Origin of the sequence: Nostoc sp. (assembly GCF_036919595.1) — a bacterium.
Lineage (GTDB): Bacteria > Cyanobacteriota > Cyanobacteriia > Cyanobacteriales > Nostocaceae > Nostoc.
The window spans coordinates 1-57,671 of sequence record NZ_JBALCO010000149.1 but is presented as its reverse complement, the minus strand read 5'-3'; the positions used below and the strand labels follow the sequence as shown (position 1 = coordinate 57,671).

General features: G+C 41.9%; 51 protein-coding genes, 1 tRNA gene and 4 pseudogenes. 25 read left to right on the top strand and 31 right to left on the bottom strand.

The features are described 5' to 3' along the window. Nucleotides 1-166: 166 nt before the first annotated feature. Both V7K21_RS22980 and V7K21_RS22975 read right to left on the bottom strand, forming a co-directional pair. On the bottom strand, nt 167-1,537 hold the full coding sequence (locus V7K21_RS22980) for an efflux RND transporter periplasmic adaptor subunit (protein ID WP_335177498.1): 1,371 nt from the start codon (nt 1,535-1,537) through the stop codon (nt 167-169). Nucleotides 1,538-1,630: 93 nt separating this feature from the next. Then, nucleotides 1,631-5,101 carry an efflux RND transporter permease subunit gene (locus tag V7K21_RS22975; protein ID WP_335177497.1) on the bottom strand — a complete coding sequence of 1,157 codons (3,471 nt, stop codon included), beginning with the start codon at nt 5,099-5,101 and terminating at the stop codon, nt 1,631-1,633. 1,113 nt (nt 5,102-6,214) lie between these two features. Between V7K21_RS22975 and V7K21_RS22970 the strand changes: the two genes are divergently transcribed. Continuing rightward, nucleotides 6,215-6,727, top strand: a complete 513-nt coding sequence (locus V7K21_RS22970) for a hypothetical protein (protein WP_335177496.1) — start codon at nt 6,215-6,217, stop codon at nt 6,725-6,727. 70 nt (nt 6,728-6,797) lie between these two features. On the opposite strand, the gene V7K21_RS22965 is transcribed toward V7K21_RS22970, so the two are convergent. Then, a complete protein-coding gene (locus V7K21_RS22965) occupies nt 6,798-7,379 on the bottom strand; it encodes a thioredoxin family protein (protein ID WP_335177495.1) in 582 nt (193 codons plus the stop codon). Nucleotides 7,380-7,524: 145 nt separating this feature from the next. Then, the gene (locus tag V7K21_RS22960; RefSeq protein WP_335065318.1) at nt 7,525-7,740 is read right to left on the bottom strand and encodes a high light inducible protein; all 216 of its coding nucleotides are present in this window, start codon (nt 7,738-7,740) and stop codon (nt 7,525-7,527) included. A gap of 195 nt (nt 7,741-7,935) precedes the next feature. Between V7K21_RS22960 and thyX the strand changes: the two genes are divergently transcribed. Next, nucleotides 7,936-8,658, top strand: a complete 723-nt coding sequence (gene thyX / locus V7K21_RS22955; RefSeq protein WP_335177494.1) for an FAD-dependent thymidylate synthase — start codon at nt 7,936-7,938, stop codon at nt 8,656-8,658. 201 nt (nt 8,659-8,859) lie between these two features. Continuing rightward, entirely contained in the window at nt 8,860-9,558 is a 699-nt protein-coding gene (locus V7K21_RS22950) for a dCTP deaminase domain-containing protein (RefSeq protein WP_335177493.1), read from the top strand. A 12-nt stretch (nt 9,559-9,570) separates the two neighbouring features. Here V7K21_RS22950 and dcd read toward each other — a convergent pair whose 3' ends face one another. Both dcd and V7K21_RS22940 read right to left on the bottom strand, forming a co-directional pair. Continuing rightward, a complete protein-coding gene (gene dcd / locus V7K21_RS22945; protein WP_442948913.1) occupies nt 9,571-10,152 on the bottom strand; it encodes a dCTP deaminase in 582 nt (193 codons plus the stop codon). Nucleotides 10,153-10,214: 62 nt separating this feature from the next. Then, nucleotides 10,215-10,751 (bottom strand): P-loop NTPase family protein, encoded by a 537-nt coding sequence (locus tag V7K21_RS22940; protein ID WP_335177492.1) that lies wholly within the window; start codon nt 10,749-10,751, stop codon nt 10,215-10,217. Between the two features lie 578 nt (nt 10,752-11,329). Here V7K21_RS22940 and V7K21_RS22935 point away from each other — a divergent pair. The 8 genes from V7K21_RS22935 (at nt 11,330) to V7K21_RS22900 (ending at nt 16,426) form a co-directional block, all read left to right on the top strand. Continuing rightward, nucleotides 11,330-11,953 carry an adenylate kinase family protein gene (locus tag V7K21_RS22935; protein WP_335177491.1) on the top strand — a complete coding sequence of 208 codons (624 nt, stop codon included), beginning with the start codon at nt 11,330-11,332 and terminating at the stop codon, nt 11,951-11,953. Nucleotides 11,954-12,120: 167 nt separating this feature from the next. After that, entirely contained in the window at nt 12,121-12,864 is a 744-nt protein-coding gene (gene rph, locus V7K21_RS22930; protein WP_335177490.1) for a ribonuclease PH, read from the top strand. Nucleotides 12,865-13,121: 257 nt separating this feature from the next. Further along, nucleotides 13,122-13,844, top strand: coding sequence for a 6-phosphogluconolactonase (gene pgl, locus V7K21_RS22925; RefSeq protein ID WP_335177489.1), 723 nt, complete (start codon nt 13,122-13,124; stop codon nt 13,842-13,844). A gap of 208 nt (nt 13,845-14,052) precedes the next feature. Beyond that, nucleotides 14,053-14,925, top strand: coding sequence for an FHA domain-containing protein (locus V7K21_RS22920; protein WP_335177488.1), 873 nt, complete (start codon nt 14,053-14,055; stop codon nt 14,923-14,925). Nucleotides 14,926-15,002: 77 nt separating this feature from the next. Further along, complete coding sequence (locus tag V7K21_RS22915; RefSeq protein WP_298919359.1) at nt 15,003-15,134, top strand: hypothetical protein; 132 nt, start codon at nt 15,003-15,005, stop codon at nt 15,132-15,134. Nucleotides 15,135-15,240: 106 nt separating this feature from the next. Next, a complete protein-coding gene (locus tag V7K21_RS22910; RefSeq protein WP_334959324.1) occupies nt 15,241-15,984 on the top strand; it encodes a M50 family metallopeptidase in 744 nt (247 codons plus the stop codon). Beyond that, the gene (locus tag V7K21_RS22905) at nt 15,984-16,169 is read left to right on the top strand and encodes a hypothetical protein (protein WP_335177487.1); all 186 of its coding nucleotides are present in this window, start codon (nt 15,984-15,986) and stop codon (nt 16,167-16,169) included. Before V7K21_RS22910 ends, V7K21_RS22905 begins: the two co-directional genes overlap by 1 nt. Next, complete coding sequence (locus V7K21_RS22900) at nt 16,166-16,426, top strand: hypothetical protein (protein WP_335177486.1); 261 nt, start codon at nt 16,166-16,168, stop codon at nt 16,424-16,426. The genes V7K21_RS22905 and V7K21_RS22900 overlap by 4 nt, the downstream gene beginning before the upstream one ends. 111 nt (nt 16,427-16,537) lie before the next feature. Here the strand turns inward: V7K21_RS22900 and V7K21_RS22895 are convergent, their stop codons facing one another. From V7K21_RS22895 to V7K21_RS22880, 4 genes are all read right to left on the bottom strand, one after another. Continuing rightward, complete coding sequence (locus tag V7K21_RS22895; RefSeq protein WP_335177485.1) at nt 16,538-17,542, bottom strand: 2-hydroxyacid dehydrogenase; 1,005 nt, start codon at nt 17,540-17,542, stop codon at nt 16,538-16,540. A 220-nt stretch (nt 17,543-17,762) separates the two neighbouring features. After that, nucleotides 17,763-18,785: a serine hydrolase gene (locus V7K21_RS22890; protein WP_335177484.1), complete on the bottom strand. Its 1,023-nt coding sequence runs from the start codon at nt 18,783-18,785 to the stop codon at nt 17,763-17,765. Nucleotides 18,786-19,562: 777 nt separating this feature from the next. Further along, nucleotides 19,563-20,429 carry a class I SAM-dependent methyltransferase gene (locus V7K21_RS22885; protein WP_335177483.1) on the bottom strand — a complete coding sequence of 289 codons (867 nt, stop codon included), beginning with the start codon at nt 20,427-20,429 and terminating at the stop codon, nt 19,563-19,565. 18 nt (nt 20,430-20,447) lie between these two features. Continuing rightward, a complete protein-coding gene (locus V7K21_RS22880; protein ID WP_335177482.1) occupies nt 20,448-20,615 on the bottom strand; it encodes a hypothetical protein in 168 nt (55 codons plus the stop codon). A 183-nt stretch (nt 20,616-20,798) separates the two neighbouring features. Here V7K21_RS22880 and V7K21_RS22875 point away from each other — a divergent pair. Further along, nucleotides 20,799-20,883, top strand: a tRNA-Ser gene (locus tag V7K21_RS22875). A 226-nt stretch (nt 20,884-21,109) separates the two neighbouring features. On the opposite strand, the gene V7K21_RS22870 is transcribed toward V7K21_RS22875, so the two are convergent. Further along, on the bottom strand, nt 21,110-21,325 hold the full coding sequence (locus V7K21_RS22870; RefSeq protein ID WP_335177529.1) for a hypothetical protein: 216 nt from the start codon (nt 21,323-21,325) through the stop codon (nt 21,110-21,112). On the opposite strand from V7K21_RS22870, the pseudogene V7K21_RS22865 reads away from it, so the two are divergent. Continuing rightward, nucleotides 21,279-21,686 (top strand): annotated as a pseudogene (locus tag V7K21_RS22865) (CapA family protein); the annotation flags it as partial. The gene V7K21_RS22870 and the pseudogene V7K21_RS22865 sit on opposite strands and share 47 nt — an antisense overlap. An 8-nt stretch (nt 21,687-21,694) precedes the next feature. On the opposite strand, the gene V7K21_RS22860 reads toward V7K21_RS22865, so the two are convergent. Together V7K21_RS22860 and V7K21_RS22855 are read right to left on the bottom strand one after the other, a co-directional pair. Beyond that, nucleotides 21,695-23,293 carry a serine/threonine-protein kinase gene (locus tag V7K21_RS22860; RefSeq protein ID WP_335177526.1) on the bottom strand — a complete coding sequence of 533 codons (1,599 nt, stop codon included), beginning with the start codon at nt 23,291-23,293 and terminating at the stop codon, nt 21,695-21,697. An 844-nt stretch (nt 23,294-24,137) separates the two neighbouring features. Further along, nucleotides 24,138-24,296: pseudogene (locus tag V7K21_RS22855) on the bottom strand (BamA/TamA family outer membrane protein); the annotation flags it as partial. Between the two features lie 239 nt (nt 24,297-24,535). On the opposite strand from V7K21_RS22855, the gene V7K21_RS22850 reads away from it, so the two are divergent. Then, nucleotides 24,536-25,900: a lipid-A-disaccharide synthase-related protein gene (locus tag V7K21_RS22850; RefSeq protein ID WP_335177481.1), complete on the top strand. Its 1,365-nt coding sequence runs from the start codon at nt 24,536-24,538 to the stop codon at nt 25,898-25,900. Between the two features lie 156 nt (nt 25,901-26,056). Here V7K21_RS22850 and V7K21_RS22845 read toward each other — a convergent pair whose 3' ends face one another. Further along, a complete protein-coding gene (locus tag V7K21_RS22845; protein WP_273764237.1) occupies nt 26,057-26,779 on the bottom strand; it encodes a response regulator transcription factor in 723 nt (240 codons plus the stop codon). A gap of 697 nt (nt 26,780-27,476) precedes the next feature. On the opposite strand from V7K21_RS22845, the gene V7K21_RS22840 reads away from it, so the two are divergent. From V7K21_RS22840 to V7K21_RS22830, 3 genes are all read left to right on the top strand, one after another. Then, on the top strand, nt 27,477-27,689 hold the full coding sequence (locus tag V7K21_RS22840; RefSeq protein ID WP_335177480.1) for a hypothetical protein: 213 nt from the start codon (nt 27,477-27,479) through the stop codon (nt 27,687-27,689). 421 nt (nt 27,690-28,110) lie between these two features. Then, nucleotides 28,111-29,412 (top strand): ATP-binding response regulator, encoded by a 1,302-nt coding sequence (locus tag V7K21_RS22835; protein ID WP_335177479.1) that lies wholly within the window; start codon nt 28,111-28,113, stop codon nt 29,410-29,412. Between the two features lie 70 nt (nt 29,413-29,482). Continuing rightward, on the top strand, nt 29,483-30,607 hold the full coding sequence (locus tag V7K21_RS22830; RefSeq protein ID WP_335177478.1) for a sensor histidine kinase: 1,125 nt from the start codon (nt 29,483-29,485) through the stop codon (nt 30,605-30,607). 696 nt (nt 30,608-31,303) lie between these two features. On the opposite strand, the gene V7K21_RS22825 is transcribed toward V7K21_RS22830, so the two are convergent. After that, on the bottom strand, nt 31,304-32,809 hold the full coding sequence (locus tag V7K21_RS22825) for an RtcB family protein (RefSeq protein ID WP_335177477.1): 1,506 nt from the start codon (nt 32,807-32,809) through the stop codon (nt 31,304-31,306). A gap of 390 nt (nt 32,810-33,199) precedes the next feature. On the opposite strand from V7K21_RS22825, the gene V7K21_RS22820 reads away from it, so the two are divergent. Genes V7K21_RS22820 through V7K21_RS22810 form a run of 3 tightly spaced genes read left to right on the top strand, consistent with a single transcriptional unit; the run spans nt 33,200 to nt 36,027 of the window. Beyond that, entirely contained in the window at nt 33,200-33,394 is a 195-nt protein-coding gene (locus V7K21_RS22820) for a heavy-metal-associated domain-containing protein (protein WP_335177525.1), read from the top strand. A 43-nt stretch (nt 33,395-33,437) separates the two neighbouring features. Continuing rightward, on the top strand, nt 33,438-35,780 hold the full coding sequence (locus V7K21_RS22815; protein ID WP_335177476.1) for a heavy metal translocating P-type ATPase: 2,343 nt from the start codon (nt 33,438-33,440) through the stop codon (nt 35,778-35,780). Between the two features lie 19 nt (nt 35,781-35,799). After that, the gene (locus tag V7K21_RS22810; protein ID WP_335177475.1) at nt 35,800-36,027 is read left to right on the top strand and encodes a hypothetical protein; all 228 of its coding nucleotides are present in this window, start codon (nt 35,800-35,802) and stop codon (nt 36,025-36,027) included. A 394-nt stretch (nt 36,028-36,421) separates the two neighbouring features. On the opposite strand, the gene V7K21_RS22805 is transcribed toward V7K21_RS22810, so the two are convergent. Next, nucleotides 36,422-36,847, bottom strand: a complete 426-nt coding sequence (locus V7K21_RS22805) for a heavy metal-responsive transcriptional regulator (RefSeq protein ID WP_335177474.1) — start codon at nt 36,845-36,847, stop codon at nt 36,422-36,424. Between the two features lie 324 nt (nt 36,848-37,171). Here V7K21_RS22805 and V7K21_RS22800 point away from each other — a divergent pair, with 324 nt between their 5' ends. Further along, nucleotides 37,172-38,260, top strand: coding sequence for an aromatic ring-hydroxylating dioxygenase subunit alpha (locus tag V7K21_RS22800; protein ID WP_335177473.1), 1,089 nt, complete (start codon nt 37,172-37,174; stop codon nt 38,258-38,260). A gap of 435 nt (nt 38,261-38,695) precedes the next feature. Here V7K21_RS22800 and V7K21_RS22795 read toward each other — a convergent pair whose 3' ends face one another. Both V7K21_RS22795 and V7K21_RS22790 read right to left on the bottom strand, forming a co-directional pair. Beyond that, nucleotides 38,696-38,890: a hypothetical protein gene (locus tag V7K21_RS22795; RefSeq protein WP_335177472.1), complete on the bottom strand. Its 195-nt coding sequence runs from the start codon at nt 38,888-38,890 to the stop codon at nt 38,696-38,698. Between the two features lie 222 nt (nt 38,891-39,112). After that, nucleotides 39,113-40,309, bottom strand: a complete 1,197-nt coding sequence (locus V7K21_RS22790; protein WP_335177524.1) for a HAMP domain-containing sensor histidine kinase — start codon at nt 40,307-40,309, stop codon at nt 39,113-39,115. Nucleotides 40,310-40,573: 264 nt separating this feature from the next. Between V7K21_RS22790 and V7K21_RS30850 the strand changes: the two genes are divergently transcribed. Continuing rightward, nucleotides 40,574-40,765: a hypothetical protein gene (locus tag V7K21_RS30850; protein WP_442948912.1), complete on the top strand. Its 192-nt coding sequence runs from the start codon at nt 40,574-40,576 to the stop codon at nt 40,763-40,765. 8 nt (nt 40,766-40,773) lie between these two features. On the opposite strand, the gene V7K21_RS22780 is transcribed toward V7K21_RS30850, so the two are convergent. From V7K21_RS22780 to V7K21_RS22770, 3 genes are all read right to left on the bottom strand, one after another. Beyond that, nucleotides 40,774-40,998: a hypothetical protein gene (locus V7K21_RS22780; protein ID WP_335177471.1), complete on the bottom strand. Its 225-nt coding sequence runs from the start codon at nt 40,996-40,998 to the stop codon at nt 40,774-40,776. Nucleotides 40,999-41,227: 229 nt separating this feature from the next. Further along, on the bottom strand, nt 41,228-41,905 hold the full coding sequence (locus V7K21_RS22775; protein WP_335177470.1) for a hypothetical protein: 678 nt from the start codon (nt 41,903-41,905) through the stop codon (nt 41,228-41,230). A gap of 115 nt (nt 41,906-42,020) precedes the next feature. Continuing rightward, a complete protein-coding gene (locus V7K21_RS22770; protein WP_335177469.1) occupies nt 42,021-44,015 on the bottom strand; it encodes a heavy metal translocating P-type ATPase in 1,995 nt (664 codons plus the stop codon). A gap of 849 nt (nt 44,016-44,864) precedes the next feature. On the opposite strand from V7K21_RS22770, the gene V7K21_RS22765 reads away from it, so the two are divergent. After that, nucleotides 44,865-45,248 (top strand): hypothetical protein, encoded by a 384-nt coding sequence (locus V7K21_RS22765; protein ID WP_335116463.1) that lies wholly within the window; start codon nt 44,865-44,867, stop codon nt 45,246-45,248. Between the two features lie 278 nt (nt 45,249-45,526). On the opposite strand, the gene V7K21_RS22760 is transcribed toward V7K21_RS22765, so the two are convergent. From V7K21_RS22760 to pipX, 5 genes are all read right to left on the bottom strand, one after another. Then, nucleotides 45,527-48,202 (bottom strand): DEAD/DEAH box helicase, encoded by a 2,676-nt coding sequence (locus tag V7K21_RS22760; RefSeq protein WP_335177468.1) that lies wholly within the window; start codon nt 48,200-48,202, stop codon nt 45,527-45,529. Nucleotides 48,203-48,401: 199 nt separating this feature from the next. After that, the gene (proC, locus tag V7K21_RS22755) at nt 48,402-49,220 is read right to left on the bottom strand and encodes a pyrroline-5-carboxylate reductase (RefSeq protein WP_335177467.1); all 819 of its coding nucleotides are present in this window, start codon (nt 49,218-49,220) and stop codon (nt 48,402-48,404) included. Nucleotides 49,221-49,556: 336 nt separating this feature from the next. Beyond that, nucleotides 49,557-50,156, bottom strand: coding sequence for a cell division protein SepF (locus V7K21_RS22750; protein ID WP_334721813.1), 600 nt, complete (start codon nt 50,154-50,156; stop codon nt 49,557-49,559). A gap of 385 nt (nt 50,157-50,541) precedes the next feature. Then, complete coding sequence (locus V7K21_RS22745; protein WP_335177466.1) at nt 50,542-51,210, bottom strand: YggS family pyridoxal phosphate-dependent enzyme; 669 nt, start codon at nt 51,208-51,210, stop codon at nt 50,542-50,544. Further along, on the bottom strand, nt 51,207-51,485 hold the full coding sequence (pipX, locus tag V7K21_RS22740) for a transcriptional coactivator PipX (RefSeq protein WP_109010971.1): 279 nt from the start codon (nt 51,483-51,485) through the stop codon (nt 51,207-51,209). Before pipX ends, V7K21_RS22745 begins: the two co-directional genes overlap by 4 nt. Nucleotides 51,486-51,578: 93 nt before the next feature. Here pipX and V7K21_RS22735 point away from each other — a divergent pair, with 93 nt between their 5' ends. After that, a complete protein-coding gene (locus V7K21_RS22735; RefSeq protein ID WP_335177465.1) occupies nt 51,579-51,704 on the top strand; it encodes a hypothetical protein in 126 nt (41 codons plus the stop codon). Between the two features lie 238 nt (nt 51,705-51,942). On the opposite strand, the gene V7K21_RS22730 is transcribed toward V7K21_RS22735, so the two are convergent. From V7K21_RS22730 to der, 3 genes are all read right to left on the bottom strand, one after another. After that, the gene (locus tag V7K21_RS22730) at nt 51,943-53,454 is read right to left on the bottom strand and encodes an anthranilate synthase component I (RefSeq protein WP_335177464.1); all 1,512 of its coding nucleotides are present in this window, start codon (nt 53,452-53,454) and stop codon (nt 51,943-51,945) included. 124 nt (nt 53,455-53,578) lie between these two features. Continuing rightward, a complete protein-coding gene (locus V7K21_RS22725) occupies nt 53,579-54,628 on the bottom strand; it encodes an energy-coupling factor transporter transmembrane component T family protein (RefSeq protein WP_335177523.1) in 1,050 nt (349 codons plus the stop codon). Between the two features lie 167 nt (nt 54,629-54,795). Next, nucleotides 54,796-56,166: a ribosome biogenesis GTPase Der gene (der, locus tag V7K21_RS22720; RefSeq protein ID WP_335177463.1), complete on the bottom strand. Its 1,371-nt coding sequence runs from the start codon at nt 56,164-56,166 to the stop codon at nt 54,796-54,798. 143 nt (nt 56,167-56,309) lie between these two features. Between der and V7K21_RS22715 the strand changes: the two are divergent. After that, nucleotides 56,310-56,503, top strand: a pseudogene (locus V7K21_RS22715) (CRISPR-associated endonuclease Cas2); the annotation flags it as partial. A 187-nt stretch (nt 56,504-56,690) separates the two neighbouring features. Here V7K21_RS22715 and V7K21_RS22710 read toward each other — a convergent pair. After that, nucleotides 56,691-57,137, bottom strand: coding sequence for a hypothetical protein (locus tag V7K21_RS22710; RefSeq protein WP_335177462.1), 447 nt, complete (start codon nt 57,135-57,137; stop codon nt 56,691-56,693). Nucleotides 57,138-57,445: 308 nt separating this feature from the next. Continuing rightward, a pseudogene (locus V7K21_RS30845) lies at nt 57,446-57,580 on the bottom strand (DUF72 domain-containing protein); the annotation flags it as partial. Nucleotides 57,581-57,671 lie beyond the last annotated feature (91 nt).

The window sequence follows — 57,671 nt, the reverse complement described above, 5'->3', positions numbered from 1 at the left end:
AGAGACTTCCATAAAATAAAATCCTCACTGAGAGCGATGCCTTCGGCAAATAGCAGATTGCAAATTAATTAAGTAGACCCCTTGCCTTCCCTCCCCAAGGTATCGGGGAGGGTGGGTTAATGTACCTCACTTAGATGAAAAGCGCTGTAAATTGACAACATTGAGTCTACTTTTTTTGTGCAACTGGCTGCACGCGCAAACCCTCTGTCTCATCAACCGTAGGAGTGGCAATCAGCGATTCATTTCCTGTCAGGCCTGATGTAATTTCTACTTCAGTACCATAATCTCGCCCAACGACAACTTTTTGATAATGCACTGTTTGGTCTTTGGTTAGAGTTGCTACCTGCGTACCTCCGGCGTTAACCACTAAGGCACTATCTGGCACAACAAAGGGAGTATTATTGCGGTTAATGGCAAATTTAACAGTGGCATACATCCCAGGTCGCAGCGTCGCGTTGTAATTGTCCACTTCTAATTGTGTCAGCAAAGTGCGAGTATTTGGATCTATAGCGTTGCTAGTACGCACTACTTTACCCGTAAACGCTCGTTGTGGTAACTCTTTTACTGTAATTTCTGCTGTTTGACCAGTCTGAAATGATGGTGATAAACTCTGTGGAACATTCACATTCACGTCTAACTTGTCATAAGCAGCAATGGTATAAAGGCTAGTATTGCTAGTGTTGGTGTTGCTGGTACTGGTGTTACTAGTATTGCTGTTGCTATTGCTGTTGCCACTACCTGCTGAAATTAAAACACCTGTATTTACATTACGTGCGGTAATTACTCCTGCGAAAGGAGCAGTGACTTTCTTGTAAGACTGCAATACGATATTACGCTGGAAGTTTGCTTGAATGGCGTAGGCGTTAGCTTGTGCTGCTTTGACGTTAGCAGAGTCAGAATTGACAGTATTTTTTGCTGCCTCAACGTTGGCAAGATTAGCCTGATATGTGGCATATCTTGTATCAGCATCTTGTTGAGGCACTGCACCTTGCTTGACAAGAACACTCCAGCGCTGCCAACTCTGACGTGCGATCAATAGATTAGCCTGGGCTTGCTTCAAATCAGAAACGCCTTTAGCTAAACTAGCACGACTTTGAAGGACGTTAGCTTGTGCTTGCACGAACTCTGCCTTCGCTTGCAAAACTTGCTGATCTATGTCTGGTGAATCAATCTCTGCTAATAATTGACCAGCCTGCACGCGATCGCCAATGTCTGCGTACCACCGCCGCAAATACCCAGTACTGCGAGCGTAGATGGTCGTTTGGTTAAGAGCTACAACACTCCCAGGTAGTTCCAAATTGGTAGTAGCAGCAGCGCGACGGGGAGTGATAATGTTGACTGAGGTTAAGGTGCTTGCTTCCTTTACTGCTGCTTTTAATTCTGACCTTTGGCTTAACCGAGGCAGAATACCTATGGCTAGTAGGCTAGCAAAAAAAACAGCACCAATTACAGCCCAACCAATTCGACCGATGCCGCGCCTTTGTTTTCTAGAAGTCGTTTGTTGTTCTAAATCAGGAGATGGAGGCTGAGAATCCATAGGTAAGCTGTCCCATATTATCTAATTTGCAGAAATTCAGCAGCTAGAGTCATTACCATCATTGGCTTTAGCAATTTTGGACAATGAAATTGCTTACTCCTTGCCTTGGGATGATGACAAGGAGTATGCAGTCTGTGGATCTGAGAAATTTAAATCGTCATCATTCTCATCAATAGGACGAGGTTGTTTACGCCGTAACATACTGTATACAACAGGTACAAAGATGAGTGTTGCAATTGTTGCAGCTGACAAGCCGCCAATTACAGCGCGACCTAAGGGCGCATTTTGCTCACCACCTTCACCAAGACCGAGAGACATTGGCACCATACCAATGAGCATGGCTAAGGCAGTCATCAACACAGGACGCAACCGCGTGTGACCCGCCGCTTGCGCTGCTTTATAGGCATTTTGACCTTCTTGACGCTGGTCATTAGCAAAAGTGATCATTAGAATACTGTTTGATGTCGCTACACCTATACTCATAATTGCACCCATTAATGAAGGAACGCTAAAAGTGGTGCGGGTGACAAACAGCATCCAGACAATACCAGCTAAAGCACTCGGCAATGCCATCATAATAATCAGGGGATCAAGCCAAGATTGGAAGTTCACTACCATTAAGCAGTAAACCAGCACAATTGCAAACACAAGTCCAAAACCAAGTCCCAAAAACGATGAGTTCATCGTTTGCACTTGCCCGCGGACATTAATCTGACTACCGTGAGGCAATTTTTTCTTATAATCAGCGATGATTCGATCCACATCGCGGGCAACTCCCCCTAGATCGCGATCATAGGAGTTAGCGTAGATATCGAAAACTGGTTGAATGTTGTAGTGATTGACAACTTGCATCACTGTGTCGCGTTTGACACTAGCCAAATTTCCTAAAAGTTGGGGTGCAGTTTGACCGTTACTAACTGGCGTATTTTTCAGGCTGTCAATAGAGTCAATTTTGTACTGGGGAACTTGTACAGCAAGGGTATAACTCACACCTTTTTTGGGATCGAGCCATTGATTGATTGCGGCTTGACCGCTTGAACTTAAAGAAGTGAGAACGCTATTGGCAACATCACGCTGAGTCATACCCAGTTGTTGAGCCTCGGTACGATCTACATCAAGACGTAACTCTGGCGCATCGACAACTTGCTGCATGTGTACATCTACAGCACCAGGAATGAGCGTCATCCGGGCTTCGATTTGTTTGGCAATTTCAAAGTTAGCCTTTGAGTTTTGCAGAGGGCCAGATACTTGCACGTCAACAGCAGCAGGCAAACCGAAATTCAAAATTTGAGTAACAATATCAGCTGGCTCAAAAAAGAAGGTGTAATTGGGAAATGTCGCTTTCAATTTCTGGCGAAGTTGCTTGACATAAGAAAAAGTTGAACCAGATTTTTTTAGGGACACAAGAATGTCAGCATCAGCCGGACCAATTGTAGCACCGTTGTAGCCATAGGTAAGGTTAATCCCACTGTTGGGTAAGCCGATGTTATCCAGAATCTTCGAGAGATTTTCCTTTGGTACAGTCTGGCGAATAACGCCTTCGACTTGGCTGACAATTTTTTCTGTCTCTTCCAAACGAGTACCAGGTAAGGCTCGAACATGTAAGCTAAACTGACCACCATCGACTTCAGGGAAAAAGTCTTGACCGACGAACGGCAACAAAACTCCTGCACTTACTATAAAAGCACCAAACAGTACAAAGACTATGCGGCGGTGATTTAATGCTGAGGTTAGGACATCGTAGTACCAACTGCGAAATTTCTCAAATTGCCGATTAAACTTTTCGTGTAGCCGCCATATCCAATCTTTCTTAACAGGTTCGGCAGTTTTAGTTGTTGCTTCTTGCGTTTGGTGGCGATCGCCATGACCATTATTGTTTTGGACTGGCGAATGGGTATGGTGGTTGTCGCGACTATCATGGATTTCGACTGGTGAATGGGTGTGGCTATCACCATGACCATTATTGTTTTGAACTGGCGAATTTATATGATGGTTGTCGCGACCATTATTGTTTTGAACTGGCGAATCTATATGATGGCGATCGCCATGACCATTATGATCCTCGTTTTCTCTATGCAAATCTGCTTCATGCGGTAGCAAATAGCTTGCCATCGTCGGTACTACAGTCCGAGATAGCACATAAGAAGCAAGCATGGCAAATACTACCGCCATCGCTAGCGGGACAAACAGGTACTTTGCCACTCCACTTAGAAACACCACCGGCACAAAGACAATACAAATACATAATGTTGCTACAAGTGCTGGAGTTGCGATTTGCTGCGCTCCATCTAAGATTGCTCGTTTAATTGGTTTCCCTTGTCCGAGATTTCGGTGGATATTTTCAATTTCTACTGTGGCATCATCTACGAGAATACCGACAGCTAAGGACAAACCACCCAAAGTCATAATGTTGAAAGTTTGTCCCAAACGACTCATCACAATAATCGAAACTAGCATCGAGAGGGGAATCGATACGGCTACAATTACAGTGCTGCGCCAACTTCCCAAAAAAATCAAAATCATCAGCGCGGTGAGACACCCGGCAATCAATCCTTCTTTGAGAACGCCTTGAATCGAAGCTTTAACAAATACAGATTGATCGAACAAAAAGGCTAAATTCAGTCCTGGGGGTAAAGTGGATTGGATGCGAGGCAAAGCTTTTTTCACCCGATCAATCACATCAATAGTTGAGGCATTGCCACTCTTAAGGATACTAAGTAAACTCGATCGCCTACCATTTTCACGTACTATATTCGCTTGCACGGCAAAGCCATCCCTTACCTGCGCGACATCACGAATGTAAGTCACATCACCATTGACTTGTTTAATCGGCAAGTCGTTGAGGGCTGTCACTACATCTGGACTATTGTTGATTTGTACGGCGAAGTCGCGAGTGCCTATCTTCATATCGCCTGCGGGCAAGACCAGATTTTGGGCACTGACAGCATTAGTCACGTCTTGGGCAGAAACACCTTTAGCCAACATCGCTTGGGGATCGATATCAACCATAATTTGCCGAGGTTTACCACCATAGGGCAAAGGTACACTTGCCCCTTGGACTGTTGCTAACTGGGTGCGGACAAAGTTGGTAGCATAGTCGTTGAGCGCTTGTTCTGGCAAGTTTTTGCTGCTGACACTCATCTGAATAATCGGCACGCTAGAAGCGTTGTACTGAATGATGAATGGCGGCGTGATCCCGGGTGGCAAAGGACGGAGAATTGTTTGGCTGACAGAGGTGATTTGAGCGACTGCTGAGGCTATATTAACGCTCGGTTGAAAGAAAACCTTGACGACACTAACACCACTTAAAGATTGAGACTCAATGTGTTCGATGTCACCAACGGTTGTTGTCATGGCGCGTTCGCTAATTGTCACGATCCGCTGTGCCATTTCCTCAGATGTAGTACCAGTATAAGTCCAAACTATACTGACAACCGGAATGTTGATTGCGGGAAAAATATCAACCGCTGTGCCAAATATTGTTACTACACCCAAGATCACAATCATCAAGGCAGCGATCGCGAATGTATACGGAAGACGTAAAGCAATTTTGACGATCCACATGCAATTTCCTTTTAGATAGGTTTAGCGCTCTATCAATCACTATTGCGAGAGAATAATTTAGAATCCTTCTTACAAGTGGCTTTTGTCAAAAAGCCACAATTTTGTGCATTGTATTAAAAAATAAAAACTCAAACCCATTTCTTGTCTTGTATTAAAAATGGCATCTGATTTTTCGTTTTCTAAAGTGATGAAACAGAGTTAGATATATAAAGGTCTACTGAAGATATCGTAAATAAATGTAACGCGTTTTCTCCTTTGTGATCCACGTCACCAGTCATAGATGCTCTTAACGAAATATTTCTTAACATTAAACAAAAAGGTATTGGGTCAATACGGTTCGGTTAAACTTTAAGCAGTATTAAGTACAGAGAAGATGAGTGTTTCAATTTTGGCTCCCATTCCTTTGTGTATCAGTTTCTTGGAAGGAAATTTAGCTCTAGTTTTTTTACTGCTCGTCGGTTATATTACGCACACTTTACGATTCTTTTCTTCGCAACGCTGCACGAACCCAAGAGCATCTTGTAGAGTTGGAGTATGCTTCATTCGCAATTGACTTTTAACGATTTTAGTAAATTTGCTTGCATTGGGATGCTCCCTAGATGCGAGCCTGTAAAGATAGCCCAATAAAAGGGCTGCTGAATAATTAACTTGTGAGAAAGGTCTTTGTGAGCTTCTACGGTTATAACAGAAGCCGACATTAGGATACACTGGCTTTTGAATACACCGGAAGTTTATCAGTGACTTTATTTGTCGCTGCTAGTGACTTCCTGCCTAGTGTCCTATCGCTTTTTGCTGTATGAAACTTACTCCAATCTACGGCAAGTCTCCCTCAATAAGGTTTCTTAGCATCTAAAACGATTCCCACTGTTTTGAGGCTATAGCCTTAGAATATTTACAAGCTTTACTTACGAATTAGCTTTCTCTAGAAAAATACCGTTTTTGCTATCTAAGCTGACATTCTACCTCTTTCTATCCAAATTTTTGTAGCTTGACAAATCAGCTGATTCATTAATATTAAGCCTGTTTTACTATTTAGTTTCTTACCCGTGACCTATTAGACAGTTAGAGTGTTCATTTTACTTTGTTCAATAGCTTTTAGCCCTTATCGCTCCCATGCTCACCCATCACCGCAAGCCCGTGTGCTTATCACTTATTTCCACTGACCTACCAATCTGGTCTGTTGTGGAAACTGCCGCGACATTGTATCAAAAGGATACTAATAGATTCCATTTGCTGTTAACTGCACCGCCCCTAATTAGCTGGGAAGTAGAGAGTGTCGTAAGTCCAGAGGACACACTTACCCAAAGTAAGAGCAAAGTTTATGCCCCTAACAGCCCCAGAATTTTATGGCTGGAGATTTCCCCTTACCGGGTGATCATGACTATGCAAGGTAACGCTCAAGTGAGTTACCGTCACTTTTGGGAACAGGGCGTTTATGGCATTAGTCGCTATTGGTTGCCAACTGAGTCATTCCAACCTAACAATCCGATTCGTTTACGAAATTTTACTAGTAGCCTAACTCTCAACGGACATCCCTTGCCAGAACATTTGCGTCTGGAATATGAATTGTGGGCAGAAAAAGTCCAACTAGGATGCTACATACTTAATTTGGAAATTAAACATTGATAGTTAGCGGGACTGGGGATTGGGGACTAAAAACATTTTCCAGTACCCAATACCCAATAAATAGTTCCTTTCAACCAAAATAACTGGGTTGGTTTCCAGGTTTCCATTTAATATTGCAACCAACACTCGGCTTTTGCTCACTTGTAACAGGTTTACCCGCCAGTGCTGCTTCAATGGCTGCGCGTAAATCTACGCCTGTTACAGGTTTACCATTACTCGGACGGCTATCGTCTAATTGCCCCCGATAAACAAGTTGGCGTTGGTCATCAAATACAAAAAAATCTGGTGTGCAAGCTGCTGTATAAGCCTTTGCCGTTTCCTGGCTCTCATCGTAGCATAATGTAAAATTAAACCCTTGTTCTGTAACAAATGCTTGTAACGACTCTGGCGCATCATCTGGGTAATTCTTTGCATCGTTAGCACTAATGGCAACAATCGCTAAATCACCTGTAAAATAATCTTTTCCTAACTGCGCTAATTCTTTTTGGACGTGCTTTACAAACGGGCAATGCCGACAAATAAACATTACCAACAGCACCTTTTTGTCTGCAAAGGTGGAAAGTGAAGTTGCCTTTCCAGATACTACTTCCGGTAGATCAAAATCTGGTGCTTTTGTGCCTAGCGCCAACATAGTTGAAGCAGTTAAAGCCATAATTTACCTGATAACTTTACGCTGATAACTAACGGCTTTTGCTATCAGTATATTTTACTCTACCACTAAGTTTTCCATAAATTAAGAGACGGTAAATTTACCGTCTCTTAATTTTTATTGAGAGTTATGTTACAGTAATCAGTTTTTACAGACTTGTCAAAACACCAACGATACCGTGCCCTGTGAATACTTCTAATGCTATTAGAGAGACAAAACCAATCATTGCTAAACGACCGTTGAGCAGTTCTGCAAAAGGAGTGAAGCCTGTGCGATCGCCTTGATCATCTATATAAACCCTTGGCTCGATCGCAAAGTTGTTCAGTTTGCCTTGGTCGTCAATTATAGCAGTGTTTGTACGCATGGATTTTTCCGTGTCTTCTCTTTCTGTAAATTACTGTAACAAAAATATTAATATTTGTAAAGTATCTAAATCTGCTCAAGTAGAAGTCCAAGCCAGAGATAATGATAATGAATCAAGTTCAAAGCCATGTTTAACGAACAGGCTTTGCTCCTTGTGTGTAAGCACTTTCAGTCACAAATCCATTCCCAAAAACTAATGCATCGATTTCGAGTAGAGGTTATTGCCAAAACACCAAACCCGCAGCAGGTGATTTATGCCGCAATGCACCAGGACTATACTGATGGGTTCGTGTTTGATGAGCGTGACTCTTGGCCCTCGGAGTCACAAAGCGGCGAAGTTATTGTTAAGCGACTTTTAATCGGTGAGAGGGGACACTATGGGCCTCTAGAGCATCCCCAGATTGTTTTCAACTGTGGTTACTTTCCTCATAGCGTGATGCAGCAGGCGCGTACTCATCGTGTGGGCGTATCATTTGATGTTCAGTCTTTTAGATACACAGGCAACCAATTTATTGATGTAGTAGAAGGTAAGAAAGACATAGAAGATGTTTTTTACTTGCGTCCCGTTGGTTATTACACTGATAGACAAGGCAAAAAGTACCATTATTCACCAGAGCAACGAGCAGCAGATTTGCAATGGTGTTTAGAAGCAGCTAAACGATATAAAGCTGATTTTGAGGCTGGAATGTCTGAAGAACACGCAAGAGGTAAAGTGCCTTTTGATTATCGTCAGCATTTTATAATTAGTTTCAATTTAAGGTCTTTCTTGCATTTTTGTGACTTGAGAAATAAGAAAGATGCTCAACTTGAAATTCAAAAGTTATGTGAAATGATGTGGCCTCATTTTGAAGATTGGGCACCTGCGATCGCACAATGGTATGAAAAGCAGCGTCTAGGTAAGGCAAAATTAGCACCTTAAATATTGGCTTATGAGCCTCCTTATACTATTAGTCCCTCACGGCTACGCGTCTTGACGTTCCGAATTTTGCATTGGATTCAGGGCGATCGCACAATGGTATGGAAAGCAGTGTCTAAGTAAAGCGAGATTGGCACTTAAAAATTGGGTATATAACAAGTTTTTTAAAGTATAATAAATTACCTTATTATCAATAACAAAACAATGAGTGTTATCCCATTTATATTGGATGGTAGTAATAGAACAGTCGTAGAGACTAGGGAAGAGTATGAGAAAGCTGGTGGTCTTGAAGGAAGTGTAATTTTTATACAGAATTTAAATATCAAACAAATTCATAATACGAAGTCTAGTAATGCCAGCTATGATTTAAGAGTTGGTGATGAATACAGAGATCATAGAGACTCCGGTAAAACTGATCTGTTGGAGAATGGCACAATATCTCTTCAACCCGGTTCTGCCGTAATCATTGAGACAGTTGAATCAGTTCAATTTCCCAAATCTAGATTTGGCCATGTAGTTCCAAAAGTATCTCTTCTGCAAGATGGATTATCTAACACCTCATCAAAGATAGACCCTGGATATGAAGGAAAACTTTCTATCACAGTTTTCAATTTAGGCAAAAGAACCGTTAAGCTTAGGAAAGGACAAGATTTTTGTACTCTCTATGTAATTGAGGTCAAACAAGGAGTTATTCCTTATACAAAAGACCCTAAAAAAATTGCCGGAAACTCTAGAAAGGATTTATTAAGTAGGCTTAAAGATTTTATTGAGACAAATCAGACATACTTTACTATTATTTTAACTATTGCAACCATAGTTTTAACAATTGTTCAAATTGTACAGCCTTTAGGTAAACAGGAAGTACATACACTTCCCAAAGGAAGCAGAGAGAAAACTAAATAATTCTTTTGAAGTTTAAACCCTAGCCAGAGTTACACCTTTTAACTGGTCTTGATATTTACCCTGGCGTGCTTCATAATTTACAGCACATGGTTCTCCCTCCAAAAACATTAACTGTACTATTCCTTCATTAGCATAAATGCGGCAATCAGCGCTAGAAGCGTTAGATAACTCTAGTGTCAAGTAACCGCGCCAAGCAGCTTCGGCTGGAGTTACATTTGCAATTATTCCACAACGAGCGTAAGTACTCTTACCTATACAAATTACTGTAATATTATCTGGTATTTCCAGCCTTTCAAGGGCAACCCCAAGCCCATAGGAGTGGGCAGGCAGAATGAAATATTTGCCATTAACATCTTTATGGAGTTGTGTTCGCTCCAAATTTTCAGGATTAAAATTCTTAGGATCTACTACAGTGCCTGGAATATGCCTAAAAATGCGAAAATCATCTGGTGATAGTCTGATGTCATAGCCAAAGCTGCTAAGACCAAATGAAATTACAGGTAAATTCTCAAGGTGACGTATTAGGCTAGGCTCAAAGGGCGAAATCAAACCCTGTTGAGCCATTTCAGTAATCCAGATATCGTTCTTAATCACAAGTTCGCTGCTAACGTTAATTCAATCCGACTCGATATATTAGCACGAACTGAATATTTTGTTTAGGGTCGATAACTCCGGCGGATCTCTGTAATTTGATCTGCTATATCCAAAAGGGATTTGGGCATCTCTGGCCCTGTGAGAATGATATCGACTTGGGGAGGGCGTTTTGCCAGAAACGTTAAAACTTCGGTTTCAGGAATTAAACCAAAGTTAATCGCTAAACTTAACTCATCTAAGACAACGAGAGAATATTTACTCTCACACACTATTTGTTGTGTATATTGCCACAGCTTTTGTAAGGCTTGGTTTTCCGTATCTTCTAAATGCGGTGTATCGATACAACGAGGCAAATCGCAGCGAATCCAATCTAAATTTTGCCCTAATTGTATGGGTCGATCATGTCCTTGACGAATACCTCCTTTGAGGAACTGCACTATTAATACTGGTGTTCCTTGTCCAGCTATTCTCAGTGATTGAGCCATAACGCTCGTAAAAAAGTTGCGATGGGAGCTAGTGAAAACTTGCACTAGTCCTTCAACTGGATATGGTAAGGGAAGGATTGAATTGATACTTATAGTTTCTAGCTGGGCAACCATAGGGCTAAGTTCAAAAAGATACAATAAATTAAGATTTTCTGCTGAGCCAAGAGGACTCTTGGGAGGGCAGATTTGGGAACTTGGGGAAAAAAGAAAAAACCTTTTGTCTACTTTCTTTTCAAGAAGAGTGAATTCATTTATGCAGAAAAAGAAAATTTCTTCCGAGATTGGTTGCAACGAGGTATAAAACATCCAGTTTTCGGAGCAAATAGATTTATCTATGGGGTAACCCCAGAGTCAACCTATTCCAAGAGTTCCAAGATTCCTCTTGTCCCAAAAGTCCTCTTTTTGCCAGTAATTATTACAATTTACCTGTATAATTAATCTGTTTCTCACACATGTGGTGGATTTGGCAAATTGCATTCTTAGTCAAACACTACGTTTGTGCTGAAGTCAAGAGTTATTTTCGTTTTTTCTCTGAAAGTAGTTGTAAAAATGAAAACACATGAGTTAGAGTTCCAATTATTTAAAAAAGCTGGGCATAATGGCTGAAAATCGCTAAATGTTAGATTTCCCAGTTGTTTGGGCAAAACAGACTTAACAAGTAGTGAATTTCACAGGATGAGGAGTTAATTGTTGTGAGATTGGTGATTGTGGGAGGTTCAGGATCGGGGAAAAGCACTCAAGGACAAAGGCTTTGCAGATACTTTGATATTCCTCTGATTTCTACAGGAGAGATTTTACGGGAAGCAATATCTGGCGATCAGCACATCCAGGAATTTCGATGGTCACAAGCCGATCCCCGGACTTCTCTTTCGGTTTACGCTAGCTTGAGTGAACTAGGTTACCACGCACGGCCCTACATGGAGAAAGGGGAGTTAGTTCCAGACGAAATGATCATTGAATTGATCCAAATTCGCCTTAGACAACCAGATATTGACTGTGCTTGGGTCTTAGAAGGCTATCCCCGTACTGCCTTCCAAGCTAAAGAATTAGATTTTTTATTGGATAATTCAGGGCAAAAGCTAGATTGGGCAATTTATCTCCAAGTCTCAGAAGCAGTCATGGTTAGCCGATCCTTGGGGCGATCGCTACCAGATGACCAACCAGAAATCGTACAACGCCGTATAGAATTATTCTACGATCACACCATTCCCATCCTAGAATATTACGACCGTCGTCGCCGCCTATTGACCATCAACGGCGACCAGTCACCAGATATGGTGCAGCAAAATATTTTGACTCTGCTTTCAGTTCCTTAAAAAACAAGCAGGGGAGTAAGAATTTTAGATTTTAGATTTTAGATTGAAATATAATCCAAAATCTAAAATCCAAAATCCAAAATTGAATTGCCCAATACCCCTCAATCAGATGATTTACAACACTAAGGTAACCTTAAGGCAGTATTGTAAAACTTGAGGCAACTCTAATGGCTTGGCAGCGTCCAGACGGCCGTCTTCCCTACGAACTACGTCCGATCAGCTTTTACCCCAGTTTCACCCGCTTTGCTCCCGGTTCTGTTCTCACTAGATGTGGTGACACTCAGGTACTTTGTACCGTTAGCGTTGCTAAAGGAGTTCCGAAGTTTCTCGAAGGAACTGGTAAAGGCTGGTTAACTGCTGAGTACCGGATGTTACCATCTGCTACTCAAAAACGGCAAGAAAGGGAATTATTGAAATTATCTGGACGGACGCAAGAAATTCAACGTCTAATTGGCCGTAGCTTACGCGCAGCAGTGGATTTTGAGGCTCTGGGAGAACGCACGTTAACTGTAGATGCCGATGTGTTGCAAGCAGACGCTGGAACTCGAACAACAGCGATTACAGGCTCTTTTGTCGCGTTGGCTCATGCGATTTCTAAATTGTTGCAGGAGGGCGGGTTGGAGCGATCGCCTCTGTGTGGACAGGTAGCAGCAGTTTCCGTAGGATTACTGGAGCAAGAGCCATTTTTAGATCTAAATTATATTGAAGATGTGGCTGCAACAGTAGATTTTAACGTGGTGATGAATCAACACCTGGGAATTATTGAAGTCCAGGGAACAGCCGAAGAAGGCAGCTTTAGCCGCACTCAGTTGGATAAACTTCTAGATGTCGCTCAAAAAGGAATTCAGCAATTGTTAATCGCCCAACGCGAAGCGATCGCTGACTGGGAAGCATTGTTTCTAATTAATTAGTTTTATTAATTTTTAATAAGAATTAATAAATGTATCCTCTATGGCGTTATTCAACCAAGTATCAAGTAACTGGATGTAAATAAAAATAATCATGGTTAGTACGACTGACTACTGACAACTCACCGTTGAAAATGATAATGAGCGTCTATATTTTTCCAGCCTACTTAATCCACGATGTTAAATGTTTCAAAATTTCAAAAGGAGGATTGTAATAAGTTCGGTATTGTATTGCTGGAAGCCAGCAATATGATGAAGCCATGAACAAAACCGTTGAAGTTCTACCGGATCAGCCAGCACTAGTTGCACGAGCGCTAGAATTAATTCTGTCCAAGTTAGAAACTGCCATTGAGCAGCGGGGGCGGTTTACCATCGCCTTATCTGGCGGTAGTACACCTAAACCGTTATACGAAGCGATCGCTAATCAAAAACTGCCTTGGGATAAAATTCATATATTCTGGGGGGATGAGCGTTACGTACCACCAGATCACCACGATAGCAATGAATTGATGACGCGTCGTGCGTGGCTAGATCGTGTTGACATCCCAGCGGCTAACATTCATCCCGTACCAACTTTAGAAGCCAATCCAGAACTGGCTGCTGCTAAGTATGAACAACATCTCAAAGAATTTTTCAATTCTCCTGGGGTCGAGTTTCCCTCATTGGATGTAGTATTACTAGGAATGGGTGATGATGCACATACCGCATCTTTGTTTCCCCACACAGAGGCTCTCAAAGTACGCGATCGCCTGCTGACTGTGGGTAACAAAAACGGAAACCTCAGGATAAGTTTCACATACCCCTTTATCAACTCTGCTCGCAGCGTGATTTTTCTGGTTGCTGGTGCTAATAAACGACCAGCTTTGGCGCAAGTCTTTGCACCTGTAGCGGATGACTTCACTTACCCATCCCGCTTAATTCAGCCCCAAGGTGAACTTTGGTGGCTGCTGGATGCGGCAGCAGGTTTGGAACTCCAACATTGAACAATGGGGCATTGGGCACAAGAGGCAGTGCAAAGGGGCAAAAAGACTTACTGTAATTTCCCCTCTGCTCCCCTGCTTCTTTCCTCACGTCAGAGCGTCCAATTCATTGTTCCATCAGCACTAATTGCTAGAATCTAAAGCTAGGGCCGCTCTCTGCTTGCCAGTCCTACCTATATTTATGATGATCTTGAACAAAGGCTAAATATCGATGATCGTCTGCCCTAATTGCAATCATCCTAACCCTGACGGCGCTGTCCAGTGTGAAGCTTGCTATACACCCTTACCCGCGACTACTAACTGTCCCAGTTGTGGGGCAACTGTGCAGGCAGATGCTGCATTCTGCGGTCAGTGTGGCTATAACCTTCACTCCGCAGGAGTTCCACATGTTCATACTGCGGTAGCTGCAACAGTTACTCCCAATATTCCTGTGGAAGTTCCGCCGTTAGATCCACCCGATCCACTGTTAGAACTTTTACAACCAGATGCTTTGGGAATAAGCGGTTCTACTAGTTCCCATCCTTCAGGCTCATCTTTACCACCAACAGAGGTGGCAGTTACCCCAGTAGCTCCGCCACAGGTATCTGTTACAGAAAGCAGCCCCCCAGAAGCACCGCCAACCGTTGTAGCTCAACCCGTAGTTTCTGGACAAAGTATTCCGACTCCACCACCTTTGGAACCAACGCCAGCCTCCGAAGCCGAACTACCCCCGCCAGCAGCACCAACTACAACTGCTGCCAGAACGCAATTGCAGCAGGTTACAGCGCGGTTAATCCACGTTCAAAGTGATCGGTTAATTGAATTGCCCCAAAATCTCTCTGTGATTCATATCGGCAAGCTTAATGACCGGATTCCCCCAGATATAGATGTTTCAGGATTTCGTAATTCAGAAATTGTCTCGCGGATTCATGCAGATATTCGCGTCGAGGGAGACGCTCACTATGTAGAGGATGTGGGAAGTTCCAATGGCACCTACATTAATAATTTGCCGCTCTTACCGGGGAATCGTCACCGCTTGCGACCAGGCGATCGCATCAGCTTGGGTAAAGGAGACTTAATGACATTCCTGTTTCAAGTTGCTTAACTGATTCTCGATCAATTGTGACATCAGTCTAGGCATTTTCTGCCCATCCTCCGGCATCATTAAAGGAGGATAAACAAATGAACCGCATTAGACAAGCGACGGATAACTATGTTGTTCTTGATAGCGCCATAGTTTACAGCCGTCGCTTTGATGTGCGAATTGTTGCATTGCCCAGCAACCCCACTACCTTAATAATTACACTAGGATAGAGGAAATACACTGTCAGTTTTAGATTTTGAATTTTCCGGAAAATCTAAAATCTAAAATCGTTCGACTGAGCCAAGTCGAAGTCTAAAATCCAAAATCGAGTGACCTATGAGGGAACCAAGCAAAAATTTTAAACCCTTGCTCACCAAAGAAGCCCCGCCAGTTGTTGAACGTATGGGGCTAACCTGGTTAATTGCAGCAGCGATCGCAACTGCTTTACTGTGGCAAATACCAGGAGGGGATTATATCTTATACCCATTTACAATCTTGGCAACTTGGTTTCATGAAATGGGTCACGGCTTAATGGCACTCCTATTAGGGGGACAGTTTCAGAAGTTGCAGATTTTTAGCAATGGTTCCGGTGTCGCAACTTATGGTATCCGGTCGGCATTGGGGCCAATTGGCCCGGCAATGGTCGCAGCAGCAGGGCCAATGGGGCCGCCTCTTGCCGGTGCAGCTTTGATTCTGGCTTCCCGCAGTTTCAGAGCAGCTACCCTCTGTTTAAAAATATTAGGGAGTTTTTTGCTATTTTCCACATTAATTTGGATACGTTCCTGGTTTGGATTGGTGGCAATTCCCTTGCTGGGTTTAATAATTTTGGGTATCGCCCTGAGAGCACCTCGCTGGGCCCAAGGGTTTGCCATTCAATTGCTGGGTGTACAAGCTTGTGTGAGTACGTACCATCAACTTGATTATCTATTTAGTAGTTCTGCTGGCCCCCTTGGACTCTCTGATACAGCGCAAATGCAGCGGTATTTGCTTTTACCTTACTGGTTTTGGGGCGGTTTGATGGCGATCGCATCTCTGGTGATTTTAGTCCAAAGTCTCCGCGTTGCCTATCGTTCGGAGTAATGGGTAATAAGCATCACAAAAAGGCGATTGAATCTTCGACTCTAAGAATTACTGAACATCAAGAAAAGATTAAACTGGAATCAGAGAAGAGTTTTCCTGACGAAGGTTTAATTAAGCATTGGGAAAAAGAGATTCGTGCTTTTGACAAGGCAATCCAGCAAGTGCGTAAAAGATTGGGACAATGAATGTGCAGATTAGCGATCGCCCTCTTGCAGTCACGAATTCAACCCTCAGTACCTTGATTGCTGAATTAAGTACAGAGTGCCTGAAAGTACAAGCATTAGTTAACCAGTTACAGTTACTTAGTTTAACTGCTAACCAACAAGCTGAAATTCTAGCAGAACTCTTAGCTGCTGCCGTTCACCTACATAATCATTGTGACGAAGATTTTCAGACGCTAATTACTGAGGAAATGGAAAATTTGCCTGATGATGAGGATTGAATGGTGATTTCAGTCCAAAGTCTTTGCGTTACCTATTGTTAGGCGTACATGAATGTGTTCCCTTAACGTTATCTAGTCATTTAGTATTAGCGATCAATTGCCAAGCATTACTTAAACTGACGGTTGAGCGCGAATTTCATTTGCACAAGGACGACCCTGTTCAAGATCAGCAATATTAGCAACAGTTGTTTCGGCAATATTGTAGAGAGCTTCTACTGTAAAAAAGGCTTGATGTCCGGTAATAAGTACATTGGGGAACGTTGTCAGACGTTGGAAAATATCATCTTGAATAATTTCGCCAGACAAATCTTCAAAGAACAATTCCGATTCTTGTTCGTAGACATCCACACCGAGATAGCCAATCTTACCAGACTTCAATCCCTCAATTACTGCTTGGGTATCAATCAGCGCTCCTCGGCTAGTGTTAATTAGCATCACGCCTGACTTAATCTGTTTGATAGCCTCAGCGTTAATCAAGTGATGCGTTTCGGGAATCAGGGGGCAATGCAGGGAGATAATATCAGAGTTGGCAAATAACTCAGGTAGTTCTACATACTTTCCACCTAGCGCCTCCAATTCTGGATTGTGATAAACGTCATAGGCGAGTAGGTTACAGCCAAACCCCTTCATAATCTTTCCTAAAATCAGACCGATTTTGCCAGTGCCGACAATCCCCACTGTGCGCTCATGCAAATTAAATCCCAACAGTCCATCTAGGGAAAAATTGCTTTCTCGGACACGGTTATAGGCACGATGAATTTTACGATTCAAGCTTAAAATCAATCCTACAGCATGTTCTGCTACTCCGTAGGGTGAATAGGCGGGAACACGCACAACAGTAATTCCTAAATCCGCTGCGGCTTGTAAGTCTACATTGTTAAACCCTGCACAGCGAAGGACAACCAGCCGAGTTCCCCATGAGGCGAGAAGCTCTAAAGTTGGGGCATCAACCTGGTCATGCACAAATACGCAAACCGTCGTAAATCCGGTGGCAAGGATAGCAGTATCCCGATTTAAACGCGGTTCAAAAAAGACTAATTCGTGTTGGGTGAGAGAATTTGCAGCTGACAAAAAATGCCGATCATAGACTTTTGTACTGAAGACTGCTACTTTCATGCAAAACCTCAAGCTGTATGCTGCATGGTATTCGACTACATAATACCTTGGCAGTTAGAGAAGCGATGTCTATGATGGGCTATTCGGCATCACAGCTTTGAGCATTGCCAGTCTTCAGGATTGCTGTTAGTGTAAGCGATTCAATTCTCTCGGTGACTACTGAACTCAGACGTTTCGCTCCAAAATTAAGTGTTAATCATGCTTCATGCCCAATAAATAATTAAGGTAGATGACTGACTTTTGGCTGCTCGAAGTAGCCATACATCACCTGAGAAACTTGACGAATAAAATCCCTAGCTCTATTGTCATTATTCGGTCTTCGGACAAAAATTCCTGCTAAATAACGCTTACCTGATGGCGTTTCAATGATACCTGCATCGCCTAGTACAAACCGCAGAGTACCTGTTTTATGAGCAATATTTGCACCATAACCTAAGCCAGATGGGAGCAATGTTCTATTGTGACAACGAATCATAATACCTAAAACTTGGGATTGACTTGTCACAGAAATCAACTGATTATTTGTAATCAAAGCTGATAGTCGTACCAAGTCTTTCGCACTAGTTTTATTAGTTCCTTTAAAGTCTCCTAGCAGATTGTGAATTACAGTGCTTTGCAATCCCCAACCGTGAAACTTTTGATTTAATTTAGATACACCACCTAAACGGTCGATAATCATATTTGTAGCAGTGTTGTCACTAATAGTCATCATCTTAGTTGCAGTTTGCAAGAGACTAAGCTTAGTTCCTACTCGTTGATACTGCATATCTCCAGAACCGCCAGTGACATGTTTCCGTCGCATCACCAAAGTTTCACCTAGTTTGATTCTCCCTGCATCTACTTCCTGAAACAAAGCAATCAAAATAGGATATTTAATTGTGCTAGCGGCAGAAAAAGCTTTATCACCATTAAAACTAAAATAATCCCCAGTTTGTAAGTCCATAAAAAACATTCCGGGAGTGAGGAATCTATAATGCTCCATTAATGCTTTAATAGGAGTTTTTAGTTCTGATATCTCACGTCCCAAAGGAACTACACCAGTTAATTTAGAAGTATTTGTTGGGTTGACAGGTTCGCTTAGAGGAACCGGAGGAATAAATTTAAGTTTTGGTAGTTGTAAATTATATTGATTTGCACTCCAGTCATTTACATTGCTAACTTGATTCGTGTTGGGATTAGCTTTTACTGGGGACGATAGTAAAAGAATACTTGTTAGGCTCAATAAGAACCAGCGTAGTTTCATGCAGTGCTGTGAGGATAGTGTTGGATTTATTTACAGAGATTTTCCAAAGAAGTTAATCAAATCCGGATTGATTGACATAGTAATCCCTAAAATATCCCATGTCAAGAGAGATTGATAACACATTACCTAGAATATTAAAAACAAGAATTGTGACAAAAAAGCACAAGGTTAAATATATAAGATATGCATATATCACATCAATTAACTATGTATTTATACAAATATTAATAGATTATGATTACGGTTTTAATTTCGCTAGCAATGATTTATACATGGCAAGAGGGATGAATAAAGCACTCTCAGTGAAACTAATTAAAAAATGGAAACTGAAAACTACAAAACGACTAATGCTCATTGGCTTTTGAGGATTTTATAACTGTTATAAAAATTCTATAGGAGATTTATCTGCAACAGGTTGAGTGTTTGTTTCAGAGGTCATCTAAGCTCGACTTTATCCAAAATGAGCATCTGAGTTTTCTTTATTTGGCAAAAACCCTAGCTTTTTAGCACAAACCTTTTCTATGTCACTAGTTATCGTTGAACTTTATAAAGTAAAATTACCGTTTCAAAAAGGTTTCACTTTCAACGTTGGTGTTTGCAAAAAATGGATAAAGTCGAGCTTAGAGGTTGTTTGAAAAATATTTTTGGTACTCTAAAACCTAACCTCCCTAGCCCCCCTTCCCTACAATAGAATAGGGGTTTCAAAGCCTCTTAGGAGTGAGAGAGAGGAATGCAAGTAGGGTTTTTAGTATACTTTAGGACTTTTCAAACATCCTCTTAGTTAACCTGATCAATTACTAACTGCCAGAGTTGAATTTCATAACAGAGATGCTTATCAAAAATGGTGCGTGCTGCTAACCCCTCGACAATCGGCTTTTCCAACCAGCGTTTGAACGCTAAACGACCGATCGCGTGTAATGGTGGGAGTGCGATCGCTACAATATCCGCAATATATTTGATGGTAGTCAATCCAAAAGTTCGGAAGTTATCAACACCCAAGTCAATCGTTGGTGCAATTTGGCTGGAAATGTCTTCAGTCTTAATTAACTTGAATCCAGCTTTTATCAATGCCGCCTGAAGCTCGCTAACGACATGACAATTAGAAAAAATGCCCTGTCGATATCCAGCATCAGAACGCATCATATCCGCAATCAATAGGTAGCCACCACTACTCAGTAAACGAGCTGCACCTTGAGCCAAATCGTCAGCAGCAATATATTGGCTGCTTTCACTGAACAGAACTAGGTCGTAGGAGTGTGAAGTGTGAAAATCTTCAAATCTCGTTAAGTAGAAAGGTACTTGAGAGTTGGTATTCTTAATAAACTTCTCTTGTTGGAGTACATCGGGTGCTAATCCCTCAACAGTGAAACCGCGTGAACACAAATATGCTGCGTTCCCACCGATACCACAACCTACGTCAAGCACAGTTTTTGTATCCTCTGGAATAAAACTTAAAAGCTTGGCTGCATAAGCAACTTGCGCCGCACGCAGGCGAGTTACAGTCAATTCTTCACCCGCAGTAGGTAGTGGCTCCCAATAGCCGTAATGGAGATAAGAGGAATCTGTGATTCCCATGTAATAATCTATCGCCGCATTTTGATATCGAGTTGGTTTAGGAATGTTGATTGATTTTGACTTCAGCATTGATGAATAAAGTAAGTTTTAGGATATTTGAATTGGTTGAAATTCTGACCACCGTTTGCAAACTTGTTCGTAGCAATCGGGTAGAGTAATTTTTAGTTGGTGTAAGAAATTGACCTCAATTTGAGGATCGACCTTCTCAACAAGAGGCTGCGCCAACACCATCAGAATAATATCTCTGGGTGTCATTGACTCACTGGGTAATTGCGCCAACCACTATAATGAGAAATGTCTTGGGCTTGGGCGTTGCCGGAGCATTCCGTTACATAAAAAAGCGATAATGTTATAGTAGTATAGGAAATCTGCTAAAATTTCCCTTACTTCATGGCATTTGAGTATACAATAGATACTCAAATATGTAAATAAATAGCTGGAGAGGTGTCCGAGTGGTTGATGGTGACGCACTCGAAATGCGTTTTGGGGAAACCCAACGGGGGTTCGAATCCCCCCCTCTCCGTTTTTTCCTATTTTGTAAGCATTTCAATTATTTCAGCTTGAAGTTATCTGGTTTAATTGGTTTAAGTTATGTAACTCTAGTTAAATCATAAGTATACACAACATCATATTCATTATTGCCACAAGATTTAAAACCTTTTATAAATTCCGAACTATTACAAATATTAGTTGATTCAATCTTATTAGACTGAATAATCAAATTGCTTTGATGTATTTCGCTAATTTAGTTATAAATTGTTAGTCAACAAATCTAGAAAAATTTCGTTTACTAATTCGTGGGCGCTAATATTTTCATTTACACCAAAACAGACTTTCACTTCTGGGCGATTGCGTAATTCTTCAGCTAATTCCTTTGCAAACTCAGATATTGATTCTAAGGCATTAGAGCTTTGAGTTTTTTTGGGAGAAAATCGAGGTAATTCGATCAAGTTTGCTTGAAACATGATTGATGCGCGAGCAGACTTACTACTAGGACATGGCCCTCACGTTCCAAGAGCGATGGAAATCTATAAAGGAAAAATCATTGCCTATTCTTTAGGAAACTTTTTAAGATACCGGACTTTATCTACAAATGCTCAAACGGGTGACTCAATGATTTTAGAAGTTAAACTCAACCCAGCGGAAAATTTGGTATCAAGTAAAATTATTCCTGTTCGGATGGATCGGCAAGGAATCCCTCATATTGATCAGCGTTTTCAGACTGTAAGACTTATGCGTTATTTGAATAATCAAGCTTTTTCCAAGAATCCGGTGAAAATTAATAAGAAGGGGGAAATTGTTGTAGGCAATATCAAATACAAATAAAGAACCCTTTAATTGTTATCATCTCCCAATTTTTCTGGAAATTTATCATTTTGAGGTTGACTCTGAATCGGCGAATTTGGCGTTTCCTGTGTTGGTACTACTACACCAGAAGGATCTGACTGTTTGGATTCGGTTGACGGTGCTGTTGGTATAATCACAGGATGTGATCGATTTAGAGGCTGAGGGGAGGCAGAATTTTGCTTAAAAACAGGTGAGTTATTTTGTGGTAATGGTACCGGGGAAGCATTACGAGATGACCGAACCGCCCGTAATTTCTCTACTAGCGAGGGTGTAGGTGAAACCTTAGGTAAAGGTGCGGATTGTTCCGAATCACGCCGTTGTGATTCTCCTATAGGGTTGCTGGGAGTTTCTGGCGGGGAAGAACGACGATTACGTCGTCGCTGCTTGGAATTAGAAACAGGTGCTGATTCGGTTCTTGAGGTGGTGTTAGTCTGTTCACCATTCTCAAAGCTAGGTACTTTCACGGCTGGCTTTTGAGTTGGCTGTTCAAAAAGCGGCTTTGCAGTTGGCTGCGGCTGAGATTTGGGTAAGATTCTAGTGATGCCAAAACCTGCTGTAGCGGCAACTAAGGCTACACCTATACCAATAAATATTTTAGATGACCCCAATTTTTTCGCCACTACAGTGTCCTTGGCGATGCCTGGGTTGGGCTGCACCAACACAGATGATTTATGAAGGCGATTTTGAGTAGTTTTCCCAATTAATGCTGCCTGTTGAGCAGATAAATTGACAGTTGGCACTGCGTAAGTGGCTAATGCTTCTGGTGTCATATTCACCCCATCTCCAGGTAGCAGTTGTAACCACTCAGCAACTGTCGCTGGCCGAAAACGAGACTCCACCGCCATACCGCGCATTACTGCCTGATTGACAGCAGCACTCAAGTGTGGTTGCAGTTCGCGGGGGGAAGGCATTTGCTCGCGATCGCGCAATAATGCTGGCATCGGAACTTGAGCAGTCAACAGGGCATACAAGGTTGCGGCTAAACCATAAACATCCGTGGCGGGTGTGCGCGGCGCTTGCGTTAGGTACTGCTCAATTGGAGAATAACCCTCAGAAACCATACCCGTGTGAGTCTGCCTCACACTGCCATTAAATTCCCTGGCAATGCCAAAATCAATCAATACTACTTCCTGCGTTCCAAGGCGTTGGATGATATTATCTGGTTTGACATCTCGGTGCAGCAAACCGTTGTTGTGTACTACCTGCAAAGCTGCCCCAATTTGCCGGATGTAATGAATTGCTGTGGCTTCAGGCATTGGTATCCCTGGTAATACAAATGCGTCTGTCAAGGTTTCACCAGGAATGTATTCCATCACCATGTAAGGCAGTCCAGCTTCAACAAAAAAGTCACTGACTCGAACTATATTTGGGTGGATACACGTAGCCAATCGTCTGGCTTCATCTTGGAATTGGCGCTCAAATTTCGCGAAATCAGGATGTTGTCGCAGCCGTTCATTGATGGTTTTCATCACCACCTCCTGACCCAAGTAGCGATGGGTAGCTTTAAACGTAATGCCAAAGCCACCCCGCCCTATTTCTTGAATTAGGGTATATTTTCCATCCTGCAAAATTGTGCCTGCTAACATAGAGAATCCTGAGTCTTGAGTGAGCAGATAACCAGCGAGTCCTGAGTCTTGAGGGATTACCAAAAAATTTTCCCATATTTTATATCGGGCAGGGTTCTTGCCTGTCTATCCTACAGGATGATTTAGTTGTTGGAACTCCCTAAGCGGAAAAACCTGCCGACGATCACAACAGTTTTATCTTTTTCATAGGATAACGCGGGAGTCGAGAAATCCTGAAGTAGGAAACAGACTCAAGCTGTCTTCCACGTCCGTGATCTTAGGGAGGAAGTACGACTTGATACGTTACTTGCTACAACGCCAAAGAGCAATTTAGTGACTTGGCTCTAGAACACCCATTCAGTAATCTTTAAATCAGAAAAGAAATGAGGGGGATAAGAGGGATGAGGAAGAATTGTTGAGCAAGTTTCTTAGTATCAACAACTAATCGCATCATAAAAATAACCTAATAATTACTCATTATTTAATATTTTAATTATAAAAATTGCTGCCAACTTTATATATATGGTGTCATTTGTAGAAAAAAATTAATAGTTAATAACTAGTATATTTGGCAATACTGTTCAGTTAAGGACAGGACTTAGCCTCAATTTAATGCAATTGACTAATCGCCTTAGAGAACGCGTTCGCATAGCAATTAATCAAGCGGGTACAATGTATATACTTCTACAATATACTATTTTTGGCGCTGTGAATAATGAAAAATAAAGGATAAATATCACCATTTATTCTCTCTGTTCCTGTATCATTAATTTCTGCATATTCCAAAATTTTGAATCGACTAAGAAAAAAAGGTGAAAAATATTCTTGAAAAGTATGCGATGGTTCCTCTACAACTAAAGCGATCCGCAGGATCTCCTAATACAGTATCACCAGAGCCTAAGTCTGAGGCAAAGTCGGCAAATAATACACTCCCTACTATTGGTAAGACGAGAAAACGATATTCTACAGAAGCTAAGACATAACTGCGACCACTCCCAACATCTCCAGAATCGTAACCGCGCAGCTTTTGCAGTTGGAGTAACGGTTTTAGCAGGTGCAGCCGTTGCTTGCTGAGTGACATTGCCAGTAGCTAAAGTAAAAATTGCAGTAGCAGAAACTCGCATAATATTTAACATAATTAACTGGGAGTTAGTTGTAGAGAGGCTAGCGAATAGGGATAATACTAACTTCCAGCTTTTTCACCGATTTCCCTATTTATACCTCTTACCCCAACAGACAATTAATTTTGATGTTTTGTTTCTTATGAGTAATGTATCTCGCTTATCCCTAGCCTCTAACTCCCAAGCTGTAACTTCTCCTTTGCGGTTACTTGTATTAAGTAATGGTCATGGAGAAGATGTAATTGCAGTTCGGATTTTGCAAGAACTCCAACGACAATCAAACCCACCAGAGATATTTGCTTTATCTCTGGTGGGCGAAGGACGTGCTTATCAACAGTTGAATATCCCTCTGATCGGTTCAGTCCGCACTATGCCTTCTGGCGGCTTTATTTATATGGATAGTCGCCAATTAGTGAGGGATGTACGCGGTGGTTTATTGCAACTTACCCTCAGCCAGATTAAAGCTGTCCGCCGTTGGGTGAGTTCTCAAAAAAAATTAGGTAATAAAAGAGCAATTTTAGCTGTGGGAGATATTGTCCCGCTATTGTTTGCAACTTTCAGTGGCGCTAATTATGCTTTTGTGGGTACGGCGAAATCTGAATATTATGTGCGGGATGAAGCAGGATTATTACCACGGAAATCCAAAGATGCGCGTTGGGAAAACTTTTCTGGTTCAGTTTACCATCCTTGGGAACGTTGGTTAATGAGTCGTCGCCGTTGTAAGGCAGTGTTCCCTAGAGATGCACTGACGACGGAAACATTAAAACAATGGCCAATTCCAGCTTTTAATTTGGGTAATCCCATGATGGATGGTCTGCAACCGACCTTTTCACGCCAACAATTTTATAGTCAGGATAGTCAACAGCAAGAAACAGTTCGACCTTTAATGGTGACTCTTCTTCCTGGTTCCCGTCCACCAGAGGCATACACTAACTGGGAAACAATTATGATTGCCGTATCTGCGTTGATGGCAAGTTTCCAGGAGCGAGATTCAGTGTTCTATACTTCTGGTACAGTAGTGTTTTTAGGTGCGATCGCTCCAGGTTTAGACTCTAATATTTTATCCCAAAGTGTGCAATCCCAAGGCTGGCGCACTCAATCGGCATCTCCTCTCAAAATCTCTGATCCAAATGTCTTGACATTTAAACAAAGGAATGCGTATTTACTGCTAACACAACAAGCCTATAATGACTGTCTGCATTTGGGAGATTTAGCGATCGCAATGGCAGGTACAGCTACAGAACAGTTTATCGGTTTAGGGAAACCTGCGATCGCGATTCCCGGTAATGGGCCCCAATTTAACCCAGGCTTTGCTGAAGCTCAAAGTCGTCATTTAGGCTCATCTTTGATTTTAGTCGAGCAACCAGCAGAAGTTGCCCAAATAGTCCAGTCCCTATTCAAAAATCCTGATATTTTGCAAATTATTGCTGAAAATGGTCTACGACGCATGGGTAAACCGGGAGCCGCATTACACATTGCAGAATGTTTACAGGAACGATTGGGTTAAAGAGGCATTGGGCATTGAGTATAAGAGACAGAGGGGCAGTTCTTACTGGGGGCAAGGGGGAAAATTAAAATTACCTCTTTCCCCTCTGCTGCCAGCAAGAACTGCTCCCCTGCCTCTTGTTTTGCCTCCTCTGTTCCCTGCTCCTTGTCCAGTACCTTACGCCACCAACCCAGAACGTAGGGCCCTAACAGCAGCTTGGGTACGGTCATCGGCACATAATTTATTTAGAATATTACGAACATGGGTTTTCACAGTACCAACTGTAATATAAAGTTTCTCGGCAATTTGCCCATTGCTACACCCAGCTACAATCAACTCTAGGATTTCCAGTTCACGTTGAGTCAGGGGGTATGTTTCCAAAACTTGCTCATATTCTGACGCCAGCGCCTCAATTTTTACAGTCTTCGGCTTGTCAGAATTTTGGCTCTCTCCAGGAATACCTTGCCGCATCTTCCGCAATACCACGTTGGCTATTGCCGGATCAATCCAAGAGTTACCGCCGTGAGTTGCTTGGATTGCCTCCGTTAATTTACTGATACTTGTTTCTTTCATGTAATAAGAATCAGCACCTGCTGCGAAAGCTGCAAGTACAGCATCCTCTGTATGATCCATTGTCAGGATCAGAATCTTCGTTGTGCCTTGCCCAGTTTCAGCTTGGTAGCGTTTGAATTTACGGGTGAGTTCGATGCCATCCATGTCAGGCAAGCCGATATCTACAACAGCTACATCTGGCTTTGCCGTTTCTAAAAGTTTTAATCCTTGGGTAGCATTTGCCGCTTCGCCAATTACTTTCAATGCGCTGTGAGATTGTAATGCGGCTCGTAGCCCCATTCGCGTTAAGTCGTGATCTTCAATTAAAATAATACTAATTTCATTCATAGCTACACTCACTCTTACGCTGTTTACAATCTTTCAAAGTATTACCTTTTATAAGCGCTATCTATCTATTTTCCCAAACTAAAGATAGATGATTTTTCAAACAGTCTGCATCCACCGATAGAAATAAGAAACATCCTATTTTTTAGTATTTAGATAGAGGACATATCTAGCTGGAGATATATAGATACTTACACAAAAAGTATGAAATATTGAGACTAATGCAAAATTGCCCCCTTTGCTCAGAATTAAGCTTTTAGATAGGCAGGCATAATTAAACGCAATGTAAAGTCCATATTAGATTTATTTACACCCATCCGCTTAGTTTCTATATTCCATCAGTTAATTACTATTATCTTGTATAAAGTTTTGAAAAAAAAGCTTACAAAAATGCATAAATTACAACAGATCGAACTTCTGACTTTTCACGGCTTCTGGAAAACCTTACTTCCATTCCTCTCTCCTACTTTTGAGAGGCTTTTAATTTTTCCCCAACCATACAAGGGTTAAGGCTGGGGGGTTAAGATTTCGCCCTCTTTTTTTCAATTACCTAGCTCATTGGTGGACAATTTAAAAAGCAATTCAAGCACAATTACCAAAAGTAATTACTCGTGGCTGCATATGGTGGGAGACTTACGGCTCAAAAGTTAGACCCTTCAGCAATCAAAGTGGACAAGTAATCTTTTTAATACTAAAAGGCTTGGAAGCACTTAGTATTCTTCCCAAAGTTTACAAGAAGGTGTGGGGAATTTTCCAAACAGTGGAAGTCCGCGATCGCCAAGCAAATCCTAACACAGGTCTGGCGATCGTTCAGAAAATTGTCAAAATTCCAGGAGGTAGGATTACTTCAAATTCACAAATAAATATAGGCAGTACTTTCTCGTCTACCTGGTTGAAGCAATATGATGAGTAAAATTACTCAGGCTTATGGTAGATGATAAATGGTATGCAACTCTGACCAATGGGTGACGACGGTCGCTTGCTGACTCATTTACAATTGTTTTAAGCTTAGTAAAATATTTTATTTTACTTTGTATCAGTTCTAACTGTTGTCTTCAGAGCAATAGTTTTCAGTTTATTAATTGCTAATTGTTTTAAAGTTATTAATCATTAACTATGAGTTGAATTCCAATACTTGGGTAAATTAACAAAATTGAGAATACAACAGACTAAATTCAACCTAAAGAGAAGTATTGGGGATTATATAAAATGCCTTAGTTAATCAAGTAAGTGAAATATTTTAAATGTCCGAAAATATTATATTCTTGAGTTGGATAATTTGAAAAAAGAAACATTGTACATCAATCTATGTTTGGCGGCAAAAATAAAAACTGATGGAACAGACGCTGAAAATTTTGGTTGTAGACGATAACGAAGTTGACCGGATGGCAGTCCGTGACGCGCTGACTAAAGCAGGTCTTCAAATGGAACTGTTTGAAGTAAGCAATGGCAATGATGCGTTTTCTGCCTTAAACACTACTGCCTATGATTGTGTTTTCTTCAATTATCGCTTACCAGATCAGCATGGACTAACCTTTATTCAACAGCTACGTTCTTCAAAAATTAAAGTTCCTTCAGTAGTCCTAACTGCTCAAGGAGATGAACAAATTGCTGTGCAATTAATCAAAGCTGGTGCTACAGACTATCTATCTAAGTCTAAGATATCTCCAGAAATGTTGGTACAGGTTTTGCGGAGTGCGATTCGGATTTATTGGGCTGAAATGCAGGCAGCTTTGGTAAACCAGCAACTCAGAGAAAGTCATGAACAACTCCTTCGTAAAAATCAAGAATTGGAGAGACAACAGCAACAGATTCAAATACAAAACTTCAAGCTATTGGAGGTATCACAGCTAAAATCATATTTTTTGGCAACTATGTCCCACGAACTCAGAACGCCGATGAATGCGATTATTGGTTTTTCGCAAATACTGTTCCGTTCTAAGTTCGGTCAACTAACGCACCAGCAAGCAGATATGGTTGAACGGATCTTGAGTAATGGGAAGCATTTGCTGATGCTAGTCAATGAAGTTCTCGACTTTTCCAAGTTGGAGGCAGGACGATTAGACTTAAAGGCGGAAATATTTGATGTATCAAAGGTAATAAATCTCGCTGTAGGTGAAATGCGTTCCCTTGCTGATGCCAAAAATCTATCATTGTTAGTGCAAACCGATTTGCAAAATACTTTGGTATTTAATGATCCGGTTCGGATCAAACAGATTTTAATTAACCTGCTCTCCAACGCCATTAAGTTCACAGAGTCTGGGGAAATTTGGGTTGAGGTTAAGGAACTACCTGCAAGTCGAGTGACAATTGTTGTTCGGGATACAGGTATTGGCATAGCACCCAGAAATTTTAAACGTATTTTTGAAGCATTTCGGCAAGTCGATCAAACTATCACTCGTAAATATCCAGGTACAGGTCTGGGTTTGGCAATTATAGATTCGCTGGTGCGAATGATGGGCGGCAAAATTTTTCTAGACAGCAAATTGGGGAGCGGTTCAATGTTTAAAATTGAATTGCCGCGTCAAATCACATTATCCACTGAAGCAGCCGATGCTCCAGATGTACAGTTAGATAGTGATGATATTTTTAGCTCTGCTAAAAATCCGCATCATTCATCTTCTCAAACTAGGTAAGCAGCAACAGGATATCTTAAATTTAAACTATAAATTACTTTCAAAGAAAACTGATAAAAGTTGATAAATTATGTCTGTAGTTGAAAATAATAAAATTTCTCGTATCCTCGCAGTTGATGATACTCTAGATAATCTCATTTTGGTTCAAGCAATTTTAGAAAGTGAGGGTTATGAAATTGATTTGGTTTCAGATGGAATAAAGGCTTTGCGGCAAGTTGAACAATCTCCACCCGATCTGATTCTGTTAGATGTGATGATGCCAGGGATCGATGGTTATGAAGTCACACGTCGGATTCGAAATAACCCAGCAATTAGTTATATTCCAATTCTGTTAATTACTGCCTTTCACGAATCTAGTGTTGTCGAAGGTTTAGATGCTGGTGCTGACGACTTTATTCGTAAACCATTTGATACTGATGAACTACTGGCAAGGGTGCGATCACTGTTGCGTCTCAAGCACAGTTTGGATGAACAACAAAAAATGGCCCGCCAACGGGAAGACTTTGTTTCGCGTCTGACTCATGATTTGCGAACTCCCCTAGTAGCCGCCGATCGCATGTTGAATTTGTTTGAGATGGAAACATTCTGCAAAATTTCGCCGGAAATGAAACAGGCGATCGCAGTCATGATTCGCAGTAACCAAAATTTGATGGAAATGGTGAACACCCTCCTAGAAGTCTATCGCTTCGAGGCAGGTAAAAAAACGTTGAATTGGGAAATATGCGATTTACGTGAGATATCTCAAGAAGTAGTGAGCGAACTAAGTCCTCTAACTAGTGAAAAAGGGTTGACTCTGAAAATAGACAGCCGTGAATTAGACCCACTGGGTGAAAACGCTGGTATTGTTATGGGCGATCGCTTGGAACTACGCCGGGTGCTAAACAACCTGATCGCAAATGCGATCAAATTCACAGATACAGGAGGCATTACAATCCGCATTTTTGAAACATCACCTCATCCAGGAGATCAAGATTCGGTAACAATCGAGATCCAAGATACAGGATATGGGATTGCGCCAGAAGATCAGGCAACAATTTTCAAGCGATTTCGCCAAGGTAAACATAAACGCTCAGGTAGTGGCTTAGGACTACATCTATCCCACCGGATTGTAGAAGCGCACGCAGGAACTATCCAGGTCACCTCTGAAGTAGGTAAAGGTAGTTTGTTCACTGTGCAACTACCTAAAAACACTTAAGTTTTCTCCTTCATCCAACGAGTTATAGTTGCTTGATCACGTCTAAAGGGTCAAAGCGATCGCTTTGACCCTTGGAAAATAAATTAAATGATAAATCTGATTCCGTTAATACATTAACAAAGGTTTTTGTCAAGACTAATTTAGATTCGTTTGCCCTGCATAGGGTTATTTCCTTTTATATTTTCTCAGAGATGGTAAATCTTCCGAAATTGGATGCTCCCTTACCCTTACGATAGATGTGGTTTTTAAAATTATTCATTATTTTGTCTTTTCTATCAATGCGTAAGTCCTAAGATGAATATTTTTATCATTATATGGATAGTAGGAATAACGATTTTACAAGGTTACTATTTAGCCTATTAATGCCTGAAAGACGTGTATGTACCCTGGAATAATATCCAGAGTGTTTTTTATTGAGGTTTGGTTGACAGCCAAAGCTTTTTTATAATAATTAAAAATTAAATATTATCTCCGACAAAGGTAAACAGCGATGTCTACGAATAGCTAAAGCTGAAAGCAAGTTGATTTGCTCATGGGTACCTATCCTTATTTGAAGAGATAGGGTTGTAAAAGCTGAAATTTCTTTTACTTCCCCAATTGCAGTTTATCGTTCAATGAAGTGGCAATAAACTCTTGAACTACATTTAGACAAATCTAGCTGCAATAATTCATTGCCTTTGACTAATTCATAATCTTTTACGCCTTAAACGTCAACACTGGACTCAATCGCGCCACAACGTCCACCATTTCTGCCTCAACCTGCACATCTATCACAGACTGAATCGGTTTATAGGCGGCGGGTGCTTCTTCAATTCGGCGTTCCTCACGCAGAGTGATGCAGTCTATCCCGGTTAATCCCTGTTCTGCCTCACTCTGAGATGCACCTTTGCGGTTGAGGTCAAAGCGAGAATAAATTCTTCCCGCCCCATGTGAGGCCGAATTACAAAATGCTGGATTGCCTCTACCCACCATCAGATAAGAATAAGCACCCATTGAACCAGGGATAATCACTGGTTGTCCTACATGGGCTGGACTTGCGCCCTTGCGTGTTACCCACTTCTCAATTTTGGATTTTGGATTTTGGATTTTAGATTGAAAAGACGTTGTATACAACGTCTCTACATATTCAAGTTGTGGCAAGGTGATGTTGTGCGGTAAGTCATAAATTAGAGGTGCTTCCACATCTTTGTATACTTCTCGCAAACGCAGACGTAGCAGTTCCGCTAATAGCAGGCGATTGACAAAGGCATAGTTAGCAGCAGTGGCCTCAGCTTGCAGGTAACTAGCGACTAGTTCGGGGTGAGAATAAGTAGAGAGAGGAAAAATCTGAGAATCAGGGTACTTTAGACCTTTTTGCCAAGTCGCTTTAGCTTTATCTCGCCACATTCCCCCAATATACTTACCCACATTTCGAGAACCAGAGTGAATCATAAAAGCTAGCTGTCCCTGGCGCACTCCCCAGGCGTGGGCAAGTGGGCGATTTTCGACTTTATCAACCCGTTGCACTTCTACAAAATGGTTGCCGCCGCCAATGGTTGCTAGTCCGCCATCGCGTACTAGTCCAGCATCGGGAACCAATTCTTCAGGCGCAAGTTTCCAGTCACCATCCATTGAACCACCCAAGAAGATGCGATCGCTCTCTTGGGCAAGTTGTTGCAAATCAGACTTGATTACACTCCCCGTAGGCTGATTTAGCATGGCATCCAGCCAACCGGGAACTCCGTACTGAAATAGCGATCGCATTGCGTCAGCAGTCATCGTTACATCACGCGTACCGAAGAAGTAATCCCCCTTCATCCGTTCTACGAATTGGTCACGCTTTGCCAGAAATTCCTCGATTGTCAAATCAACAACATGCAGGCGCATCCCACAATTGATGTCAGAACCGACAGCGCCAGGGATGATCTGACCCACAGTTTCCACAACTGAACCAATGGCAACACCCGCATCACCTGGGTGAAAGTCAGGCGTAGCACAGGCACGACACACGCATCCACCTGACGGGTGGCGGACGCTTGCCAAATTCGCTAACTGCTTAAGTGCCTTAGCTTCAACGGGGAAGTCTTCTGGTAGTAGCACTTCTGCTACAGGGGCATCAGGAGAATTAACTAAACGAACTGAATAAGTGCGATTGTTGTAACTTACATCTAAACCCTGCCGCTCTAAAGCACGCAAGAGACGTTTCAGATTTTTTGGCTGCATGAAAACTCCAAATCGAGCCTTAAAAAAGACTCTTTGTTGTGAAGAGATTTACGAGACTTGGGTTCAGCAGCCGCGTCTCAAGTGGTGCGGAGGGTCACTTTCCCAGAACTGTGGGGAAAACAACTGGTTATATAGCCTTGATAACACAGACTTGCATCGGAAGACAAGTTTTTTGTAGTATTTTGTATTTTTAGCGATTTATGTACTACATCTGTAAAGAAATTTGAAGTTTAACGAAAAATTTTTAAAATTCTCTAGACTCTCCAGCCGGCTAGAGAGTCTAGGATGAATTCAAGGCGACTTTCTTTGCAGTTATTTCTGACTGTTGACGGTTGTCCCTCAGTCATCCAGTTTGGTCTGGCTAGCTTTTCCACTCTATCCCGTAAATCTATGAGTCTTCAACTCACAGTTCCCAACATGGCTTGTTCTGCTTGTGCAAGCACCATCACTAAAGCACTTCAGGCAGTCGATGCCAACGCTAGCATTCAGGCTGATCCAACAACCAAGCTTGTCAGTGTCCAAACTCAAGCATCAGAAACAGCAATTAAGGAAGCATTGGCTGCTGCTGGCTATCCAGTTGCTTAATCTTTAAAATCCTGCCACACCAATCACGGCGGTTCATCTAATTATGGATACTCTCACACTCAAACTTCGAGGCATGAGTTGCGCCGCTTGCGCCAACAATATCGAAAAGGCAATTCGCTCTGTTCCTGGGGTAATTGACTGCAACGTTAACTTTGGAGCAGAGCAAGCCGCCATCAAGTACGATCGCTCTCTAGCCAATTTGGAGAAAATCCAAAATGCGATCGCTGCTGCAGGATACTCTTCCTACTCACTCCAGGAAGAATTGCTCACCGAAGAAGATGATGCCGAGAAAGCGACTAGGCAAGCATTACAACGCGAACTCTCCCTTAAGGTAGTCGTGGGAGGTGTGATCAGCATTTTCCTATTTTTGGGATCGCTGCCCATGATGACTGGGCTGAACTTGGATTTAATTCCAAGCTTCCTGCAAAATCCTTGGGTAGAGTTAGTGCTGACAACACCCGTTGTGTTCTGGTGTGGTGGATCTTTTTACCGCAATGGTTGGAAAAGCCTTAAGCGCCATACGGCGACGATGGACACGCTGATTGCTTTGGGTACAAGTGCAGCGTATCTATATTCTTTGTTTGTCACTGTTTTCCCGAAATTTTTTATTGCTCAGGGCTTGATACCTCATCTTTATTACGAAGTTGCTGCCATTGTGATTACCTTAATTTTACTGGGGCGGTTATTGGAAAATCGCGCTAGGGGGCAAACTTCTGAAGCCATCCGCAAACTCATTGGACTACAAGCTAGAGATGCCAGAGTTATCCGTGATGATAGGGAAATTGATGTTCCCATCGCCGAAGTCAGAATCAAAGATGTGATTTTGGTGCGTCCTGGTGAAAAGATTCCGGTAGATGGCGAAGTAATTGCAGGCGCATCGACGGTAGATGAAGCGATGGTGACGGGTGAAAGTTTGCCAGTAAAAAAGCAACCAGGAGATGAAGTGATTGGGGCGACGATTAACGGTGCGGGTGCATTTCAGTTTCGGGTGACAAGAGTCGGAAATGATACGTTTTTGGCTCAAATCGTTAAACTAGTGCAACAAGCCCAAGGTTCTAAAGCCCCAATTCAACGCTTGGCAGATCAAGTGACAGGATGGTTTGTCCCAGCTGTAATTGCGATCGCGATCGCCACTTTCGTCATTTGGTTTAACTTCACAGGCAACCTCACTCTAGCAACAATGACAACGGTGGGTGTACTGATTATCGCTTGTCCTTGTGCTTTGGGTTTAGCTACCCCCACTTCTGTAATGGTGGGGACGGGCAAAGGTGCAGAAAATGGCATCTTGATTAAGGGTGCAGACAGCTTAGAACTAGCACACAAAATTCAAACCATTGTTTTAGATAAAACTGGCACTTTGACTCAGGGGAAACCTACAGTTACAGACTTTGTAACTGTCAACGGTACAGCTAATGGTAATGAAATCAAGCTTTTACAGTTAGCAGCAACGGTGGAACGCAATTCTGAGCATCCTTTAGCATCAGCAGTGGTGAAATATGCCCAGTCTCAAGAAGTGAGTTTAGTAGAGGCAAAGAACTTTCAGGCGATCGCAGGTAGTGGTGTCCAAGCAGTTGTTTCAAATCAGCTCGTGCAAATTGGTACACAACGTTGGTTAACAGAACTTGGAATTAACACCATCACTCTCCAGCAGTATAAAGATGCATGGGAAGCGGTTGGTAAAACAGTCATTTTGATTGCAGTAGATGGCGAACTACAAGGAATAATGGGTATTGCTGATGCCCTCAAACCTTCATCCACAGCAGTAGTGAAAGCTTTACATAAGTTAGGTTTAGAAGTAGTAATGCTCACCGGAGACAATCGTAAAACTGCTGATGCGATCGCTCTACAAGTTGGCATCCAGCGAATCTTTGCCGAAGTCCGTCCAGATCAGAAAGCGGCGATTATCCAATCTCTGCAAGGGGAAATTGAGAGATTTGCAAAATCAAAAAACCAAAATCGTTGGACTGAGCAAAGCCGTTCGCGTAGCGTTCCGCAGGAAAGTCTCAAATCTAAAATTGTCGCAATGGTCGGTGATGGCATAAATGATGCGCCAGCCTTAGCACAGGCTGATGTGGGTATTGCTATTGGGACGGGAACAGATGTGGCGATCGCAGCTAGCGATATCACCCTAATTTCTGGAGATTTGCTCTTAATTGTCACAGCAATCCAACTGAGTCGCGCCACCATCAATAATATCAGGCAAAATCTCTTCTTTGCCTTTATTTACAACGTTATTGGTATTCCTATTGCGGCTGGAATTCTGTTCCCCATCTTTGGTTGGTTACTCAATCCAATTATTGCTGGAGCAGCGATGGCTCTTTCTTCGCTTTCTGTTGTTAGCAATGCCCTCAGATTGCGTAACTTTCAACCAAAAACTACCTCATAATTGCAGGGTAATTTAGGAAATGTTTAGTAAAAAAATGCTTTGGGGAAGTCTTACAGCTTTAGTGCTTCTCACTGGAACATCAGGTGTAACATTAGCAGAAATCCCAGTCCACTCGTCAGAGCAAACCAGCCAATTTCACCGCATTGAGCAACCTTTAGGCTTGAAAGTTGGTGTTGCGATCGGTGGTTTAGCCTTAATTGGACTAGAGTTTTGGTGGTTCCTTCTCTATAAAAGTTCTGAGTCGTAAATGGCTTTTTTAAAAGTCGTTAGTGATGTATCAATAACTTTTATATTCCCCTTAGCCCTCCTAAAAAAGGGGGGAACCGGAGTTGAAAGTTCTGAATAGATTAGGACTTATGCAGGGAGCATCCCAAATGTGTAAAAACATAATTTGTCATTGCCAGCAGAACGCTTTATTCACAATGACTTGTAAAGATTTTGGTAAATTTGCTTAGATTGGGATGCTCCCTTATGCACTGTACAAATTAATCATGCTATGGATGTAAATCCATAGGTCGTTTCAGGCTTTTATTAATCATTCTTTGATGGTAAATTGAGATGCTCCCGTTGCTCCAGAACTTGGCGATTTTGCCCCAAGTCTGACCAAGCTTGATTTTGTGCAGTTTCACAAAAAATTAATATCAGCACTGAGGGGTGTTTTGGATAATGGGACAAATTGTGTCTTTATGCTGTCTGCCATTATTTTTCCAGCCTGACAGTAATCCATCTATTTCAGACCGTAAAGTTAACAACTGATCGATTTGGTGATCAATTTGTAAGAGCTTGTTTTCAAGCTTTTCTTTAATTTCACCACAGGGAGCCTGTCCTTGGTCATAAACATGAAGAATATTTCCAATTTCCTCTAAGCTAAGACCAAGATTTTGTGCCCTTTTAATGAAAGCAAGACGAGTCAGCACATCCAATGAAAACTGGCGAAAGCCTCCCTCTGTTCGTCTTGATGATTTGAGTAAACCTAAACTCTCGTAATAGCGAATTGTCCTGATGGGGATTCCGCTTATATCTGTTACCTGACCAATCAAAAGCAGTTTTTTATCCTGAGTTAACACGGCAGATTTTCCCAAACATTGTAATTATTATTACATATTTTCCTGATTTATTAACACATTTGAGAGTTTAGCAAAATATTGGCATCAGTAGTTGAAATTTTTATCTAATTAAAAATTTGAATAATTCACTACCAACCTTTAATTGTTTCCGCTGATTTACTTAAATTTAACATTTTTATTTAATAAACTTAACTAAATATTTTACCTCTCTAATTTTATCCATTGATCAGGTAACTGTTTGTCATGGTACTTAAAGTAACTGTTTTTTTTTAGTTCGCATGTTACTTCTAGATTAACTGCTTCACCTCAAGTGAAACTATAAAAATGAATCTCAACTCGCAGACTTTTAGCTCAACCCGTAAACCTAAAATTTTCAATAATCCAGAGCGTTTTATTGAGGGATGGTATTGGGTAATACCCTCTCGAAATCTGCGGGTGGGTGAAGTAAAACCTGTCACTATTTTGGGCAGAGAATTAGCGATTTACCGTGGGAAAGACAAAAGAGTAGTTACCTTTGATGCCTACTGTCCGCATATGGGCGCTCACCTTGCTGAAGGCAAAGTTGAGGGTAATGCACTACGTTGTTTTTTCCACCACTGGAAGTTTGATGCTGAAGGGATGTGTATTGATATCCCATGTTTAGATACACCATTTTCCTTGAAGTTACAAACTTGGCCTACTGCTGAGAAGTACGGGATGATTTGGATTTGGACTGGAGAAATACCACAGCAACCTCTACCTTTTGTTCCAGAGTTAGAAGAAAAAGAGTGTGATGTTGCTATTACTTCCCATTTTGTGATGAACTGTCACCCGAATGTGGTAATGATTAATGCAATCGATGCTCAACATCTCAATACAATTCACAAACTGCCAATAGAAGTTATTTTTGAAAGACAGGAACTGAACGAGAATGCTATTATCTTCAGTAACACTACACCCATCAAAAACAATTCCTTTTTCATTAAGCTCATCCGTCTTTTCTACAAAAATGCCATAACTTACAGTATTTGCTATTGGTACGGCAGCATTGGCATTGTGACAGTTGGTCCCGATTTCTTCCATGTTCACATGATGGTTGCAGTTCGCCTCCACGAAGAGGGAAAAACTGAAGGTCAAATATTGTTGATGACCAAAAAATCTAAAGGAATTTTTGGTTGGTTATGCAATCGAGTTGTGCTATGGCTGACCAAGATTGTAGCTAAGTACTTTCTCATGGGTGACATTAAGATTGTCCAAACAATTCAGTTTGATTTGAAAACTCCCATCAAAGCAGATCAGTCAATCATGCAGTTTATTAACTATGTTGAAAAACAGCAATCCCTAATGTGGGGGACTTGGCAAGAAACGCGATCGCGCGATGTGGAGAGCAAGCCCAAGCGTGAGAGATGGGAAGATACAATGAGTAATGACTAATATCATGTCTATATGACCAGAATTTTGTCAGACTGCCTGGATACAAAACTGTAATTTAACAGGCTAATTATTTTATGGTCAATTAAACGCACATGATATAAAAACTAATAAAAGTTAAAAGTTCAACAAATTACTTTTAACTTTTAATTTATTTTTTTCCTGGGCTACCAGATTAATAAAAAGAAGTGGCAAAGCCACTTCCTAATTCCCAGGTAGAACCTAAGTCATGAGTATAACCACTACAAAAATTTGAAATAGTATAAACAAACACCAATTACCTGAATATCTCTATTTTCCTTGTTTTCCAAGTGGGGAAATCCTGATTTCCATCTGCCAAATAACTGTATATTTACATAAGTCTCATGATTGCAATGCAGACTCAATTTTATCCAGTTCATTGCCAAGATGTGCCAGTTTTGCCTCTTCATCAAGAAGCTACTGTTCTAATTGAAACTTAACGGTCGTACCAGCCTCAATTGTTACAGCTTTTTTCATCTGCTTAAACTTCTCGCTGCGGATGTCAAATTCTGCTTGAAGTGCGTCTAGTTTTTTTTGCGATCGCCGTCGCCCTCCAGCAGTTAAGCTAGTAGCAGATGGGTTAGTTTCAATAGTTGCTGCTTTACTAGGCAAAAATTTACTTCCACCTGCGTAATAACAAGGGGAAAATTATCGCCTAAATCTAACACTTTATCTACAAACGGGTGCTGCGGGCCTGATGCTCCTACGAACTACCTATCAATAACTGGGGGGTGCGCCGCAGGCGTACTCCCCTAAAGGGTTACTATTTATGTATAATTGATTTTTCCGAATGATTTAGATTGCTAAATCTTAATTACGAATTACGAATTAGTATTATATCTGAGCGCTCAGTTCTGATGGTAAAAATACTGTAAATGTAGAACCTTTTCCTAACTCTGAATTTACTTTAATCTCGCCATGCATTAAGTGGACAAATTGAGAGACTATTGCTAAACCTAATCCTGTACCATCAATACTTTGTACTTGGGGATAAGTTACAGCACGAAAATAGGGATTGAAGATTTGTGTTTGAGCCTCTGGGGAAATACCAATACCACTATCAGTAACAGAGATAGCCCACTGCTGTTGAGATTCCATCCAGCACTCTAAAAGAATTGAACCTGTTTGTGTATAGCGAATTGCATTACTCAGCAAATTGGTAACAATTTGTTGAAGCCGGAGTGGATCTGTAGTAACTTGCTTGGGAGCGCGATCAAAATCAACTACTAAAGATAATTCTTTGGACTGCGCTAACGGTTCAATCATCTCTATAACTAAGTTGATTAAATCATGTACATTAGTGAGAGTTGGCTGCAATATCATTTGCCCAGTATCATAACGCGAAATTTCTAGAGTATCGTTGATTAAACGGACAAGAAGCCTACCATTCTTGAGGACTCGCTCGATACTTTCAAGATTTGTATAAGAATCCTTAAGTTCTGCTTGTTGACGCTGCTGACGTAAAAATAAGTCTGCATAACCAATAATTGAAGTTAGGGGCGTTTTCATTTCGTGAGCCAAATGAGATAGACCTTCTTTACCGGCACGAACTAAACGAGTTAGTTCTTGGTTAGTCAACTGCAACTGACTTTGCACTTGTTTAAACTCTTGTATTCGCCCTTGAGTATAACTGTGAAAACAACGGGCGATCGCTTCATCAATTATCATATCAATCAGGCAAACCGCCCGTAATACCTCTTGCGGAGACGCATTTAATAAATCTTCTTCTAAAAAAGAAAAAATCACAACTCTGAGTAAACGATACTCTCGTGCAATTTCTGCTGGCTCAAATCCTTGTTCAGCGCGAAGTGTGCCGTGTTCCAGGCTTGCATCCACTACCGTCTGTAAATCGCTGGTTGCTGATTCAGAAAGTACTGTTGCTAATGCTTTCAAAATGCGCGGTAAGCTATCTTGTACAGCTTTAAAAGTTAGCTCTTTAGTAGCTTCGATTTGTTCATCCTGGTAAACTGCTTTTACCCATTGTTCAATAATGGCATTACTTTTCTGACTTAGAGTTTGACTAAAATCCATCTTATGCTCAATCCAAGACATTAAACGAGAAGTCCCTTTGGCTAAAGCTAGCTTAGGCCGTTTAAGGTAATATTGGCAACTGAGGCAGGACTTACGCAACTGGCACAAATGTTTCGGCAACTGTGCCGCAAAATAGATAACAGAAAACTGTAAAACCCTTTCGGGATCTAACTTTAAATCATATCTTGAATCACCAAAAACCTGATAAGTGATCCGTTTGCTCCAACACTTTGAAAATCTCCCAAAACATCGGAAATATCTGAGATGGTTCTACCTCGTCGAGCAAATCTCAAATACGGTTATCGCTTGGAATCTGATGCACACCAAACAGGCTTTGAACATTATTATGCCCTTTGTTCTCTGCCATTGAGTGTTGATAGGCGAGAAAACAAGGGGTTTGTAGTAAAAAACAGACTAGACGCGCTTAAATTTGCGCCAGTATCTGATGTGGATTAGAAAGGCTCCTACTGAATGAGTCTCAATAAAGCTCGTTCGAGATCATCAAGCTGTTGAGCCAATTCGTTTAGTTCAGCTTCAGTTTGTTCAATTTGCTTTTCTAATTGCAAGCAAATGAGAGTATCTGCTGCGATCGCATAATCACGACGCAACCTTTTTAACTTCTGGGCTACCAGGTTATAATGCTCCTGTAATGGATAGCGTTTGTGCTGTAAATGCTGCTCAGAGGACATCCAGGTACTTTTTGAGTCAATAATCTTAACTCAAGACGACTAGCCAGATTATCGATTTAGCAATATGGTTTACTGTGTCTGGTTTCAATAGCTAAAACATGATTGCGACATTAGATGTCACTTACGTAATTTATTCTGTCAGTAATTTACCAGTTCCAGACTTAGTATAAGAACGTCGTCTCCATAGTCTCTCTACGCCCTAGCAAGCAAACTAATGTTTAGCATACTACTACTCACTTGCATTCAATACAACAATAATTTGTGCTAGCCTGATTCCCAGAGGTTTCCAGTGGGGATTGCTGGAGGAAAAAGTACTGTCCCCAGAAACTGCTTGGTAGTCATCAGGGAACTTTTCGTAAGCATTGGGAGCCGTGTCTACTCGTAAAATCAGTTTGCCTTGATAGCGGGATAATTTACTACTATCCAACAAAATAGTACCGCCGTAGTCCCACGCCAATCCATAAAGTTTAAAGTTACCTAATTTCTTGTGTAACTCGCTCAAGGGGGTTCCGACACCGATACCTTCGCGAGTTTTCCAAGCTGAACCCAAGTTACGCACATCTAGAGGTTTAGTACGAGTATTATCACTCCAAACTACCAACAGCGATCGCCCCTGATTTAGATTTAAGTGAGTAGCTGCAAAACTACCCATTCCTTCAGCACCAGAAATGGTTTTATCAACGAGATGGGATGCACCAAACAGCTTCACTAAATCTTGCTTGGTGGTTTTGCGTGTAATCGGCCCCACTCTTTCCCCAGGAACAATCAAGGTGTCTGTTAATGGTTGCGATTTAGCAACGGTCACTGGATGATTAATTTGCTGGGGTAGTGCAAAGGCTGGGTTTGCTGAATAGTTTAGCAGTAAAGCTAAAGTAGCTGTAGCAATGCCTTTGATTGATGAATTCATGGGTTCCATTTGGGGTAGCAGAATATGAGTAAGAAGCGTTAAATAAATAACTCCTTACTCTTTAGTTTTAACTTATACAATTTCCCAATTATGAATTCCTGATTTCCCAAGAATTTTATTTCATCGCTCTAGTTGCGTTGAAAATTGCAAGCATTGCTACTCCGACATCAGCAAAGACAGCTTCCCACATTGTTGCTATCCCGAAAATACCCAATCCAATAAATACAACTTTAATTGCTAAAGCAAACCCAATATTTTGCCAAACAATTTGCCTTGTTTTTCTAGCAATTTGTATTGCTTCTGCCACTTTTGATGGTGCATCTGTCATGATCACAATATCAGCAGTCTCTATGGCTGCATCTGAGCCTAACCCACCCATTGCCATACCAACATCTGCTCTAGCAATCACTGGCGCGTCATTAATACCATCCCCAATGAAAGCAACTTTACCATGCTTACCGGCGCTGCTAAGTAACTTCTCAATGGCATTGACTTTTTCTTCAGGTAGTAACTCTGCTTCATAAGTATCTATGCCAAGCTGTTGAGCTATCTGGGAGGCGATCGCTTGATTATCTCCTGTCAACATTACTGTTTTCTCTACACCTATTCGCTTGAGTGCTTGAATAGCGTGTCTCGCATCTTCTTTAAGTTCATCAGCAATGACAATATACCCAGCGTAAATATTATCCACTGCTAGATGAATAACTGTTCCCTCTGACTGGCAATTATCATGAGCAATCTTCTCTCTATGCAATAGGCGATCGCTTCCCGCTATTACCACCTGATTTTCAACCTTGGCTCTAATTCCATAACCTGCTATTTCTTCATAATCTCTCACATCAAATGCATCTATTTTTTCACCATAAGCATTGCGGATAGATTGGGCAATAGGATGATTTGAATGCGATTCTAGTTTGGCTGCCAATTGCAACAATTCTTGTTCATCAAAGCCATTCTGTGGTACTATTTCTGCTACTTTAAAGACTCCTTTAGTTAACGTTCCGGTTTTATCAAAAACAACTGTATTAACTGCATTTAAACTATCTAAAAACGTAGAGCCTTTAACCAAAATACCACGTTTAGCAGCACCTCCCACACCTCCAAAGTAACCTAATGGAATACTGATAACTAGTCCACACGGACAGGAAATAACTAATAAAATTAAGGCCCGATAAACCCATTCTGAAGAAGTTGCGCCAGAAATCAACAAAGGAGGTAACAAAGCAACTGCTATAGATGTAAAAACTACTATTGGCGTATAATATCGGGCAAATTTAGTAATAAACTTCTCTGTTTCTGCTTTTTTACTTTTGGCATTTTGCACCAAGTCTAATATCTTAGCAATGGAAGATTCATCAAAAAGTTTTGTTACTTTAATCTTGAGAACACCCATTTTATTGATCATCCCAGCTAAAACTGTCTCTCCCAGCCTCACCGTTCGCGGTACAGATTCTCCAGTTAATGCAGATGTATCAACTTGCGAATTACCATCTATAATCTCACCATCTAAAGGAATCTTTTCTCCAGGCTTGACAACGATAATATCCCCAATCTTTACTGTTTCTGGCGATACTTTCTTGAGTTCTCCGTCTATTTGGATATTGGCATAGTCTGGGCGAACTTCTAATAAAGCTTTAATAGAATTACGAGAACGACTAACGGCAATATCTTGAAATAATTCCCCAATTTTATAAAATAGCATGACTCCGACAGCTTCGGGTAATTTATGAATTGCGATCGCCCCTAATGTCGCTACTGCCATCAAAAATGTTTCATCAAATACTCTACCTCTGAGTATATTGCGCCCAGCAGTTTTTAAAACACTCCATCCACTTAATAAATAAGCAGGGATAAAAAGTAAATATTCACCTATTGAGTAGAATGTATTGTGTAATTGATTTTCAAAAATTACACCAGGTGCATATAAACTTAAAATCACTACCAAAGGTAATACCTCATTTTTCAGATTTAATTCTCCACCGTGATCGTGATCGTGATCATGGTTATGATTCTCATGATGATTGTGATTATGATCATGGTTATGATTCTCGTGATGGTCATGTTCACAGTTGAAACAACCTGATGATTCTAAATGTACTTTCTGCTTCATTTTTTTTGTTGAGGCTAGTAAATTACTTGATATATGAGCCTTTTTTCAAATGTAATCAAAAAAATAAGTTTTTACAAGTTGATAATTTTAGAATGAGAATCTATATCATATTTATTATTAAATATTTGTCCTATCTTTTAGTTAAAATCAAGATTTTTAATTTTGTAAAGATAACGATAGCAGTTCATAATTGTATAGAATAATATCAGATATAGTTTTTGTTCGTAGTCAGAGATTTATCGCTCTGTATAAGATTTTAAAGGGCTAGAGCCGCAAGGCAAAAGTCAAAAGTCAAAAGTATATGGAATAAGCTCTTTAGGGCTTTTCAATGGTCTGCTTATTTACGCCGTGCTGTACTAGAGGCGCTGACTACGAGCTTTAATTTAATTAAGCCCTTATACTTAACATCAAGCAAACAATCACTATCTTGGAATATCAGAGCTATTTCATTCTTATCTAGCTCACTTCAGAATGAATTCATCAGTTTAATCGTGAAAGTCGTGTAAAGACGACTGAGAAAAGTTTATAGTCCGTTAAAACAGACTTTAGTTATTAGACTGGAACTTGAGTTATAGACGGTTTATGTATATAACGAAATAGAATTGTTAGGAATATACAGCAGATTTAAATTTTGTGAAGTACACAACTTAGGTTAGGAATCAAATTTAGACATAAAGCCTGCTTGACTTGTGAATTCTGCTATAGCAACTACTTTGTACTCAAACTGGGTAGATACGGAACTTTGTTGACTAACAAGTGTCAAGCTAGCTATTCTTAGGGAAAATTCACTTGAAGTTTGAAAGTGAATATAATACCCTAAACTAGTAGACAATTTTCTCAAGCAAATCTATGAACAAAAAAATTATCCTGAATTTGCTTTCCAGTTCCTCTATTTTCGTGTCGATGATGTCTACGCTGGCAGTATTTCATCCTGCCCATGCTAGTACTAGTATTACACAGAAATTAATGCACACACAAGACGGTCGTACCTGTATTACTAACCCACATGGGGCAAAAGATTTTGTGTGCATTCGAGATTCAGAGAGAAAGCAACCGTATACCTCATCTACACGTTCCTCAACTATTGTCACATCAGTATCAGATCAGAATATTGCCATGTTGAACTTTACTGATGCGGAAAGCGATCGGGCAATTCAGTTATTTGGATGTGACTGTCCATTGTGTATAAATTCTTTGCGACAGTTGCAGGGTACTGGAAACTTGGTTTATTAGGATTGAAAAGCGTTGACAGGGATTATAGCTTCTGTTACGTACACGTGATTAATCACGTATAAAACATATACGAAACCAAAAAAGCACTTTTAACCACTTGCTACTACTATTGTTTGGTCAAATCTAAATTCATTGTTGGGGCAGTTTGTAGCAGTACTTCAAAGGCCTCAAATTAATGTTGACAAAGAAGACGGACATAGAGAAAAAGAGGTAAAGATGGACAGAGGCTTTCACGCAAAGAAATTATCAAATAGTCTCTGTGCGTAAGAGCTTTCTGTTCATTCAACCACCTCATTCACAGGGAATCTATCAATCAACTGCATCGCCCGATGGGCATTACGCTGGAAAGAGTGTGGCAAATGGGGAACGTGGGGGATTTGCGATAATAAATCCAACGTCCGCCGTAAAATTCTCACTACATCGCCTTCATCCAAGGTGGTGTTCTCGCAGAGTTCTGTCCACTCCATTCCTAGCGCCCATTGTTCCACTATGGCAATTAACTCAAATTCCAACCATATAGGCAGCGCTACGTTATACCGCCGTTGTCGGTGGAACATTTGGTGGCGAATTCCCCGCAATTTTTTCAAGGCTTCTGCCACTTCATTACTAAGCTCAAAGTTAACCTTGCTATCTGGACGAGGCGTTTCCATCACCAAAGCGGCAGCGGCGGCGGCTAAATGGTGTGGATCTAAGTTGTCCAATTCACCACTAGCGAATACTAAACCCAACCACAATTCATTCTCCCCTCGAATGGCGGCAGCGATTCGCCCTAATTGTGTGGGGACTAAGTTATCTAAAGCGCCAAAGTGTTGCAGAATTGAAATTAAATTGAGAAATTCTTCCCAATGACGTTGTGACTGTTGCTCTACTTGCTCTTTCAACTGTTCGAGTTCGGCTTCTAATTCGACATAGCGGGCGCGACGCTTGAAAAGCGTGGCAGCATTGCCTGATTGATGTAAGGGATGAGCTTCTAATTGCTCTTGGATGGCGGCAGTGCGACTGAGTTGTTCTGTTACTTCTGGTGCCAGATACAAAGATTCTATCGGATTGGGAATACGTCCAGCGATCGCAAAGGTTTCTTGACTACCACGGCGCGATTGTCCTGGTTTCAAGGGCATCTCTGGCGGTGGTAGTACATCAGGTGGCACTTCAACTCGCGGCAGTTCGGCATACAAATCGACTACATCCCCTGTTGTTGCTACATACCAGCGGTTATCGTGCCCCAAGCATACCAAGTAAGGAGCTTGACCAGAACTAGGTGATTTTCCCACTAAGATTGCGGTTACAGGTGAAGGCACTGTGATATTTTTGCCTTTAAGACTCAACAGAGTTCCTGAGACTGCAAAGCCCAACATCATCCCCAATTCTTGTTGTCTATCATCCTGCGCTTGCTCTTGCAGGGTTTTCAATATCTGGCGTTCCACTTTCAGGCGTTGCCGCAATTTCTCATAAACAGCCAGTTCATTTTCATCAACTGCGGCGATTTGCTCATGAAGTTGAGCTAATTGTGTTTCCAGTTCGGCAATCTCGTCATATTCTGGTCTTAAATGCAAGGTAGCCATGTACTGCCCAAAGCTGCGTTCTATGAGTTCCCTGGTTTGCTCTAGGGTGTGAGTTTGCAGCAAATTGAGTACCATGCCATAACTGGGCGTAAACTGGCTTACTAGGGGGTCTGGCTTGGATGTTCCCAAATACGCGGCTTCTTTGGCTCCTTCAAAGGGAGTTTGGACTGTCACCACATGACCTTGTTTATCCATCCCCCGGCGGCCTGCCCGTCCCGCCATTTGCAAGAATTCGGAAGCATTCAACAGGCGGTGTCCAGTGTCGGTACGCTTGGAAAGGGTAGAAATTACCGTTGTCCGGGCGGGCATATTAATTCCGGCTGCTAGTGTCTCAGTGGCAAATACTACTTTAATCAGCCCCTGCTGAAATAGTTCTTCTACCAGTGCTTTCCAAGCAGGTAAAATTCCGGCGTGGTGAGCGGCAATTCCTCGGTATAGGGGTGCAATTTGTCCAGAACGCCCTGCTTCGGGATTGCGGACTAAAAAGTCATCAATTTGTTGGCGCAAAATCTGGGACTCTTCATTATTTACCAGCCATAAATCACCCACTTCTGCCACCGCTTTATCACATCCCCGGCGGCTGAAGATAAAGTAAATCGCTGGTAGCATATCTCGTTGCTCTAACTGGCTCAAGGTATAAATGATGCCAGGAGCCTCCGGTCTACCACTTCTCCCCTTCTCCCTTTCTCCCCCTCTCCCCTTCTTCTTCTGAAGACGGGGGTTAATTTTGGTTTTGCTATCATTCAGCAGGGGAAATAACCCTTTGGGATTGCAAAAGTGAAATTCCAAGGGGACTGGGCGAAAATCGGAGTAAATCAGGTTTGTTGGACCGTGAACGCGATTTAGCCAGTCGGTGAGTTGATCGCTGTTGGCAACAGTTGCTGAGAGGGCTGCCAGTTGCACTTCCCGAGGACAATAGATGATTGATTCTTCCCAAACTGTACCGCGCTGGCGATCATTCATGTAGTGGCACTCATCAAGGATCACGGCGTCAACGTCTACTAATGAGATGCCAATTTGCCCAATGGGTGTGCCATAGAGCATATTTCGGAAAATTTCTGTAGTCATCACCAAAATCGGTGCATCCCTATTAATGGAAGCATCTCCAGTTAACAGTCCGACTTGATCAAACCCAAATTTTTCTCGAAAGTCACGTAATTTTTGGTTCGACAGCGCTTTTAGGGGAGTAGTATAAAATACACGTTTTCCTCGCGACAGGGCGCGATAAATGGCGTATTCCCCGATTAATGTTTTGCCCGAACCTGTGGGGGCACACACGACTACGGAGCGTCCGGCGTTCAGGGACGCGATCGCTTCTTTTTGAAACTGATCCAGTTCAAAGGGAAATATAGACCCTAAGTCAAGTTCTGGAGACGGCGCAGGATAATTCACTCAATCACATTTGCAACCAGATTGTTTACTATACTAACGAGTCTTTTGTCAACTTCGTTAGGGGGATTTGGGAATTGGGCATTGGGCATTGGGCACTTGTACTGATACTTAGGCTACGCTCAGTAACCAGCGGCGTCAAAGTATTGGGCATTGAAAACTTTTCCTGAGTCTTCATTTCCCATACGCTATGCCCCATTTTTCATTTTCCCAGCTCTTGCGATCGCTCTGTGGCAGCTTTTACTGCTTCAATTAAAGCTGAACGAAATCCTGCCTGTTCTAGCTTGGCAATCCCCGCAATGGTTGTACCACCAGGACTGGTAACCCGATCTTTGAGTTCTGCTGGGTGCAGTTTGGTTGACTCCAACAGTTTCGCTGTGCCCAATACGGTTTGCAAGGCTAGCTGATTGGCAATTGTTCTAGGTAAACCTGCGGCTACTCCACCATCAGCAAGTGCTTCTACCAAGAGCGCCACGTAAGCCGGGCCGCTACCAGATAGCCCTGTAACAGCATCCATCAACCCTTCTGACACTTCTACCACTTCCCCCACAGCAGAAAAAACTTGCTGTGCTATTTGGTGGTGCTTGGGGCTGGTGTATGCACCTAAACAAATTGCAGTAATTCCCGCCCCCACGGTTGCTGGGGTGTTGGGCATTGCTCTAATAACTGGCAATTGCACAAATGCAGCTTCTAGCTGGCTTAAAGGCACACCCGCTAAGATGGAAATGATTACGGGTGAGTGTTCTCTATTAACAATCTCAATATCTGCTAATTCTTGAGCGATCGCGCTAAACACCTGCGGTTTCACTGCCAAAAAGACAACTTCTTTTGCTGCGGTGAAAACCTGGCTATTATCTCTCGTCACAGCAACATCGTATTGCTGTTTTAAAAAATCTAGACGTGAAGATAGTGGTTCGCTAATTATCACTTCTGATGATTGATAAATTCCACGGGTAATTAAACGGGATAAGAGCGCTTCTCCCATTACCCCACCACCAATTAAGCCAAATTTTATAGTCATTGATCATTAGTCATTAACGAGCCAGCGCTCTGGAGAGGGGGTTGCCACGCCACTTTACGGCAGTTGCTTCTCAAGACAGGAGAGGCACAAGGGACAAGTCGAGAAACCGCTTGGGCGCACTGCCTCCTTTATGCCGGGGAACCTGTCCACCGCAGTTGCTTCCCATGAGTGACTGGCCTTAGCGTTCACGCAGCGTCTCTAAGAGTTGCGTAGCGTTAACAACTGTGCGTAGCGTCACCCGTAAGCGTCATTAGTCATTAGTCGTTTGTCATTTGTCATTATGATTAAAACCCACGACAAATGACAAAGGACAAAGGACTAACAACTAATTTAACTTTATTGTGCCATCCGGTTGGTTTCGTTGCCCCAGGTTTGATTTGGAGAACCTGTAGGACGAGACGGACGGGCTGGTGGTTGTGGTACTTCATGAAGAACGCCACCTTGGGTGCTAACTTGGACACAGCTTGGCGTAAACAAGAAGATGCTCTCACCGATGCGCTCTTGATGTCCATCTAGTGCGTAAGTACCACCTGCAACAAAATCTACTGCTCGTTGAGCTTGATCTGGGTCCATTATTGTCAGATTTAATACTACTGACTTGCGTTCTCGCAGCGCTTGAATTGCCTGGGGCATTTCTTCAAAGGTGCGTGGTTCGAGGACTAAAACTTCCGAAATTCCGTTAATTGCTCCTGGCATACCAATCACATTCCCCATTGGCTTTGAACCTGCTGCTATATCATCTCCCATTGTAGGCACTGGTTCCCGCCAGCGTCGATTTTGAGCGGTTGCGCTCTCTTGTGGTGCTGGTTGAGGATTTTCTTGCTGATACAGATTTTGGTAATTATTATCTGTTTCTGGTTCTTCTTCGTAATACTCGTATTCCACTTGCTCATTTAGACCCACAAAGTCTCTGAGTTTGGAAAAGATGTTGTTCATTGTGTGTGTACTCTCCTGGTGCGAATAGCCTGTTTTTACTTGGCTTAGGATTGATTGAACTAGGAGCGATGCCTACGGCGGTAAACTACGCTACATCGGTGCATACTTCAGCAAGTGTATTGCTGATTTGTAGCCTATACTACGGGTTTTGGCGATGAACTGACACTTCTTGGAAAGGTCTGTGCATCGCCTAAACATAATAATGAGTCAAGATTATATCCTAAGGTTTCTCCGAAGGTAAGTTCTTTATACCCCATTTTCCCTTGGCGATTGCTCTTGTCAATACTATATCCTTTGTTTCCAATTGCACCAGTCTGTTACAAAATTCTTGTCATCAAATCCTGATCTCTATTAATACTGACCTCCAAGGCTGATGATCAATAGGCTAAGAGCGATCGCCAAACAATATTGTTCCTAATCGTACCATCGTTGCGCCTGCTTGCACTGCCAGTTCGTAGTCGCCTGACATACCCATAGATAGTTGCTGCATTTTAATGTGTGACCAGTTTTGCTCCTGGATTTTTTTTGCTAGCTCACGATTGAGATTAAACACATTCAAAATTTCCGGAGCATTTAATCCTGAAGGCGGAATTGTCATCAAACCTTGAATTTGTAAACTTTTGTATTGATTGAGTGTGGGTAAATCAGCCAAAAGTTCTGGCACACTCCAACCGGACTTGTTGGGATCGGGGAGAATTTTCACTTGCAGGCAAACCTGGGGACTCACTCCTAGCTGTTGCGCCAATTGATCTAAGCGCTGTGCCAGCTTCAAGTTATCGACGGAGTGAATCCAAGGGAATTGCTCGATGGCTTTTTTGGCTTTATTGCTTTGCAAATGTCCAATAAAGTGCCAGGTAATATCCGGTAAGTCTTGCAACTCGGCTTGTTTGCTGGCGGCTTCTTGGATACGACTCTCCCCAAAATCACGAATTCCTGCGACATAGGCAGACCGAATGGCCTGGGCAGAAACTTGCTTGCTAATAGCAATCAATCGGACTGAAGTTGGCAGTGAGGAGCGAATGGAAACAATACGTTCGTAAATCGAACTGCTCATTGGAAGGTGCGTTGGAAAACACTCTGAAGCTGATCGTACTCCTGAGATTGTCCACTGCGACGCAGGGTACGTAAGCGATTTTCCAACATCATTCTAGCCTCAGTACGTCCTAGAGACTGGAATTTAACACCTTTAACGTCATTTGCTACCAAAAAAAATAAGCGCTGGGCATAAAGTGTGGTGAACAAATCCTGGTTCTCATCAACCATACAGATTTTGTAGAGTAAACCCCAAGTTGGATGGTTTATGTAAGTTTCTGCGTTTTCTGGATTCATTTAAGAGTCAAGGTGGGAGTATGTATATCTTTTCGCAGTGAATTCCAAACATTCAGACGATAATACCAACATTCGCCTGAATATTTGCTTAAAATGCAAAACTGCGGTTACGAAGACCTTGATCTAGTTCCTAATGGGCAGATGAAGCTAGTGGTAGTGAAGCGAAATGGTACAACAGAAGCCGCAAAGGGTAGATTCTACAGAGTAGAGGCTGGTTGATAAACATCACCATCTGCTTTGGTGACTTCAATTTACCAATCTGTAGGGACAAGGCACAAAATAGTCCTAATCCTATTGTCGAAGTTCGGCGTTGCCAGGAAAAACACCCTTTGAAGTTCCCAACGGTAACAGCGAACTTTTCGACTTCTTTCTATACTGCCACAATTGTTGCCCAATGGCACAAAATAGCTAACAGAATAGGGGAGTGGAGAGTGGAGACAGCAAAGAAAACTATCTTCTATTGATTATCTAGCATTCTCAGTGCTGCAAGTTGTGCCTGAGCTTTGTGCAGAGATTCATACCATTCTCTCTCAGGATCGCTGTCTGCGACAATTCCCGCACCAACTTGTCCCCAGACAATGTTGAGTGCTGAGTGCTGGGGGATGAGTCTTGAGTAGGGAGATGAGGAAGATGAAGAAAAATTTGCTTCCCCTCCCTTCCCTGCTCCCCCACCTTGTTGAGATGCGGGAGCTAGTAGCAGGGTGCGGATTAAGATATTTAAATCTAAATGACCACGCCAATCTAAATAGCCACAAGAACCGTAGAACAAGCTGCGCCGCACAGGTTCTAATTCTTCAATAATTTCCATGCAACGGACTTTAGGACAACCTGTAATTGTGCCACCTGGGAGCGTGGCGCGAATCAAATCAATGGTAGTGCATTCGCCTTTTAAAGTACCTTTGATGTTGCTGACAAGATGCATCACATGGCTATATCGCTCAATTGTCAGCAATTCGTCAACAGTAACCGTTCCCCATTCACAAACTCGCCCTAAATCATTGCGTTCTAAATCCACTAGCATGATGTGTTCTGCACGTTCTTTAGTGTTGCTGAGTAAATCTTGAGCCAGTTGCATATCTTGTTCTGGAGTAACACCACGCAATCGCGTTCCGGCGATCGGTCTGGTTTCGGCTTGCCGATTTTGCAACATTACTAACCGTTCCGGTGAACAACTGATCACTTCCCCCCAAGGCGTTTGCCAATAGCTGGCAAAAGGTGAAGGATTGATCTTTTGCAAGGCTTGGTAAATTTCCCAACCAGAAGCCGATGTAGACGCTTGAAATCGCAATGAAAGATTTGCTTGAAAGATGTCTCCAGCTTGAATATATTTTTTCACCTGGTTGACAGTTGTTTCATAATCTGCTTGAGATGTCAAAAACAGGGGGACCGAAGAGGACACGGGGATGCGGCCACAGAGAGACACTGAAAATTCTTTCCCCGCGTCTTTCTTTGCTAACTTCTTTTCTAACTCATTGAGTCCACTTGCATCACTGGCGGCTAGCCAAAGAATTTGTTGTACATGATCCAAAACGGCAAAACAATCTGGTTCGTACCAAAAAGCTATGGGAAAGGGCAGGGGATCAATTTTATTACGGGGTAACTGTTCAATTTCCCATGCCACATCGTAACCTAGCCAACCCAACCAACCGCCAGTAAAGGGGATATAGGAAGTAGGGGGAGTAAATTCCTCCTTATCGCCTGCTACTCCTTGCTGTAACAACTTTTCTAGGAAGGGAAAAACCTCTCCTACTTCTGGTATCCATATCTGTGGGATGCCATCTACTAGGCGAGGAGCGCCTGCACAGATAGAATATTGGTTAAGTTGAGGATGGTCGATTGGCGTTGGATAGGGACTTTCTAGTAGGGTAGCAATTCCCGGTGCGGCGGTGGGGCGAAAAAGAGTAGCAAAAACTTCCGAACCTGTGCGCTTTTCTAAGGGTAGCGATCGCCAATACCAAGGTTTGGTCATACTGTTTAGAAGCGTTGTCAATAGTTAGTCAACAGTTTTCAGCAGTGAGTACAAATAACTACGACTACTGACCCCTGACAAAATGCAATTACCTATTACCTATTACCATTTTCTCGGCGCAAAATTAGACCTGAGTTCCTATAGCTAGCCGTATTCCCCAAAATAAAATTAAAGTTGCAATAGCAAGCCAGTCACGCCCTTTTAATCGTAAGTCGTGCCACTGCACTCGATGCTCATTGGGACTAGTAAAACCCCTCACCATCATTGCATTCGCCATTTGATCGGCTCGTAAGAGCAGATTTTCTAACAGTCTCTCTGCTACTGTCATCCAAACTTTGAATCCTCCTTTCAATCCTAGCTTTTTCCAATTAATTGCCCTTGTCATCACGGAGCGAAATAAGTTTTGTACTTCTTCTAATACCAGGGGAATAAAGCGCAAGGACAAGGTTAAAGTTAAAGTAATTTCTGTGACAGGCAACTTCAGGCGTCGCAGGGGTTGCATCAGGCTTTCTATGCCAGATGTAATTTCTTCTGGTGCGGTTGTCAACAGATACAAGTTAGTGCTGTAAATCACGGTAAATATAAGTGTACTCAGGCGTACTGCCAAATCCAAGGAATAGCGAGTTACTTTCACTGGGCCTTTGTGAAATAGCACGTAGTATTTGTTTTCCTCAACTACTTGCTCTCGATCTAGGCATTCCTGAAATACCCTGTCGTTGTCTTCTGTCTTAACTCGTGTCTTCTGACTCTTGTCGTTATCTTTTGTCTTAACTCGTGTCTTCTGACTCTTGTCGTTGTCTTTTGTCTCAACTTGTGTCTTCTGACTCTTGTTGTTGTTTTCTACTTCATTTGGAACACAAGCTACGACGCCTACGCGTGGCTGATAATCTACACCCATTCCATCAGGACTGATCGCTCCGATCGCTAAGACAAAGAATGATAGCATTAACAGCCAACCCATTTGCTGCTGCCATACTCGTCGAGGAATTCTGGCAATCAAGGTGGCAATAATTAATACTACCACCAGTAGCACCCGCCAAGAGATGTTAGCCAAAATATAGCTTGTTAAAAAGCTCATTAACCAGGCGAACTTGACTCGCGGATCGATTTTATGCAGCCAAGTTTGGGGTTGTTCTAAATAAAGTCCAAGTGGCAGCGATCGCAATAAATCCATTTTAAAGTTAGGAGTTAGGAGTGAAGAGTTAGGAGTTTTAACTTTAACTCTCATAACTTTCACCTTGTACCGCTATCAACTCAAGTCGATAGGATTCTATAGTTAGCAAGCAATTCTGACTTTAACTCATAACTCCTGTACAGATGCGATTAATCGCGTCTGTACTCCTAACTTAATTTTACGCGAGTTGCTCTATTAACATTACCAATTTCGGCATCACGGACTTTTTTACTCCGCCACAGTAAAATCATTGGCGTGCCCTTGAATCCTAGCTGTTGCCGGAATTGGCGTTCAATGTAGCGGCGGTAGTTGTCGTTAAAGCGTTTGGAATCATTAACAAATAAGGCGATCGTTGGTGGTTGGCTACTTACTTGTGTACCATAATAAATCTTGCCTTGACGCCCACCACGGGATGCTGGCGGTGAATGCCAACTGACGGCATCTGTTAAGACTTCGTTAATAACTGATGTGCTGACACGGCGTTTGTGTGATTCAGCCGCCGTTTTCACCAACTCTAGAATTTTTTCTACCCGTTGTCCTGACAAGGCACTCACAAAGATTGTTTCTGCCCATTCGGTAAAATGTAACCGTGATTGCAGAGTTTTTTCGTAATCGTAGATTGTGTAAGAGTCTTTTTCGACAGCATCCCACTTATTAACGACGATGATGCAAGCTCGACCTTCTTCGATAATCCGCCCAGCTAATTTTTGGTCTTGCTCAGTGACTCCATCTACGGCATCTAGTACTAATAAAACCACGTCCGCGCGGCGAATCGCTTTGAAAGCACGGTTAATACTAAAGAATTCTGTACCGTATTCTATGTGTTTCTTTTTGCGAATGCCAGCGGTGTCAATCAAGCGGTAACTTTGTCCGTCTCGTTCAATGACGGTATCAATAGCATCGCGGGTGGTGCCGGAAATTGGGCTAACAATTGCCCTCTCTTCCCCGACAAAAGAATTGAGTAAGCTCGATTTGCCCACATTCGGGCGTCCCACAATTGCTACTTTGATTTCATTCGTTTCTGGGATGTCCTCAATAGCAGGGATGTGATTAATTAACTCATCGAGTAACTCTCCTGTACCACTGCCATGAATCGCGGAAATGGCGTGGGGTTCGCCCAATCCCAATTCCCAAAATTCGGCAGCTTGGATTAAGCCTTGTTCTGGGGATTCACATTTATTTACAGTTAGTAGCACAGGTACGCGTTGTTGGCGCATCCATTCGGCGATTTCTAAATCTGCCGATGTGGGGCCTGCTTGACCATCTACTACAAAAATAGCGGCACACGCTTCTGCAAGCGCTGTCATTGCCTGTTGGCGAATCAGTGGTAAAAATTCGGTATCATCATTAAAAACTAAACCACCAGTATCTACCACTAAAAATTCGCGACCATTCCAGAAAGCTGGCATGTAAGTGCGATCGCGTGTCACTCCCGGTTCATCATGGACAATCGCCGTTTGTTCCCCGGCGAGTCGATTAACCAGGGTGGATTTGCCCACATTTGGGCGTCCGATAATTGCAACAATTGGCAGTGCCATAAAACCAGGGTAAGTCAGAGACGTAGTATATCACGTACTTACATTTTACTCACTTTAAACTTGAAATTTTAATAATTTCCCTAGTATTGGATTTGAACAATGGGAACTACCGTGCTACCCAGCGCTTCAGCAGACACGCTCAAGTCCTTGAGTGCGATATCACTTCCACTCAGTACGCTAAAGGTGCGATCGCGTTTAGTTAAATTAGATTAAACCCGACACCGATAGCGTTCGCTTTTATTTTCTCTGTGGCTATTGTCAGCGAAAAGTCGAACGTATTAGCAAAGAACAGCCACGGGACGAAACAATTTTCTTTGCTGAGTCTCTTTCTAGCTAGTACAACACGGCGTAAATAGAGCAACCATTTAAAAACCCTAGAATCCCCATAAAACCTCGTTTCCAGTCAGAGGCTGGGAACGAGGTGAAAACAAGATGTTAAGCTTGTTTTACTCCTAACTCTGCCAATTTTAGATTTCTCTTCAATCCAAAATTCAAAATCTAAAATTGGATAACTCCTGCTTTATTCAAATAGTTCTTTGCCACACATGTCGTCCATTAAGCCCTTGCTTAATCCAACTCAGACATTCATATTCGGATTTGAATAATTTTGGAGCTGCAATATTATTTAATAACTCTGGTGGGTAATGGTCATAAAAACATTTGTCCCCTTCTAGGAAGATGATAATCAAATTGTTCCGATAAATGTAGCGAGACTTAAAACTATCCCCCTGATGAATAAACTCGGAATTTTGAGCAATATCAATATGTTCTTTAGCAATATCAACGATATTACTAACGCCACTTCCATAGATTTTGGCTGGGTTTTCTGCTTTATGAAATTGGTTTCTGTGCCCAATCTCAGATAGCAATTTATACGAATAAATCTCGTAATTATCAGCTTGCCCAAAAACAAATGGAATGATGAGATATCCTTTGTATGAGACTGAACTTTCATAAAGAAGACGATTCATCTCAACCTCCTTTGATGTAACTGCTATCAAAAAAATCGCTGAAATAAAATACACATTAAAAATCAATACTTTTCTGTTAGATATATTCATGCATTACTTAAACCCTGATCGCCATTTAAAAAATAGGGCTATTACCCTTTTTGTCAAGGAGAAAGCAGTATGAAGCTTAAACAGAAAAGTATCGCAACACTAATTATCGCTCTTTTTTTTAATTACTAAACATTAGATATCTTGTAAAAGTTAAAAAATTAGTAATTTCATTCTGTGGGACTATTCCCCTAATCCCTCTGTCCCTTGCGCCCTACCTTTCAAGACCATAAACTAAGCTGATTGGGGGGATGCTCAAGATTATTCCAAGGTAGGGGTGGAACTGGTGTATCACTTTGTTCTAATAGCTGTTGGAAGTGACGGGCTATGCTAGGCGATCGCGCTTCTATTGGACATTAGACCTCTTGCAAAATAAGTTTTATGTTATGGTGGGGGTTTGGAATTTTGAGACAGCTAAACTTAACTCGTAGTTGTAAATTGCTGCGA

Coding starts and splice junctions, on each gene's coding strand:
- V7K21_RS22765 (WP_335116463.1), top strand. CDS start 44,865: ATGAACAAAAAAATTATCCTGAATTTGCTTTCCAGTTCCTCTATTTTC.
- V7K21_RS22885 (WP_335177483.1), bottom strand. CDS start 20,429: ATGCTGAAGTCAAAATCAATCAACATTCCTAAACCAACTCGATATCAA.
- V7K21_RS22950 (WP_335177493.1), top strand. CDS start 8,860: ATGAGTGTTATCCCATTTATATTGGATGGTAGTAATAGAACAGTCGTA.
- V7K21_RS22905 (WP_335177487.1), top strand. CDS start 15,984: ATGGGTAATAAGCATCACAAAAAGGCGATTGAATCTTCGACTCTAAGA.
- V7K21_RS22830 (WP_335177478.1), top strand. CDS start 29,483: ATGTCTGTAGTTGAAAATAATAAAATTTCTCGTATCCTCGCAGTTGAT.
- V7K21_RS22825 (WP_335177477.1), bottom strand. CDS start 32,809: ATGCAGCCAAAAAATCTGAAACGTCTCTTGCGTGCTTTAGAGCGGCAG.
- V7K21_RS22800 (WP_335177473.1), top strand. CDS start 37,172: ATGAATCTCAACTCGCAGACTTTTAGCTCAACCCGTAAACCTAAAATT.
- V7K21_RS22710 (WP_335177462.1), bottom strand. CDS start 57,137: ATGAATCGTCTTCTTTATGAAAGTTCAGTCTCATACAAAGGATATCTC.
- V7K21_RS22895 (WP_335177485.1), bottom strand. CDS start 17,542: ATGAAAGTAGCAGTCTTCAGTACAAAAGTCTATGATCGGCATTTTTTG.
- V7K21_RS22980 (WP_335177498.1), bottom strand. CDS start 1,537: ATGGATTCTCAGCCTCCATCTCCTGATTTAGAACAACAAACGACTTCT.
- V7K21_RS22965 (WP_335177495.1), bottom strand. CDS start 7,379: ATGGCTTTAACTGCTTCAACTATGTTGGCGCTAGGCACAAAAGCACCA.
- V7K21_RS22850 (WP_335177481.1), top strand. CDS start 24,536: ATGAGTAATGTATCTCGCTTATCCCTAGCCTCTAACTCCCAAGCTGTA.
- V7K21_RS22750 (WP_334721813.1), bottom strand. CDS start 50,156: ATGAACAACATCTTTTCCAAACTCAGAGACTTTGTGGGTCTAAATGAG.
- V7K21_RS22975 (WP_335177497.1), bottom strand. CDS start 5,101: ATGTGGATCGTCAAAATTGCTTTACGTCTTCCGTATACATTCGCGATC.
- V7K21_RS22780 (WP_335177471.1), bottom strand. CDS start 40,998: ATGTCCTCTGAGCAGCATTTACAGCACAAACGCTATCCATTACAGGAG.
- V7K21_RS22820 (WP_335177525.1), top strand. CDS start 33,200: ATGAGTCTTCAACTCACAGTTCCCAACATGGCTTGTTCTGCTTGTGCA.
- V7K21_RS30850 (WP_442948912.1), top strand. CDS start 40,574: ATGGTTCTACCTCGTCGAGCAAATCTCAAATACGGTTATCGCTTGGAA.
- V7K21_RS22845 (WP_273764237.1), bottom strand. CDS start 26,779: ATGAATGAAATTAGTATTATTTTAATTGAAGATCACGACTTAACGCGA.
- V7K21_RS22960 (WP_335065318.1), bottom strand. CDS start 7,740: ATGCGTACAAACACTGCTATAATTGACGACCAAGGCAAACTGAACAAC.
- V7K21_RS22745 (WP_335177466.1), bottom strand. CDS start 51,210: ATGAGCAGTTCGATTTACGAACGTATTGTTTCCATTCGCTCCTCACTG.
- pipX (WP_109010971.1), bottom strand. CDS start 51,485: ATGAATCCAGAAAACGCAGAAACTTACATAAACCATCCAACTTGGGGT.
- V7K21_RS22880 (WP_335177482.1), bottom strand. CDS start 20,615: ATGACACCCAGAGATATTATTCTGATGGTGTTGGCGCAGCCTCTTGTT.
- rph (WP_335177490.1), top strand. CDS start 12,121: ATGGCTTGGCAGCGTCCAGACGGCCGTCTTCCCTACGAACTACGTCCG.
- V7K21_RS22900 (WP_335177486.1), top strand. CDS start 16,166: ATGAATGTGCAGATTAGCGATCGCCCTCTTGCAGTCACGAATTCAACC.
- V7K21_RS22725 (WP_335177523.1), bottom strand. CDS start 54,628: ATGGATTTATTGCGATCGCTGCCACTTGGACTTTATTTAGAACAACCC.
- V7K21_RS22735 (WP_335177465.1), top strand. CDS start 51,579: ATGCAAAACTGCGGTTACGAAGACCTTGATCTAGTTCCTAATGGGCAG.
- V7K21_RS22730 (WP_335177464.1), bottom strand. CDS start 53,454: ATGACCAAACCTTGGTATTGGCGATCGCTACCCTTAGAAAAGCGCACA.
- V7K21_RS22970 (WP_335177496.1), top strand. CDS start 6,215: ATGCTCACCCATCACCGCAAGCCCGTGTGCTTATCACTTATTTCCACT.
- V7K21_RS22910 (WP_334959324.1), top strand. CDS start 15,241: ATGAGGGAACCAAGCAAAAATTTTAAACCCTTGCTCACCAAAGAAGCC.
- V7K21_RS22890 (WP_335177484.1), bottom strand. CDS start 18,785: ATGAAACTACGCTGGTTCTTATTGAGCCTAACAAGTATTCTTTTACTA.
- V7K21_RS22815 (WP_335177476.1), top strand. CDS start 33,438: ATGGATACTCTCACACTCAAACTTCGAGGCATGAGTTGCGCCGCTTGC.
- thyX (WP_335177494.1), top strand. CDS start 7,936: ATGCATCGATTTCGAGTAGAGGTTATTGCCAAAACACCAAACCCGCAG.
- V7K21_RS22870 (WP_335177529.1), bottom strand. CDS start 21,325: ATGTTTCAAGCAAACTTGATCGAATTACCTCGATTTTCTCCCAAAAAA.
- proC (WP_335177467.1), bottom strand. CDS start 49,220: ATGACTATAAAATTTGGCTTAATTGGTGGTGGGGTAATGGGAGAAGCG.
- der (WP_335177463.1), bottom strand. CDS start 56,166: ATGGCACTGCCAATTGTTGCAATTATCGGACGCCCAAATGTGGGCAAA.
- V7K21_RS22860 (WP_335177526.1), bottom strand. CDS start 23,293: ATGTTAGCAGGCACAATTTTGCAGGATGGAAAATATACCCTAATTCAA.
- V7K21_RS22915 (WP_298919359.1), top strand. CDS start 15,003: ATGAACCGCATTAGACAAGCGACGGATAACTATGTTGTTCTTGATAGC.
- V7K21_RS22835 (WP_335177479.1), top strand. CDS start 28,111: ATGGAACAGACGCTGAAAATTTTGGTTGTAGACGATAACGAAGTTGAC.
- pgl (WP_335177489.1), top strand. CDS start 13,122: ATGAACAAAACCGTTGAAGTTCTACCGGATCAGCCAGCACTAGTTGCA.
- V7K21_RS22810 (WP_335177475.1), top strand. CDS start 35,800: ATGTTTAGTAAAAAAATGCTTTGGGGAAGTCTTACAGCTTTAGTGCTT.
- V7K21_RS22920 (WP_335177488.1), top strand. CDS start 14,053: ATGATCGTCTGCCCTAATTGCAATCATCCTAACCCTGACGGCGCTGTC.
- V7K21_RS22790 (WP_335177524.1), bottom strand. CDS start 40,309: ATGGATTTTAGTCAAACTCTAAGTCAGAAAAGTAATGCCATTATTGAA.
- V7K21_RS22775 (WP_335177470.1), bottom strand. CDS start 41,905: ATGAATTCATCAATCAAAGGCATTGCTACAGCTACTTTAGCTTTACTG.
- V7K21_RS22940 (WP_335177492.1), bottom strand. CDS start 10,751: ATGGTTGCCCAGCTAGAAACTATAAGTATCAATTCAATCCTTCCCTTA.
- V7K21_RS22770 (WP_335177469.1), bottom strand. CDS start 44,015: ATGAAGCAGAAAGTACATTTAGAATCATCAGGTTGTTTCAACTGTGAA.